Here is a 57,671-nt window from a genome sequence, read left to right on the forward strand (position 1 = left end):
TACAGATCTGAGGTTATTTAGCCCCTCGTTATCCCATTGCCACTATTTAAAAAATAACAATAAAACACAAGCGATGTGAGACTCAACAAAATAAACTCTTAACCAGTAATTGCAAATGCAACAATTCTTCAAAGACAAACTTGACAGCGATGTCATTCAGCGTCTAATGTTAAAAATAGGTTAAATAACCCTGTTTTAGAAACGTGCGATTCAAAGGAACTCAAATGAAAAACCATTCTTTCAAACTGCTTGCTTTGCAGGTTGGTTTAATTGCTTCGGCCAATGCGCTAACCATTGTTGACGACCCTAATAACCCAAACGGTTATTTACTATCGCGAGCAGAAATTAATACTGCGCGTGATGCAAAAGCCTCAGATCCTATGTATCAGATTTGGGCCAAGGCACTAGAAACACGCGACAACAGTATTGTTGAAGCGATCACGCCTAACAATGCCAACAATCCTGAAAACGTGAAACGAGTTGAACGTGTGTTTGGTCAGCAAGAATGGGATTTTTTAACCGGTATGGCTGCCCCTGAATATACTTATACGCGTTTCTTGCGTGCCATAGGTAAATTCCCAGCATTTTGTGGTGAATATACAGATGGCCGAGATTCTGATGCCATTTGTAAGAAGTCTATCATCACAGCATTTGCACACTTTGCACAAGAAACGGGCGGACATATTGCTAAAGACAATATTTCTGACAACCCACAACAGTTAGAAGAGTGGCAACAAGCACTCGTGCATGTACGTGAAATGGGGTGGTCTGAAGGTCAACCAGGTTACACGACAGGGTGTGGACAAAACGACTGGCAAAACCGTCGCTGGCCATGTGCTGATGGTCAAGGTTATTTTGGTCGAGGTGCTAAGCAACTCTCTTATCACTTCAATTACGGTGCTTTCTCTGAAGTCATGTTCAACGGTGATGCGACTGTACTGCTCAACAACCCAGGTTTAGTTGCAGACTCTTGGCTCAACTTAGCTTCAGCTATTTGGTTTTTCTTAACGCCTCAAGCGCCAAAGCCCGCCATGTTGCACGTTATTGATCGAACTTGGGTGCCTTCTCAAAAAGAGCTAGCAGCTGGTATTGGTTATGGATTTGGCACCACCATAAATGTGATAAATGGGGGCATTGAGTGCGGTGAGCAAAACCGTACTAAAGGTCAGCCAGTAAACCGTATTCGTTACTGGGAAGGTTTATCGAACTATTACAACATTCCAATTGAAGCTGATGAAGAAAATACCTGTTGGCAACAAACGCCTTTTGGAAGCTTAAACCTCAATGGCTCTGCCGATGTACTTTACACAAACTGGGAAGCTGATTGGACTTATCATTCAGATCGCCCCGGTGGCCAGTCATTCGAGTGTAAATTAGTAGGCTATCAAACTGCTTATTCAGCACTTGTGCCTGGCGATTATGAAAAGTGTGTCACGAATTTTTATCAGTCACATGTTAATTGGCCAAATGTAACTGTGGTTGAAAAGCTTGACCCACCTATAGACACACCACCGGTGGATGGTGTTGCGGCATGGGATGCCACAAAAGTTTACCTAAAAGGTGACAAGGTCAGTTTTAATGAGGCTATTTACACCGCGAAATGGTGGACGCAGGGCGACCAACCAAGTAAAGCCAATGTTTGGCAAAAGCTTTAGACAATAGAGCCCACTATCGTTGCCAGCAATAGCTGGCAACGAGTTCAAAGCTTATAAGTGATCTGCTTTGTTAATTGTAGCCTGTTGAATTGGTCAGTCGATTTAGGCTTCCAATAAGAAAGGCATTCAGCATATTTTTTGGGATATGTTCTTGATTTTTAACCGCCCAATTCATCGCTTTTCCTCCGACTGTGGCATAAGTTTCGGCCTTTCAGCATTTTCTTAAATTCATCACAGCCATAATAAACTTCGCTTCTGTGCCTTTATTTCTCAGGAAGAAAGAAAGGATATGAAGTCGCATTTGTATTTAAAATTGGACCAACTTAAAAGAATTGGTATATTTAAAAAAATAAAAATATACGGAAATTAGATAAATGAAAAAAGTATTGCCTCTCTTTGCTACATGCGCAATTTTATCAGGCTGCTTTGGCTCTGGAAGTGAAGAATATAATGATTCAATAAAGACCATTCGTCCTACCACTGTCACAATCAAACCTTTGATCCAAATAGTGTGAGGAGTACCAGCGAAGTAAAATACATATCTTGTGATATCGAAAATTTTACTAATGGAGATTTAAGTGGTTTAGCGCTATTTGAAAATTTAGAAAGCTTATCAATAGACAATCGTAATCAAAGCCCAGATAAAATTGTTTTTGACTCTGATTGGACGCCAAAACTGAAAGAACTGTATGTAAAATCTATAAAATTCGAAACAATTTCACTATCGGCTTTAAAAAGTGTTGAAATAATTACAATTAGCTCAAGCGACATGCCCGAAATCGACATAACTAATTTAAGTGCACTCTCATTTTTAAGTATTAATAACACAAACTTAGAGCTTGAAAAATTAGACTTGAGTTATAATCCCGAAATTGAACATTTAATAATCAACAGAACAAATATTGAAAACCTAACTTTTTCAAATAACGATAAGCTCTCTGAAATAATGCTAGGGGCAGTTAATAGTCACACAATAGAACTAATTAATCTTCCCTCTCTGAGAATTCTGAGCATGTATGATGGCGTTCTTGAAAAACTCTATATCGACTTACCAAGTTTAGAGTATGCTTCTATTTACAATAACAAACTCACATCAGTTGATTTCAGTGGTTCACCAGAATTATTGGGGTTAGACCTTTCTAACAACTTGATCACCGATATCAATGTTGATGTTAATGAAAAGCTGACCAGTTTGGATCTGACAGGCAACCCGCTCAGTGAAAAAACCAAGGCTTACTTAGACACGCTAACATGGATTGAGGAATTAAAATACTAATTGCTTAATAAAAAAGACCTGCATAAGTGCAGGTCTTTTCATTTAATAATAAGTCAGTACTGTGATGATAAATATCGATATGGTCATCACCGGCCAGAACCAAATATTGGCCAGTTGTTTATAAATACGACCATCACCCGTTTCTTCTTTGGCTTTATAATATTGATGCGCTATCAACATAAAGATTGATGAAACCAAATAAAGCAAGAAGTAAAAAATCTCAAAATAGACCACTTCGTCAATTTGTAGGTGCTCACGAATACTGTAATGCGCCAGCAAAATAGTAAATACAACTGCAGTAATATTGTTACGTAAATCACCATAAGGTGTGTACTTCATACTAACTACACATGCATATAGTAGGCATACCATGACCATTACTGGTAGCAAGGTTGTCACAAACGGCCCTATAAACTCCCTTTCAATATTAATATTGTAATTTAACTCAGGTGCTACATTCTGATTAAAAAAAGTATCTAAGCCAAAGTTAGTGTTATAGCTTTCGAAACGATATTTAAAATAACTACTCTTTAACTGCCACTCATCTAACACAATTGCAGGGGCTACAGCTGGGTTGTCCATTTTTGAAAGCTTTTCATAAGACTCTAAATCCGGCACTAAAATAACATTACCACCCATATCTGCTTCGTTGAAACTCAGCTCAATGCTCTTGTGATCAAACGGGTATTTACTGTAATCAAATTGTTGCCTAGTTTCAGTAGAGAAACGCCAGCCAACCAAAAGGCCGCCATCTTGTTGCTCTTGCCTGTAAGCTTCTTCTATTTTGTTATTGACCGTATGATTGAAAGATAATTTTGGTTTAATGATTTTTCTCTGCTCAGCAGTCAGCTTTTGCCAAGCATGACCTGTCAGGTGCACATTATTGGCGTTTACAAACTCCAAAGACTCAACATAAAGGCCCGTCGCAACAAACTCTGGTGTTTCAACATGCATTTTTTCTAGTCTGTCTTGATAACTTGATGAAAATGCCTCTCTTTGTGCTTGTGTCGTAATGATCACATTATCGTTTTGCTCCAAAGTCTTAAAACTACGGGCAAACTCAAGTACCAACATGGTACTCATCATTAAAGTTACTGACAGTAACACGTTATTCTGCGTCCATGTTAAACGTCTTAATTTTGTTAAAAGCAGAATTAAGAAAATAATAGATGACGAGCCCCAAGCAATAATTTGAATATTACTCTGCCTGCGTTCATCTCTATCCATGGCAAACATGTCTGAAGACATGCGTGTGATCAATGTCCAATTAGTATGAGGTACCTTAGTACAAGCGGCATAATGTTCGTCGTTATCAAGTGTCTCGCCATTAAAGAATAGATAATCTAAGTTTTTATCAAAGCATCCAGATATTTTGGCTAAATACTTAAATTCAGACTCTTTCACTAAATCATCAAGGTGCTCCATTCCTCGCACATGACTAAATACAGGGTGAGATATAAGGCTCTGATTTTCAGAAAATATTATTCCGTAGCCGCCTAGGCCCAAATCAAGTTCTTTTAATGATGCCGTTAATTGATCTAAAGAAACATCGGAAGGGACTACTCCCAAAGGGGCTTTGCCTGCTCGCTTATCTTCCTTCGACTGATAAAAAGGCACAGAATAGGTTGTCATTAGCACATTGTTCTGAGGCTCATAATACGGCTCAGTCCAGATCGGTCCTTCTTTTAACGGCCTGTGGTACCAACTAAATTCTCTAAATGGCTTATCATAATCAACCAAGTTGTAGGTGCGCTCAACACCCGTTAATCTTTCATAATAAGGGCTAAAATAACGTACATCTGACTGATACTTATATGGGTGAAAGGTCACATTGAGCGAGTAAATATCTTCATTTACTGCAAATTCATCTTCTAGCAGTTTTATCACAAATGTTTTGTCTGGAGTCGCTGTCACTTCTGTGGCAAACCTATCAACACTGTCCATTATTTTAGTGAGTGCTTTATCAACCTCTTCTGCTGCAACTAAGGTTTGTGATTTAACTTGTGCCCTCACCTCTTGACCAAAGGAATGAGCTTGTTGTAATTGATAAATACCATTTACTAAAAAGCCAATCACAGAAACTGCTAGGAAAAAGAGTAATATTGGTGTCGTCGCTCGATGACTCCAAGGATCGTTTAAGTGCACGCTGCGTCCTATATACCTAAGTTGAATTAAGATAAAAGCTAATTATTAGACATAATTTGCCTATTACAACAAGCTTAATATGGAATTAAGGTAGAAATATGAAGCCGAAGCAAGACACATTGTTAACGTTTTAACTAAAACAGAGAAATAATTTGAGGTTTATGATGTTCTTTAGTTAAGCAACCTATTTTGAGGCAAGGGCAATTCGTCGATAGCAAGGCGAAAGTGCTGCTTTTTAACTGTTCTGAATGAGAAGTTTTTAATAAAGCTAGTGTCAATTTAGTCCCTCAAAATGATTGAGGATTGGTATTACGCAGATTTATAATCTGAAAGATTATAAAAAATAAAAAGCGCAAAAAACAGGTTGCTTAATGCGCTTTTACTTAACGACTTAATTAATTGGATTTAAAAAGTTCAGATTTAGTAGCTAGCTTGTAGCGTCAAACCATTATAAGCGCTATAGCCACGAAGCATGATGTAGTAAGTACCGCCAGTACCAGAACTTAAACTACAGCTCTCATTGTTACCATTACGGTAAGGGCGGCAGTCGTATGTACTTGTTGTTGGTGCAGCTCCTTTACGAACATAAAGGTCTGCATCACCAGAGCCGCCTGATGTATTTACATTTAGTGTTACACCCGCTGGTACATCAATCGTGTAAACAACCTCAGAATTACGTGTTCCAGAAAGGCTCGTTACTGGTACACCATTATCTAGGCAATTCGCACCGCAACCACCACCTGATGATGTTTGGGCTTTCAGTGACACACCTGAATAAGCACTGTAGCCTCGAACCATTACATGCCAAGTGCCAGCAGTTGGGTTATTGAAAGTACAGGTTTCTTCATTGCCATTTTTGTATGGGCGACAGCTATATGAAGATTGTGTTGGTTTAGTACCTTGTTGAACATAGATATCAGCATCACCAGAACCACCAGTCATACTGAAAGCCACATTTGAAGTACCAGCAGGTACTTCAAATGTGAAGAAACTTTCAGAGCCTCTAGCACCAGAGATGTTTACAGCAACACCATCTTCAAGTGCTGGATCAGGGTCAACTGGGTCAACTGGGCCGCCGTCACCAACGAGGCTATATAAAAGTTCATTTGGAGAACCCGATTTTGCATCGCTTATCTTGTTCTTAGAACTGCGGTTACTTAAAAGTGAATCAATTTGTGCTGGAGAGCGCGAGCCATCCTCATCAAGGTAAAGTGCAGCAACACCTGCAACATGTGGTGCAGCCATTGATGTACCACTTATTGTATTCGTTGACGTGTTTGAATTGTACCAAGCTGACTTGATGCTTGAACCCGGTGCGTAAATATCTAAACAGCTACCATAGTTAGAGAAACTTGAACGGCTATCACTGCTCGTTGTTGAACCTACTGTGATTGCATCTGCAGCACGAGCTGGTGAGTAGTTACAAGCATTAGAGTTGTCGTTACCTGCTGCAACAACAAAGGTTACACCAGAAGCAACCGCAGAATTAACTGCTGCATCAAGTGCTTGTGAAACACCGCCACCTAAACTCATGTTTGCAACAGAAGGGCCAGATGCATTGTTTTTAACCCAATCAACACCAGCAATTACACCAGAGTTAGTACCTGAACCAGAACAACCAAGTACTTTAATACCAACGATATTCACATTCTTTGCAACACCGTATTGGCTACCACCAATTGTACCCGCAACGTGAGTACCATGACCGTTACAATCTGTTGCATCACCATCGTTATCTACGAAATCGTAACCATGTGATGCACGACCACCAAACTCGTTGTGCGAAATAAGTACACCAGTATCGATAACGTAAGCCGTTACGCCTGCACCATCATAGTCATAGTGGTAGTTAGAGTTTAGTGGACGATCACGCTGGTCAATTCGGTCTAGACCCCAAATCGCGTTGCTTTGATCAGCATTCGTAGCTGCCATAGGTGACACACTTACAATCTGATCTTGCTCAATATAGTCAATATCAGGATTGCTTAATAAATCTTGAATTTGAAGTGCAGATGCATTCACAACCACACCGTTTAGAGAGCCAGAAAACTTTCGTGATACATCTACGTTATATTTATTAACGAGAGTTTGACTAGCTTGCTCTGCATAACTTGCTACTGCATCAGCGCTTTGAATATTTAAAACAGAAGGCGTTTTAAATACTACAATATATTGATTTGGAATGGCTTTGCTTGCAGAGACTTGTGCTAATTCTGCTTGAGCTAAAGCTTGTCCAGATACAATTGCACCAATGGCGAATGCGAGGGTTGATAATTTACGCATAATGATTCCTTTTACTTTGTTGTTTGATTAAAAATCACACAAACCATAGCGTAACAAATCACAAAGATCACATTTTATTTACATAATTTTAAAATTATTCATATTTAAATTTGTAACATAAAATTTACAAAAAGAAATTTTATATATTAAATCATATGCTTAAATTCATAAAACTGACAAAAATTAACTTTGTTAAATTTTAGTTATTATTTAGGTATAAATGGGGTTCATCGAAATGTTTGTACACGCTGCTTCTCTTAATTGAAAATTTATCAGGTTATTGGCTTTCTGATTACAGTATTTTACTCATCTACTGCCTTGGTACTCCCGATGACGGTTCAAAACATGCATAAAATGCTAGGTTAAATGTTATATTGTGGACTGACGTCAGCACTTTCGCTTATAAATAAAGGTGTGTTTGCAATTGCTGTCTAGGGTACATAAGAATATCAGCCCAGTCCCACTCACAAGCGCCAGTTATATAAGAGGCATATTTCAGAACGCTGCATTCGGCATGAATTCAAGAAAACTAATTTTAATTAAATGATTAAACAGCAATACAAGGACAAAACATGATTAGAGCAATGAGGCATGACGATTTTATTAACTTTTGGCCGACTTTTCGGAATATTATTCAAGCACAAGAGACTTATGCATTTGATCCAGACATGAACGAGTCGAGCGCATATACGCTATGGTGTGAAGCGCCGTTAAAATCTTTCGTTTACGAAGAAAAAGGGCAAGTGCTGGCCAGTTATTACTTAAAAGCCAATGCCATGGGCCCAAGCTCACACATTTGTAACTGCGGCTATATGGTCTCGCCTTTAGCTGCAGGAAAAGGCATTGCTAGACAACTTTGTGAGCACTCTCAGCTTATCGCCCTAGAGCTTGGTTTTAAGGCCATGCAGTTTAATTCTGTGGTCTCGAGTAATACCGTTGCGGTATCGCTTTGGCAAAAGCTTGGGTATGAAATTATCGGCACAATTCCAAAAGCCTATAATCACCCGAAGTTAGGTTATGTTGATAGTCTCATTATGTATAAATGGCTCTGGGACGAATAAACCGCAAAACACCTTTAAACAATCAACTTATTTAACAAGCTTAGTTGCGACTTTACATCACTTAGTAGCCGTTCATTTGCGATTATCTTTAAATGCACAAAACCTGTTAGCTAGTTTGCTGTATGGTACCTTTATTCTCTTAGTTCAAAGATTAAAAAGGGGCTACTCGCCCCTTATAAGAATAATGACTTTTAGTCTCTAAAGTTACTCGGCGCAGGTGGCACGACAAGCGGCTTTTTAGGGTTAGCTTCTAATTCTTTAAGAAGCTCTTTAACTGCGCGCTCGACCGAAGGGTCTTTTCCTGCATGAATAAGTTCTGGACGATCGACCACTTCGATATCTGGTGTTACACCTTCATTCTCTATGATCCAGCTGCCGTCGTTATCAAGAATACGGAAAGTCGCAGCAATCACTTGCCCACCATCTACAAGGTATGGGTTACCAGAAATACCAATCAAGCCACCCCAAGTTCGCGTGCCAATTAACTTACCAAGCCCCGCTTGACGGAAATAGTAAGGTAATGCATCACCACCAGAACTCGAATAACCGTTAATCAGCATAGCTTTAGGACCATCGTGTGCAAATGCTGGCGTTTTAGTTGGCTCAACACCACGACGTTTCCAGTAATTTAATGGCTTGCGAGATAACCAAGTAATTAAATGTTCAGGAATAAAGCCACCGCCGTTGTAACGATCATCAATGATCATCGCCTCTTTTGTCGTTTGTGGCATAAAGTTCTTGAATAAAGAGCGGTTACCTTCGTAGTGCGTATTTGGTAAATGTACATAACCAATTTTGCCATTAGATAACTTACTGACGTATTCAGTTCGGCTGTTCACCCACTCCAAGTATCGTAGACCCTGCTCACTGGCTACAGGTTTAACTGTCACCTTCCAAGCAGCATCAAAACTAGGTGAATCAGACAGCATTAGCTCAACTGGCTCACCCTGAGTATTTTCTAGCAATTCAAAGAAGTTACTCACTTGATCTACGGCTTGGCCATTCACCGATAAAATGAAGTTTCCTACAGAGGCATTAATGCCTGTTTGACCCAGTGGCGAGCGGAAGTCTTCATGCCAATCTTCACCTTGATAAATCTTGTTTATCTTCACAAAACCAGACGGGTGACTTTCTACTTCAGCACCTAATAAACCATGCTTTTTACGTTCAGTGGTTGGCGCATCGCCAGATTGAACATAAATATGACCCGCATTAATTTCACCTGCGATTTCACTGAGCACATAATCTAAATCAGTTCTGTGTGCTACCGCATCCGCCATGGGTTGATAACGTTTTAAAATCGCATCCCAATCTTGGCCATGGTGATTTTCATCATAGAACCAATCACGTAATGTGCGCCAACCCTCAACATACATTTGCTGCCACTCAACTTTAGGATCAATCTTTAGATTCATCTTCGAGAGATCAAGCTGATTCGCTTTTAGATCTTGTTTTGCTTTAGGCTTTATAACACTGATGTTTTTACCCGAGCGAGCAATGATGTGTTTGCCATTCGTAGACACTTTATACTGACTCACGCCAGAAGCGACTGTAGCCACTTTGCCATCAGGCTTATTCGAAATAAGCTTAAGTGCACCACCTGATAGCGTTAAAACCCCACCTTCTACACCCGTTAAGCTGCGATAATTTCCTGCTGGCGCATTTGTAGCGACGACACGCTTCATAAAACCTTGAGGCTCAAGCGCATTCGTGTTTTCTTGTTTAGATTTGTCTTCAGTCTCTTCAGTGACAATGCCCGCTTCATCAGAGCTTAATGCGTTAATGGGTGTGATTTGATTATTCACAGCAACCGCATAAACTCGCGTGGCACGATTAAACATATAATCAAACTCATACGAGCTGAACGTTAAGTTGTAATCACGTTCAGAGCTGAAATACAGATACTCACCGTCAGGAGAAAAAGTCGGGTTACTTTCAGATGTCATCTCATCTGTTAAGCGTGTTACCTTCTTTGACTCAATATTGAAATGAAATAACGATGAGTAGCGGTTTTCGTTATTTTTTACATACACAATATCGTTTGAATTTGGCGACCAAACATATTGAGTAAGACCATTTTCATCAAACTTTGCCACATCTATTTTTGTTTGTTTGCCAGATGCTATATCAAGTAACCAAAGCGTGTGGTTTTTATCTGCAAAAAGTAGCTTGCTGTTATCAGGTGACCACTTAGGCGTAAAACGCCAAATTGTGCCATTATTTGTTAACTGCTTAACTTCATTATTGTTAGCACGATCTTTAATATAAATTTCGTACTCGCCTGTTACATCGCTCATATAAGCGATATATCGACCATTTGGCGACCAACTTGCCTCTATCTCACGGCCTTCAGGCGTGTAGCTTAAGTTACGAGTCGGGCCTTTTTTTACTGGCACTGTGAAAATATCACCACGGGCTGTAAACACCGCGCGCTTGCCATCATGAGAGATGTCCATTGAGTCAATAAAGTCACTCACATTTTTACTGTAAGGCAAAATGTGCTCTCTGATCCCTTCTACATTTATCGTTAGTTTTTCAGAGGACTTTGTCGCTTCATCGAAACGGTATAGATAACCCCCATTTTCATAAACAATCGCATCAGGACCCGCTGAAGGCCACAACACATCAAAGTCATCATGCGTTGTCATTCGAACAGGAGCTCTACCCTCACGGTATTTATATAAATTAAGTGTGTAATCTCTATCTGAGACGAAATAAATACTGTCATTTACCCAGGTAGGCTGTTGATCTGTAGCGCGATGAGACGTTAACTGTTTTGAAGTGTTATTTTCTAAATCATACACCCACACATCTTGAGCACGACCACCACGTGAACGTTTCCACGTTCTAAACTCTCTGTCTATAGGGGTATAAACGTATTTGCTTCCATCAGGAGAAAGCATACCGCCACCCGTTTCAGGAATTGCCATCGGTTGCTCTAAACCGCCTTCTGCTGGCACTGTGTATGGGCGCCCCATTCGCTTGCCCCAAGGCGTTCTATTTGCTCTAAATACGATATTTTTTCCGTCTGGCGTCCAGTCCATAACACGGTAATCATAACCACCTCGAGGTGGCATAGGACCAACGTCATTGTAGTAAGTTAATTGTTTCAAACCTGAGCCATCGCGGTTTATGACATAAACTTGTCGACTGCCGTTGTACTGTGCTGAGAATGCAATTTGACTTCCGTCTGGAGAAAACTTAGGAAAAGTTTCGAACCCCTCATGATGAGTTAAACGCTGGCTTTTTCCTGTCTTGGTGTTAGCAACGTAAATGTCACCTGCATATACAAATGTGACATGCTCTTTATAAATATCTGGGAATCGTAAAATACGGGTATCTTGCGTTTGAAACGCAGAAGCCAAAGGCGCAACGACGGCAGCCATGGCCAAAACAAGATTTTTAATTTTCATTCTTTGCTCGTTTTTATAATGAGTAATGTTACATAATAACATTTAAGTCTACTATGAAAGCTTTTTGAGATAAGTTGGTTGTGACAAAATGTAACGATTAAAAGTAAAATGATACTCCCTATGCTTTTTGCACATGTAAAAAACTCAACAGTAAAATTTGCTTAACTGGCTATGATTAGTAATATGGCACTAAAGTTTTAGCTTGCTGAGTACTCATGATTAAAGTTTTTCTTGTTTTACTAGTTTTTAGTTTCTTGCCAACCTCTTTTGTTAAAGCTCAGCAACTCAACGTCATGTTTTTAAACCCTGGCCACCCATCAGATAACCCGACAGGGCATTTTTGGCCAAATGTAAATTACTTTATGCAAGAAGCTGCGGATGATCTAAACATCAACCTCACGACAATTTACGCTAATCGCAACCACATTCTAATGAAGTCTTTTGCCAAAGATGTCATCGAAAATAAACCTGACTTTGCAGTTATCGTAAACGAAAAAGGGGTGGCGACTAGCCTAGTCAATAAAATTACAGCACAAAAAATCAAAGTATTCATGTTGCTAAATGATCTCACTAATGAAGAGCTTAACGCACTAACTCCAGAGCAAAGAGAATATTATGCAGGGAGTCTTATCCCAAATAACTTTGATGCTGGTTTTACACTTGCCGAGCAACTTCATCAATCGATTAATTTTAGTAACTCAGACTCTCAGTCAAAAGTGAATATATTGGCCTTGCATGGTGATGAAACCTCCCCTGCCTCCATAGCCAGAGCCGAGGGATTACAAAGCTTTATCACTGATAACCGCAACATCAATTTAATTGATAGTACGGTTGCTAATTGGTCAAAACAACAGGCCTACGAAAAAGTCTCTGGCATTTTAAAGCATCAAAAAATAGATATTATCTGGGCAGCCAATGATGCGATGGCATGTGGTGCGACATCTGCAGTCATCAATGCAGGTAAAGCTGACTCAATGCTAATTGGCGGTATTAATTGGGATGATGATATACCGCTAGGTAAATTATCAGTATCAGTCGGAGGTCATGTGACACTAGGTGCATACGCGATGGTATTACTTAAAGAGCAATGGCTTGGGGTTAGTAAAGCTAAAAGGGTTAAACACTCTATTTTCCAACATAGTAATGTTGAAGCTTATGAGGCTTTTATGACTACCTTAAAGCAAAAGCGCTTTCACCGATGTGACTTTACTCAATTTCTTAGTAACCATACAAAAGCACAGACATTCTCTATCGAAAACCTTATTTGTCATTAAACTGCTTGCAGCTCAATTTATAATTTGACAGGGCTAATAACGATGCCATTTTCATCTGCATATAGCCAATCATTCTTAGAAATCTTTGCGCCTAGTAAGTTTATCTGCTCTAGATATTGCCCTTTTCCTTGCTTCTGTGTTTTTCGTGGAGTGTGGCCTAATGCCATCACACAAAATGGTAACCCTTTTAAAATTTCAACATCTCTAACACAGCCATTTATCACTACACCAGCCCACTGATTTTCAATACCAAATAAAGCTAAGTTATCACCTAAAAAAGCAAACGTTTTAGAACCAAGCGCATCGACAAGCAATATTTTGTTATTTCCTGCCTGCTTTAAAGACTCTGCTACAAGACTGTTATCATCTGGGCACTCTACAATCACAACTTGCCCTTTCATATGCTTTTTTAGACCGAAATGCACTAATCCATAATGCATCACTTGTAATGCTTCGCCATGCTCATCATATAAATCGGGTGTAGAAAAATCAGACATCAGTTACTCTCACTAAGCTTAAATTAATAAATCTTAGTTAAGCGTCTAAATCTGATATATGACAATCTTTTCGAGAAATGTTTGTCATTCATAAAAAGCATATTATTGATGCAAACAACGAGTTTCTAGAGTGAGATCTTGCTCTAAGATTTGCTCTGTCGTGTCTAAATATAGCTGCTTAATTGGAATGTGTTCGGCCTTAGCATAAATCTTATCTACCCCGTTTTGCAGCTTTTGAACAACTTCTGGATTTATCGCTTTATTTAAGGCTAAATAATTTCCGCCTAAGCGTGGATCATCGATAAAATAAGCTGGCACAACTTGCTCTGGTCGAAGTCGGTAATTCTGAACATGGAATTTCAAACTATTTGCAGAGGCAATAAATAAATCAAGTTTACCTTCGGTAAAGGCTCTTATCTCGGCAAATTTTTCAGAGAATGGAATGTAATTGATATGCTCTTTAAACCCCCAGTGCCTTAAAATCTGCTCATACACATCACCTTTATGCAAACCAACAGTGTAATTCGCCAATTCCTCTTTATTGGAAATGTGAATATCATCTCGTTCAATAAGTTTATAAAAACATGCCGGGCTAGAAATAAGTGGCCCTACCCATTGATAGTTTAGCTCTCGGCTTGGCAAACGAGAGGTTGAAACCAAGCCCCCTTTTGGATCTTTAAGACTTAATGTCATCGAACGCTTCCAAGGGAAAAGGGCAAAAGTACATTTTATTTTTGCCATCTCACAAGCCATAGCAACTATGTCTGCGTTGACACCAACAACTTTGCCTTTTTGTAGAAAGTTATAGGGAGGGAACTCTTCTGTATATATGGTCAGTGCCGTTTCTGATGAGAAGCAACTTGCTGAAAAGGTCCATATAGCAAACAACAAACTTCTTATTCTCATCAAACAACACCTTAAAAAGCGCTTATTGTAAAAACCCTATATTTCAGAAACATGTCTAACTTCATGTTTATTGAATATATACTTAAGCATAGGAAGGAAACTAGAGAATTGCCATTTTCAAAACTAATTTTGAAAATGGCTTAACAAATTAGATAAGTATATTGAGTTAAAAGCTGAAGGTTCTAGCGGCTGTGAATAAAATCGTTGAATCTCCGTAAGTATCTAGGTTGGTGTCTTCATATCCTAATGATAAATCCCAGCCACTAATAGAATAGTTTCCAGTAATGCGCCAATGCATATAGCCATCATCCCCTTCTTCCCACGTCCATTTATCATCATCCATACTCATTGAATAATCGACCCCTACATCAACCGAAAATGCCTCATTAATTGGGAAGTTATGAGTCAGCATCACTATGCTGTGGCCCGCACCTGTGCCAAAATAGTCCCATGCATACCAAAAGTTCAAGTTAGTATTGCCATAATTAAACTTGGCATAAGCCTCAGCATAATTGTAGCTAGAGCTCTCATCTGCACCGTGGTAGGTATATTGCGCAATACCGACATCTAAATTGACTACATCATTCAATGCAGTGGAGTAACCTACATAACCATCAAATTCAATGTTGGTATCTTCGCCAAAATCTACATTAGAGCCCCAAACACCGGCATACCACCCGGTATCTCCAGCCCAATCAAAGCTGGCCTGAATAGCTGGGTCTTCTTGAGTTTGACTCACCCCATTGAACAGATAGTCAGACACGCCAGTTACGGTAATAGAGGTATCAGCTAAAGTGGGAAAGGCGCAAAAACACAGTGTATATAAAATCGATTTTTTCATTATTTAACTCTGCAATAATTTTCCTTTATGAAATGAGGTTAGTACAAATATTACTGCTGTAAACAAATCTTCAGACTATTTCTAAAATAGAAATACCTTACATTTAAATAACATTAAGCCATACCTTGTTGCTAATACCAAAATACGCATAGTGGATTCATCCATCATACTTAACCATGTTTTTTGTAAGGTTTTTAATCACTGCATCTGAATAATTTGTTTTATGGACTAATATAAAATTATAACTTTCCCAATCGCCTCGCTCGTCGGGGCTTTTTTTAGCTACAAACATTTCCCCCTGACTTGCCTGATTAATGGATAATACTAGAAATGTCTTTTTATGTCGCTTTTATGTTTTAACCGACACACTTCATCACGTTAATATAGGCTTAATCACAGCAATTATTCTTAAAGAACACATGACATGACCATCAAACAAGTCTATTTCATCGCCGATGGCTTTCAAGCCCTTGACCTCTTTGGTCCGCTTGACGCCTTTATGGAAACTAACAGCATTCAAAACAATGCCTATCAGTGCAAACTATTAGGGATCAGCAAACAGCCTGTACAAACCGCTTACGGCCAAAACGTGTCTGTCGATTACTCTCTAAGTGATGAGTTTGAGTATGACGATTTGATCATTTGCGGGGGCACTGGCATGCGTACCTTGCAACTAACTACAAAACAGCTCAATACGCTTTCTGACATAGCTAAAAAAGCAAAACGTGTCTTTAGCATTTGCACAGGGGCGTTTATTCTCGCCAAACTCTTTGATGATAAAGCCCTTACGATTACAACACACTGGCGCCATTGTGAAAGTTTAGCTAGGCAAAACCCAAATAAAACCGTCAAACCAGATCCGCTTTTTATTCGCGATGAGAATATCTGGTCATCTGCTGGTGTGCTGTCAGGTGTTGATTTAGCCTTAGCAATTATTCGCGAAGACTATGGCAATAGCATGGCTGCCAAAGTTGCTAAAGATTTAGTGGTGTATTTACAGCGGGCAGGCTCACAGCAGCAATATTCAGATATTTTAGAGCTTCAATCCGGTGAAAGTTTGAAGCTCTCACCATTAATTGATTGGTTAAGTACGCAATTAGATAAGTCTGTCACCGTCACCCGTATGGCTGAGTTTTGCAGCTTGAGCGAGCGACAACTCACACGACTATTTAAACAGCACCTTAACTGCACGCCTAGTCATTATTTTCGGGTACTCAAACTTAATCATGCCAGAGATCTATTGTGTGAAGAAAACATCAGCCTGCAGTTTATCTCGCAAAAATTAGGTTTTAACAATTACGACAGTTTCCGCCGTGCTTTCATAAAGCAATTTGCCCTCTCACCTTCACAGTATGCAAAAGGCACACGCGCATGAAATTAGTTTATAGATTACTCGTTATCGCTTTGTGTAGCTTTGCCACCTATGCAGACACACTCTCAATTAAACAGCAGCAAGCTTGGCTAGAAGACATTAACTTTTTTGAAAACCAAGTCAGAACCAAGCATATTGAACCGTTTCATACCCTTGCAGAGAATGACTTTGCAAGACTTTTAAAAGAACTTAAACAAGACCTACCACTACTCAGTGAGCCTCAAGTAGAAGCGCGGTTAATGGCGATAACTGGTGCCATTGGCGACGGACACTCTAACTACTTTATGATGTCAGGGCCTCACCAGCACTTTCCACTTAGGTATAAATTCTTTGACAATAAATTACGTGTCATTGATGCAACCAAACGATATCAACACCTCATAGGTGCTGAACTCAAAACCATCAATGGCTTAACCGTTGAGGCACTTTTTGAGTTAATTACACCTATGCTGCCCGGCATCGATAACCAATTTAGCGCCAAAACCCGCTTTGAATTTTATTTAACCCTGCACAAGTTGTTATTAGGTCTGGGCCTTGTAAAAGAGAGTGCTGCGGCACAGTTTGAGTTTGAACTTGGTGGTAATACGCTTAACGAACAAATAATCCCAGTTGCGATGAGTGAGTTTGCCAAACTCAGCTCCGCTTTTAAAAATCACTCAGATAAATTAAATATGCTAGATATTGGCATGCCGGGTATAAGCCTAGGCTTGTTAAAAGATAAAAAAATCGCTTACTTTGATTTTAACGCCTACCCTAGCTTTGAGCAGGTAATTGCTAAGTGCAAAGCACTGCTAAAACAATTAAAGGCTGCTAAATCAAAATATCTGATTATCGATTTCAGAGGCAATGGCGGCGGCAGTTTTTACACAGGTTTGGCTTTTTCATCTTGTCTGTTACCTCTGGACCAATTTGATTGGAAAGCAGGTGTGTTTGTTCTCACAGATGAACATAGTTTTTCTGCGGCAATGAGTAACACCGTACAATTTAAACAGATCCTCAATGCGCGTATTTTCGGCACGCCAACCGGGGGGGATCCAAACCAGTTCTCCGAAAGCTATCGCTTTGTTTTACCTAACTCGAAAAGAAAGCTGAGTGTATCAAAACGCTATTACCCGTTTCTTTTTGAAGATACAGATGCTGTGTACCCTGATGAGCTAATTGAAACTTCATGGCTAGACTATCAGCAAGGTAACGACACTGTGCTAACAGCAGTACTGACTGAAATCGAAAAAATAGAGAACAATACATGCTCCAATTAAAACCTAATTGCGAATGCTGCAATAAAGCTTTACCTGCCAATTCAACTGAGGCGATGATCTGCAGTTATGAATGCACTTTTTGTAGAGACTGTGTAGAAAAAGAATTACGTAATGTGTGCCCCAACTGCGGTGGCAGCTTTGAAGCAAGGCCTATACGCCCTTTAAAGGTTTGCTGAGCAAACAGAGTTGGCGCGAGCACAATGTTATATTTTCAATACAACACGCTGAGCTGATTTCTAATATTGCGAGCAATGTATTTATAGTTACAATGACCATTAAATACTGCTCGCAACGCCTAAAAAAGCGAGTAAAAATATACCAAAGGAATACTCGTGGAAAGACAAGAAACGCTGCTTCAATATTTCAAAGATCATGACGGATGCGCTCCTACACTTGAGCTCGCAAAACACCGAAAAATGGTAAATAGTCCATTTCAGTTTTTACGCGGCTCAGCACCGCTTATGTATCGTGATTTGGCAAGCCAAGTAATAAACTTACCAGAGAGTTTGCTAGAAATCCCTCTCACAACAATTATGGGCGACTGTCATACCAGTAACTTTGGTTTTTTAAGTGAAGAAGGCTCTCATGGTGAAACTGTGGTGTTTACACCCAATGATTTCGATGATGCCTGCATTGGCCATGCTAGTTGGGATCTATTTAGATTTTTAGTCAGCCTGCCACTAGCACATGCCGAAGCCGCTCAAGTTCAAGCAGAGTCTGATTGTGAGAAACTAACATCAAAGCCCCTTGTAGATGAGCAACAAGTACATTCAGCACAACAAGCCTTTTTAAGTGCTTATATTGAAGCTTGTCAGCGCTCATTAGAAAAGAAGAACGACAGCCAAACTGCACTTACTGAGTTTTCAAAAGGTCATATTTTGCATAAACGCTGGCAAAAGGCGCTTACTAGGGTAGTGGGTGGCGAAGCCTTTATGACTAAAAGCACCTTGGCTAAAGAGATCGATTTAGTGCAATGGCGATTCAAACAAAATCCTGACAAGTTTATTCCTTTACCTGATGACATTTATGAAAATCTGTATATGCAATTCAGGCCATTTATGGATGATGAAATTCTCGATATCGTCATGCGCCATAACGCAGGCACAGGCTCAAATAATTTAGGTCGCTACTATGTTTTAGTAGGCCCGAGTCAGCCCCATGATGCTGCTAAAACGCATATTGTCGAAATTAAACAGCAAAGAGAAGCTGCGCCTATTAAGTACTTCCCTACAGAATCAGTAAACAACCGCCTTTCTGCGGCGCATTTGACGGTAAACTGTCAAAGAAAAATGCAACGCCGACCTGACTTAATCCTCGATGATGCTATTTGGCAAGACAAACATTGGTTACTTCGCTCTCGTCACCATGCGCGTGTTAGTATTGACTCTGAGCACTTTATGTTAGGGAAAAGAGCTGCCGAAAAAGGCGGTGTTATTCAGTATGCGCTGAGCTGTGGTGAAGCACTGGCACTCGCGCATATGCGAGGGGATCGCCGCTCAGTAGATTTTCAAAAAGCTATCGTTGCTACTTTGCCGCAACAGCAAAGAGGGTTAATAAACGAAGCCAACAAGTATGTGCGACAAGTTAAAAGCGACTGCTTAACAATAAAAAGCCTACTAGAGACGACTCCTCTGTAAGCATGATGCAGATGAAGCGCTTAGCTTTGTCTGCTCTTTCTATAAGAGGAATTAATTAGTCATTTCTCCCTCACTGCCTTAAGGAGCAAATCCTCATTTAATGCCCACTTAAATTGAGCTTCAATATTTTGATTTTTACTGTTTTCACACTATGCTTTTTTGTACTGTTTCTTGATTTCAATATAAATATGTTAGTTGAATTTATTTATACAAGTACGGCGACAGCGCCTTTACAATGGACTGAGTTAGAAGTGCTAAGGCATGAATGTGAACGTCGTAATCAGCTTGAGAAAATCACCGGAATGTTGCTGTATGACGGCAAACATTTTATGCAGGTACTTGAAGGTGAAGAGAAAAAAATATTAACCCTTTTTAATTGGATAAAAGCAGATCCTAGGCATAAAAATGTAGAAGCTGTCATTAACAACCCAATCGACAAGCGTAATTTTTCCGATTGGTCTATGGGTCTTATCACCTGTGATGAAAAAACTCAGTTGCAAACAGTCACAGAACTCAGAGGCAAACGAAAAAAGCCGCTCAGCTATGAGCTACTTTATGCTTTTGCTCATCATGAAATCGAAATTGATGATATGTTAGACGCCGATTAGTGCTCGAAGAATATATTCTTATATAAGCTGTAAAGCCCCTTTACAGCTTGGTATTTGACTTTAGATTACTACTATTAGCTACTCTAATAATAGTTACTTCAAAAAAATATGCTCAGCAGACGGTGATTTAACCGCGCCGACTGAGTTTAATATTGTTTGGTACTTACCTGACTCTTTAATGGCTGTTAAGCCCAAATTAAAAGTCTCAAGTAACTGCTTAGACTCTTTGGATTGTTTTAAAAATAGTAAATGACTGCTTTCAATCATTAAAGGTTTTGGGTGGAAATCAATTTGCTCAATTTCTTGCGCTGAAAAATGCTCTTTCAGAAGATGCTTAGCAGGAATAGTTGCCATAGGAAATAAATCGATCCTATCTTTGAGTAACTTCTTAAAGTTTTGCAAATCTGTCGTGACAGTATCAACGTTTAAAACGCCACGTTGAGCAAGCTGCCAAAACTCTTCGCTATAGCTATAACCCGTCGTGGCACCTATATTAAAATTGCTCAGCTCTAACAAACTTTGCCAATCGTGTAATGGCTTTCTCTTATGAAAATAGAAATGAATCGCTTCGTAATGAAGAGGGTCTGAACAATAAAAATCTTTCTGCCTTTCAGGTGCACAAAACCAAAAGGCCGCTGCGTCATAGTTGCCTTTTAAAGAAGATGCAAAACTTCTTCCCCATGGCATAAATTCAAATTGAACAGTGTGTCCTTGTGTTTCAAAAGCTGCGCGAATAACTTGCGGCACAATACCTTGTTGTTGAGCCTCTTGACTTGCAAAAGGGGGATATTCTCCTATTGAGATTTTCAGTTGCTTGGATTGAGCAAAAGTACTAAGTAGCAAACAGAGCAATAAAGCAACACGCACACTTTCTTCCTTAAAATGGTTACCAAATAAGTTTAGAACAAAAAAACAGACTATGAACATAGCAAAAAAAGGTGAAATTAATTCCCGACACCAATAATTTGCAAATTACTAATGTAATAACCAAATAATAAGAAGTACTTTTGCGTCTTTTTACTCACCTTGCTATTACCGAAATACCTTATCTATATGTTTGGTTTTCTGCATGTCTGATGGTAAGTACCAAGTTTCGTTTTTTTGTTCTGGATTTTTGCGTGTAATTAAAAAAATCTATAAGCATCTCCTATATTGACGCTCTCTAGGGGCGGAGAAAAATCATCAGGAAAGATCAATACATACACAATCAGACAGCACTTGCTCGATAACATCGACCTATAAAATGATTAAAAAAATTAAAAAAATTAAAAAACAATAAGTGTTCTAAAACAAAAAGCTTTAGTTGATAGCTAAAACGCTCACTGCACACCAAAGTCTGCTAGATGCTGACTTTATCATCGACTTAACCTGTCACGTCACTTTGCATAAGATGCTAGACAATTTAGCTAGAACAACTAAAAATAATATGCATAACTTTATAAGGTACCTCACTATGCATCTGTTAAAAAAAATCGCTGTTTTTTCTATTCTTTTACTGACATTTGCCGTCTCTGCAAACGTTAAAGTGTTATCAGTTGGTGACAGCATTAAACTCCCTACCCTGAATGACCAATTCGATAACCCGCACTCATTTAAACCAAGCACCCAATGGCTAGTGCTTGCCCACGATATGGACAGTAGCCGTGTAACGCGCGATGCCTTTGCAGGTCAAAATAACGAAACGCTACAACAAGCCAACATTCAATACTATGCAGACATCAGTGGAATGCCGGGGCTAATTAGTAGCTACATTGCAATTCCAAAAATGCAAAAGCAAAAGTACGATATCGTACTGGCCAAAGAAGATGATGAACTGGCGTTTTTACCGAGTGAAGATGACAAGGTCAGTATTTTTAAAATCGAAAATGGTAAAGTCGTTGAGTTTATTACCACTGACAATGCTGAAGTTTTAAAGAAAACCGTATTTAAATAATAGAATAAAAGATACCCACTGTTTCTTATTTGAATATCAGATACATTAAGGCTGATTCGCTCAGCCTTAATGTATACCTTTTATATAGCCTCTCCATCGCACTCCTTAAACGCTAACGCTGGCCCTGCATTGGCTTAGTAAAGCATCTAAGTTAATTCAACATTTAAACCTTTTACTTACTCTTCTCGTCTAAAGAGTAATTTTGCTGATTGTAAAAGGAAAACAATGAACCGTTTAAAAACCAGTACCATTCAATCGATATTGCTTGCTTCATTAATCTCAGTTTTAGCTGCTTGTAAAAGTCATGATGCAATAAATTTTGAAGACAATATAAAAGATGAACTAATTGAATTTATTGATGGAAACGCTGGTCAGGTCGTCTCAATTTCTGTGGTGGAGGCAGACAAAACGTACCAATATCACTTAGGAACCCTAAGTAATGGTGATACGCCTAATAACCAAACGCTCTACGAAATTGGCTCAATCACCAAAACGTATACAGGATTAGTTGTTGCGAATGCCATTCAGGACGGTAAAGTTGAGCTTGATAAAGATATTCGCCAATACCTTAAAAATTTCGAATACAAAAATTTAGAACTTTCCAACCAATATATAACTTTGCGACACCTTTTAACCCACACCAGTGGGCTACCATATAGTTTTGCTGTCAGTCGCGAAGATATAGAGCAAGGCAGATATTTTTACAAAATATCAAAATACACCAGAGCCGATTACTTTAACGACCTTAAAGCAGTGACGCTTAGCTCTATACCAGGCGAGGACTATGTCTATTCAAGCGTGGGGACTAATTTAGCGGCTTATATTGTTGAATCAGTATATCAAAAACCCTTTGAAACACTTCTTACTGACATAATCACCAGCAAATCAGGAGAGCTGAATACTAAATTCAGACGTGCACATTCTGAGGTGAGTAAAGTTACAATAGGGTCAGATGGAAACGGTAATCAGATGCCCTTGGCAAGTGCATATTGGTATGCAGGCGGCGGGTTAACTTCAGACCTTGAGTCCATGACACATTATATACGCCATCAATTATCTTCAGAGCCTGAAGTAGCTATTTCGCATCAACTTTTGGAACAAAGTTGGACGGGGCATGGCACAGCATTTTATTGGAACACAACTCAAGACGATTCAAATGAAATCATGCTATATCAAAGTGGCGGCTCAATGGGCACGTCTAGTTGGCTAGCTATTTATCCGAAGCAAAATATTGGTATTTTCATCGTCACAAACTTGGCAAAAGGCAATACTCAAGAAGCGCTAGAAGCCATTTCAGAGCAGGTTTTTGACCATTTAATCGCGTACAAAGAAGCCATAGAGCCAAATTCATAAATTTGGCTTTTTCCTTCTCTCTGCGAATATTAACTTGCAACAATGCCGCAATCTTTTATATCACTGTAAACTACGTGGATTTAGTTGAAGAATATCCTCTTATATTTAGCGTTAGCAGACGTTAATCTGCGCCAAGATACATGATGCAACCTTCAATAATTGTAAGAGTAGGCTTGGGATAAGGCTAAAGTATTCAATGACAGTTCAATTCGTTTGAAGTGCTCGAATACTTTTCAAAAGGTACATAATATATTGATTTTAAATAACTAAAAATATAATGTTAATTGCTTATTAGGAGTAATGTCATTCAGTCCTGCATAAAAAGGAGTTCAAGTGGAAGATTTAAAATTAGAGTGTAAATGTGGGGAAGTAACAGGTGTCGTTAGTAATGTAAAACCAGGGTGCGGTAATCGATTGGTTTGCTACTGCGAGGATTGCCGAAACTTTGCCAAACATTTCAATAAGGCTGACGATATTTTAAATGAGTTTGGTGGAACAGAGATATACCAAATCGACCCTTCGCGTATGAGAATCTATCATGGTATAGAAAATATTTCCTGTCTTAGGTTTAGTGACAAAGGTTTATATCGCTGGTATGCATCATGCTGTCAAACTCCAATAGGAAATACAGTTGGGTTAAATTTACCTTTTGTGGGATTGATACATTCGTTTGTAGCGTCAGATCAATGTATTGACTCTAAAATAGGCCCTGTCATTGGCTCTGTATATACAGAACATGCCATAGGAACCCCTTCAGACGAACTAAAAGCTGGTAAATCAAAGACTCGCCTGTTGTTTACTATCTTGAGAAAGCTATTTATCTGGAAAATCTTTGGAAAAGGTAGCCCAAATCCATTTTTTCATAAAGACGGTAAACCAATTGTCGAACATAGCTTAGTTAGTCGAAATAAAATTTAAAATACCGATGCATTTAAACGACAAGATGCCCTTCCCCATTATAGTGGCATCTTTTCATTACACTGTAAGCATGAGTTGTGTGCATATTCTTGCTGTAACAATCTTTGCTTAGTTCAAGACCCGAACCACATTAGTTTTTTCAAGCCCACCAACGATTAAATAGTGCTTTATAAAACCACTCTTAAAAACTTTCAAATACCCCTTGACCTTAGCCTTACTCGAGGTTTTAGAGTACAGCCCGAGTTCACTTAGTAAGCATAGCTTTTTAGTCAATCTGAACTTACTTCAGAGTCTATGAATGGCTTGGTGGATCCCGAAACGAGTTCGGGATGACTGCGAAATAAGCTCAGGATGACAGAAGAGTTAGCTCAAGGCTAATAAGCTAGAAGTCTTTCAGCTATTCGAAAACCGCCCTTTTAGTCACCCTGAACTTGTTTCAGGGTCTATGAGTAACTAATTGGATCCCGTAACTAGCTCGGGATGACAAGACAAGTGAGCGTTAGGTTAACTCTCTGAGTTTATTTAATAAGCAATTTTTAAAATCAAATAAGTGGATTTTCTAGCCAGTCATTGGTTGACAAAACCCCAAAGAAAACTAGAATAACCACATTCGAATATCATTCGAATATCATTCGAATGTGGTTATTCTAAAGATTAAAGAGATAAAAAGTATGGCGCCAGCACCAAAATTTAGTCCTGAACAGCAACAAACAATGATCCTTGATGCAGCTGTTCAGTGTATTCAAGAGTCCTCCATTACCGATTTCACCATGGCAAAAATTGCCCGCCTTGCAGGCTTGTCGATGGGCTCTGTATATAAGTTTGTTCAAAGTAAAGAAGACATCGTACTTGCGCTAGCTTTTCAATCGTTTAGACATGCCTCATCGGTATTCGAGCGTGTTTTAAAACTTCCTCTTTCTACTCCAGAGAAAATGTTGGCAGTTACCCTGATTGCCCCTAAAAAGCTACAGTGTTTTGAGTTTGATTATGAGTTGCAGTCTTACGCAACCAACGAAGCGGTGATTAAACGTGCCTCGTCATTATGGTCAAGCAAAATGATTGAAGCCTGTAATTTATGTGAGCAAGGTTTCAAGCTTGCCATCATGGAAGGGATCAACGCCGGCGAGCTCAAAGAAGTGCCCAATTTAAGTGAAGTCATTGAAGAAATTATCGTCAGCGGCTGGGCACTAACTGTGGGTTACGAACAAGTTTTACGCGTTAAACAACAGCAACAAATTATTGAGGGTACAGCTTCTCTACTAGAGCCTTTAGCCTTCAACGCACCAATTATTCGCAGCACAATTCGCCTTCTCAATAGTTACCCTTGGCAATCTCCAATCACGCCAGACTCTCTTGAGCGAATTGAGCAAGCACTTATTAATTTAGAATTACGTTAAGGGAGCAACACTATGAATATTAAACGCTGGATTGTCAGCATTCTCATTATCTTTACGGTTATAGGCGGTCTAGGACTTACTAAGTTTAACCAAATTCAGGCTATGATCGCATTTGGCGAATCTTTCCCAGAGCCTTCTGCATCAGTGACTAGCGTTTACGCTGAAACGATTGAGTATACGCAAACGAGCAAGGTGATCGGCCAGTTAAAAGCACCTAGCATTATTGATATTAGTAATGAGTATCCGGGCCCTATCACTTACGTTGGCTTTAAACCCGGTGACATTGTCGAAAAAGGCCAAGTGTTACTGCGCTTAGATACAAGTGTCGAAAAAGCTAAGCTTGCTGCTGCAAAAGCGCGTGTTACTTTAGCCGAGTCAACCTATGCACGAGTAACTAAACTTTTGCAACAAAAGCGCATTAGCCCAGATGAAGTCGACAAAGCCCGCGCTGATGTAGCCGTTGCTAAAGCCGAAGTACAAAACCTCAATGCCGTTATTAACAAAAAAACCGTTTCCGCTCCTTTCAAAGGCCAAGTTAGCCTAAGCCAATATCAAGTTGGTCAACTTATCGATGCAAATATTCAAATCACCACCTTAGTTGGCCTGAACGATACTATTTGGGTCGATTTCTCAGTGCCGCAAACACTTCGCCAGCCTAAAGTCGGCGAAGAAATAAAAGTCGCACTGGTTAATCAAAAAACATCTGAAGTTGCAGCAAAAGTCATCGCTAAAATGCCGATGCTAGATGCCAACTCTCGACAGCAAAGCTATAGAGCTGAAATCGCGAACCTAGATGGTGCGCTCAGTCATAACCAAATTGCCAGCGTGCGTGTCCCACTATACACAACCAATGCGGTTGTCGTGCCAACCGCAGCCATTACTCGCAGTCACTTTGGTGAGTTTGTCTATGCTCTTGAAAAAGATGAGCAACAAAACTGGCGTGCTAAACCGATTAAAGTCACATTAGGTGAAAAGTTGGGTGACCAACAAGTTGTACTGTCTGGCCTAAATGGCGGTGAGTTTATCGCTGGCGAAGGCGCATTTAAATTAAGAGAAGGTATTTTGGTTTATACCGCGCTATTCGATGAGCAATTAGCCACGACGGACGACAACACCGGAGGTCAGTAATGAGTGCATTACATGAAAACAAACCTTCTTTTATGGACATTTTTGTCAATCGCCCAGTACTTGCGATTGTACTGTCGGTATTGATCATCTTGGCAGGCCTAAACGCCGCGCAAAAGATTTCGGTACAGCAATATCCTAAGATTGAAAGTGCGTCACTGGTTATCAATACGGTGTATACAGGTGCGTCTGCTGATGTCGTCAAAGGCTATGTGACAGAGCCGATTGAACGCGTAACCTCAACCGTACCCGGCGTTGATTATGTTGACTCAGTGACGACTGCCGGCTTTAGTAAAGTCACAGCTTGGCTTGAGCTAAACCATAGCACCACAGATGCACTTGCCGAGTTAACCACTAAGCTCAACCAAATTAAGTTTGAGTTACCAACTGGGGCTGAAGACCCCGCTATCCAAATTGTGCGTGCCGATAGCCCCTATGCTGTGTTCTATTTAGATGTTCAGTCGCAAGGCTTACCGCGTAGCGAAGTCAGTGATTATCTTATTCGCAATGTTGTGCCAAGCATGAGCGACATTGAGGGCGTGCAAAAAGTCACCCTTGAAGGTGGCCGCGACCCTGCAATGCGTATTTGGTTAGACGCAGATAAACTCGCTATTTATGATTTAAGCGCCAGTGATGTGTTTGCATCGCTGCAAGCAAACAATACTATTGCGACATTAGGTTACAGTGAAAACAATCGTCAACGCATCGATTTAATGGCCAATACCAGCCTGAAAAGTGTGGCTGACTTTGAAAACCTAATTATCAAAGAGCAAGACGGCTCGCAACTTCGCCTTGGTACGGTTGCCGACATCGAAATCGGCGAAGCCGAAGGTATGGTTACTGCGCGTTTAGATTCTCATGATTCAATTTTTCTGGCTATTTGGGCGCTGCCTGGTGCCAATGAAATCGACATTGGTGACGCGCTTTATGCCAAGTTACCGCAGATCAACGATGGTTTACCAAATGGAATGAATATCGAAATTGGTTACGATGGTACGCTATACATGCGTGACTCAATTAAAGAGATTTTCACAACGCTTGCCGAAACAGTGCTACTTGTAGGTATTGTGATCGTTGCCATGATGGGCTCTTTTAGAACCGCACTTGTGCCATTGGTGACCATTCCTATTTCAATTTTAGGTGCCATCTCCGTTATTTCGATGATGGGCTTTTCATTGAACCTATTAACCATTCTAGCCATTGTATTATCGGTTGGTTTAGTGGTTGATGATGCCATTGTGGTGGTTGAAAACGTGGCGCGTCACATGCGTGAAGGCAAACCTCGATTGCAAGCTGCGCTTATCAGCTCACGTCAGTTATTAGTGCCCGTGATTGCCATGACCTTAACCCTTGCTGCGGTATACGCCCCAATTGGCTTCTTAACAGGTTTAACTGGTTTCTTATTCCGGGAGTTTGCGTTTACTTTGGCCATTGCGGTATTGATTTCGGGCCTTGTAGCTATTACGTTGTCTCCGATCATGAGTGCTTATGTCAGCCCTGAGGGTGGCAAAGAAGGTAAGCTTACACGCAAAGTAAATAGCTATTTCGACAAGTTGCAGAACTTCTACTTCAAGTCATTAGATAAGTTGTTTGCATGGCGTCCACAAGTGTTCTTCATTGCCATTGTGTTCGCTTTGTTGTCTGCACCTTTTTATTTACTGTCGCAAAAAGAGCTTGCGCCAGTTGAAGATCAAAGCAGCATTCAAGTCGTGGTTGAAGCGCCACCTGAGTCATCTCAGGCTTATACCTCAAGTCGAATGAATGACACAGCAAAGGTCATGAATGAAACTGAAGGCGCAAAATTCACTTGGCAAATTATCACTGCAGCCGCAGGTTTCGGTGGGGTTGAGTTAGCACCTTATGAAGAACGTGAAAACTCGGTTCACGACTTATACTTCGACCTATTTGCACGCCTTGGTAGCGTAAATGGCTTGAGCTTGTTCCCTATTTTGCCAGCTTCTTTACCGACTGCGGGCCAGTTCGATATCGAAATGGTAGTCAGAGCCAATGACGACCCTGTGGCAATGAAGAAGTATGCTGACGAGATCATCGCGAAAGCGAATGCCAGTGGTAACTTCTTGTTCGTTAATACCGATTTAAAAATCGATTTACCACAAGCAGAGCTAGAAATTGACCGCGAATTAATTGCTGATTTAGGCCTAAACCTGCAATCAGTGAACGAACAGCTGAGTATTTTAATGTCGAATAACTTTGTAAATTACTTCAACAAAGACGGTAAAGCGTATCGTGTTATTCCAGCAGTTGATAACGGTGACCGTTACAATCCTGAAAACATCTTAGACATGAAGATACGCACGGATTCTGGTGAGCTTATTCCTGTGTCAGCATTTGCGAGCTTAAGAACCTTCACGAGCCCACGCGTATTGGGGTCTTTTAATCAGCAAAGTTCATTTAGGATCTTAGCGGGTGTTTTGCCACACGTAACCAAAGAGCAAGGTTTAACGGCCGTTGAAGAGATTGCGGCAGAAGTATTGCCTACAAGCTACTCAATCGATCATGCCGGTGAATCGCGCCAGTTACGTAAAGAAGGTAATACCATGGTTGGCGTGCTCTTGGTGTCGATGATTGTAGTGTACTTCTTACTGACGATTCAGTTTAACAGCTTCCGCGACCCTCTTGTGGTGTTACTGGGCTGTGCGCCATTAGCGCTTGCAGGCGCTCTGATGCTACCTTTTTTACAGCTGACAACCATTAACATCTATAGTCAGATTGGTCTTATTACTTTAATTGGTCTGATTGCAAAAAATGGTATTTTAATCGTAGAGTTTGCCAACCACCTTCAACTTGAAGGTAAATCGAAACTTGAAGCGGTTAAAGGCGCTGCAGCGACACGTTTACGCCCAATATTAATGACAACAGGTGCAACTGTACTTGGTCACTTCCCATTAGTATTAGTAACCGGCGCTGGTGCAGAAGCGCGAAATAGCATTGGTATTATTTTAGTGGCAGGTATGTTGATTGGTACTTTCTTCACGCTGATTGTATTACCACTGCTTTACCAAATGCTGGCAAAAGACCACCGAGGTGAAATGGAAACTGAAGCCTCATTAACTGAGACTAAGTTTGCTAATTCATTGTGTTCATGATGGTTGCGTGGGTTTACCCCACGCAACACCATTCAAAAAAAGCGCGATGTAAAATCGCGCCTACAGCAATCACCTGCCTAGTTTTAGGATGTAGGTTCTCGTTTACAGCAACAAAGTTTTAAGCTCCGGTAGCACCGACTTTATGTCGGGTATTTTATTTCGCCATGGTTTAAACATTTTGTCGGGCTGAAGCCCGACCTACAACATGGGTTTAACCCAAGTAAAAACATTCAAAAAGCGCGATATAAAATCGCGCCTACAGGAATCACCTGTCTCGTTATTGAATGTAGGTCGTCGTTTACGGCGACAAAGTATTTATGCTCCGGTAGCGCCGACTTTATGTCGGGTATTTTATTTCGCCATGGTTTGAATATTTTGTCGGGCTAAAGCCCGACCTACAACATGGGTTTAACCCAAGTAAAAACATTCAAAAAGCGCGATATAAAATCGCGCCTACCGAAACCACCAGCCTAGATTTTTGAATGTAGGTCGTCGTTTACGGCGACAAATTATTTATGCTGCGGTAGCACCGACTTTATGTCGGATAATTTATATCACCTTGGTTTAAACATTTTGTCGGGCTAAAGCCCGACCTACAACATGGGTTTATCCCACGCAAACACATTCAAAAAGCGCGATATAAAATCGCCCCTACCGAAAATCAATCGGACAAATAATACTCAACGGTTGATACAACGCGCACTTTCTTAATATGCGGGTTGTTTCTGTCTCGAGCTGAGATACTAAATAGGCCTTGCGAAGCGCGTTTAATTTTACCTAACTTGCTACCTGAATCTTCGGCAAACTTAGTTGCCACCTTGCGAGCATTTTTTGTCGCCTCTTCAATCATATCTGGCTTGAGTTCATTCAAGCTTGAGTAAATATATTCAGTTTGAAATTGGTAACTGCCCGAGGTAAATACTATGCCTTGTTTACCCAATTCAGACAGCTTACCCATCACGTTTCTTACCGCGTCTAAGTCTTGCGAATAGACGGTGACGTTTTGCTGCGCAGTATAACGAAACTCAGCGCGAGCATTATCACCCCACTGCTGCGCCGATTTGTCAGTTACAGACGGAGAGGTAAACGAAATATCTTCAGATTTGATGCCATTCTTTTCTAAAAAGTCTTTGATATGCGCGGTTTTCTCATCAAGTGATTCATACAAAGTTTTTAAGTCATTTTCAGCAGCGCTAAATTGAATTGGCCAGATCACCACATCAGACAGCACTTCGCGCTCAGACAAACCTTTTACGGTAACGGTGCGCTCATATTCTTTAATTGAAATGGCTGCATTTGAGGCGATGACTGCAAATAATGTCAGGCCTAAAAAGATCCCCGCTGCCAAGAGCAGGTTGTTGTTTGCTTTATGTTGCATCACAGGTCCTTAAATTTTGTTATAGCTATTTTAGCCATTCTAAATCATAGCTTAGGTAGCTTAACCAAATATGAGCATGAAGACCGATTACTTAAAAATAAATTAAATAGGCAAAACTTCAGCCAGCTCTGCATCCAACATATCTATTACTGACTCGAAGCCATATTTTGGCTGCCATCCCAATTTTTGCTGTGCAGAAGACGAATCATATACTCGATCGAGTTGATTGGGTAGCGTCCACCCTCGCTGTAAAAACATCTCGGCGAGTTCTGGGGCTTGCTCTTTTATTAAACCTGCAGCGTCATTGAATAAACGCGGGCAATCTGATGCTTTAAACGGGGTTTTACCTGACACAATAAAACGATTAAACCCAGCAAGACGCGTGTCTAATGCCGCTAAATGCGCACTTGCCACATCGCGAGCATCAATACCCCGAGTAAGTCGATATACCGCCATTAAGTCGGCAGGCTCAGGGAAACAGCGAGACATTTGCAGTACAGTCACAGGCAATTTGAACACATCATAAATCGATTTCAGCTTGTCTTCTGCAGCAATTTTACTGCGGTGATACACTGTTTTTGGCTGTGGTGTAATTTGCTCATTAACCCAGCCTGCGGTGTGCTCGGGAGTCGTTGCATGACCATACAGTGCTGTTGTACTGGTAAAAATAAACTGCTTTACCCCCAGCTTAATGCCCTCAAGGGCTAATTGCTCTGTGGCATCCACATTAATAGATTGAAACTCGTCGTCAGATAATAATCCGACATGGGGCGCATGTAAGGCTGCGGTATGAATAATGACATCAACCCCGTCGAGGGCTTGCTGGATCAGCGTTTTATCGCGAATATCACCAATGTAATCGGCGGTAGAGCAAGGTGTTTTATCTAGGCCTACTACTTGATGGGTGCGCATTAACTTAATATAAATTGCACGTCCTACTCTGCCCGCAGAGCCCGTCACTAACACTTTCATGGTTATCTCTTATTTAAAATGACGATCACTTGCCGTTGTCATGCAACCAATCGCTTATTATGCTTTGTATGGATGCAATTGTATCAACATTTGTGATGATAAGGTCGCTTGATTGACGAACTTGATTGGCCGCAGCCATATAAACAGCTCGTAAATGGTCGTCATATTTTCGTAAATAGTTAGTGAGGTTTTTTGTTGCGTCATTGCTGTGTTTAAGGTGGCGCTGGATCACTCTTGATAAACACACTTCCATAGGCATATCTAGCATGATCACATAATCAATTAGATGGGCGATTTCAGCCCTCTGCCGCCCAAAGGGTTCTTCGATAAAAATCATCTTCGAGCCACATTGTGCTTTTAATTCACTGAGCGCTTTGGTGAATCTGGGCGACTTGATTTGCGATACATCAGCACCTTCTTGCAGCCATGCCCTAATATCTTCAGGGTAAGTGTTCGGCTCAACAAAACCGTCAAACAATAAGGTCTGACTCTTAAACGCTTCAGCAAGACATTTAATGACTGAGGTCTTCCCTGCCCCCGATACCCCGCTTAAAGCAATAACACGTGCTCGTTGCATTCCTGTCACCCATTGATTGGTCATTTTGTTTATTCATTTTACTAAGCGAACTTTTACATCGGCATATTTAGCACGACTCACAGGCACCGCCTTACCATTTTGCATATCTAAATGATATTGTCCGCCACCAGCCACCTTGAGGCTTTTAACAAAATTTAGATTAACAATAAACGAGCGATGCACGCGAACAAACTGCTCTGATAATAACTGACTGAGTTTATCTAGGTTTTTATCGTGCAGCTTTTGCTCATCGAGTAAATGTATTTGGCTATAGTGCCCATCAGCTTGAATAAACTGAATATCGTTGATTTCAATATACGACAATAAACCCGCTGACTTGATTGCGAGCTTTTTTAATTGCTCATGCCCAACATGCTTTTGTTGATAACGCGCCAGCGCTTTGAATAGCCTTTCTTCACTGAATGGCTTTGCAACAAAATCTAACACACCATATTCAAATGCATTAATTGCTTTGTCACTATAGGCCGAAATAATGATGGTATGAAAGCTCTCTGCACTCATGGTTTTGAGTACCTCAAAGCCATCTTCACCATGTAAGTTGAGATCTAACAATAATAAGTCGATTTGGTTGTCGCTGAGATAGTCGAGCGCATCATCTATGTCTTCGACCCATTTTATTCTACAGGGTGAATGCTCAAAGTAGGTGCTCACTTGGCGTGATATACGCTGAGCTATGACAGGCTCATCTTCTACGATCAATATCTTCATGCGGGGATCTGCTTCTGCAAAGGGATTAAAAAAGTACTCAACCAAATCGTGTCTTGTTGAACGGACTCAAACTCATAGTCATCATCAAAACATTGCTGTAAACGAGAATGAATGTAAGCGCTGCCAGTACCTTGCCCTTGATGTTTACGTTGCCTGTAAGGGGTTTTAACAAATAGCTTAAGGCGATTATTTTGCTCACTTGCGGTTACTTCAAAGTTGTCTCCGGCTTTGATGCGATTATGAGAAAAGGCGTTTTCAATCACAGTATGAATAATGGCTGGCGGTAAGTAATAACTGCTTGAAGGCACATCAATTGTCAGGATTAGCGCTTTTTGTTGACGCTTTTGCATAATGGAAAAATGCATCTGGCATAGTGCGATTTCATCCTCCAGCGACACCCAAGTTTGCGCCGACATTTTATTGAGTATTCTAAACTCTTCGGACAACTGCTCAACCAATTCTATGGCTTGTTTAGGCGATGTTTCGATCCACTCACAAATAAGCGTCAAGCTATTCATTAAAAAGTGCGGCTGTAGGTTTCTTCGCAGCAACTCAGCTTCTAATTGTGACTTTTTCAAAGCGGCTTGACGTTGTAAATTAAAGTGCCCGATTAACGCGTACAGATTCACTAAAGCAATCACCGAAAACAACGCAGCAAACCAAGTATCGATAAAGCTCATCGGTATTAAAAACATCGCCGCGATGCCTGACAGCAACATGAGTAAATGCGCTTTGGCTTGGGCCTGCTTTTTCAGCGCCAGCAAGCTTATAAGTGCACTATTTAGCAATGATGAAATGAACACCACATAATTACTCATGTCGAAGCTTTTAATCGTCAACACAGTTAGCAGGTTTAAAGCCAATGTACCTGCTAGCCAATATTTCAAATGCTTTGATTGGAAGAAACTGGCGTAAAAGCTCACTAAGCAAACACCCGCTAAGATCACGCTGGCTAAAATAATTCGTAAGCGCCAAAGGTGTAAATTCCAAGGGTAGGACCAGTAAAACTTAATCAATTCCAGTGCGATGATAAATGCCGACATCAAGCACAAACAACTAAATGCCAAATAACTTAAAGAGCGCTGATAGCGGAAGAATAAAAAGGCAAAACAGGTTGCGAGCAGTATCATGGCGCCAATCAGCATTAACGGCACAATATGATTGGTTTTAAGCGCGAATTGATGGTTTGTTAAAGCAATCCCATAAAATAAGGTGTGAAAGTCACTCTCATGGTGCTGAGTTGATAAATCTAGCGCCAACCAGTGCAAGCCCGCAGATGTTTGACCAGAGGCCAAAAGCACAGAGTGACTAATATGGCCAACTTGCTCTTGTGCAGAATTATGCCCAGGTACACCTTTATTCGCTAGCCATTCACCATCCCAATAAACCTTTGCTGAGCCCAAAAAAATTAGGTCTAACCTAGTACCGAGCGGTGCATTGTCATCCAGCTTTACAGGTATATAGACACAATAGCGCTGCCATTCTTGCAAAGTGCGCAGGTGAGTTTGCGCAATGAGATTTTCATTGCTTGGCAATGGCGCACACTCGCCCGTTGTAATTGGCTGCACCACAGATGCTTTATTCAAACTGAGATAAAACGACTGCTCGCTTGCCTGTGTGCTCATGCTTAAACACATGAGAAATATATAGAAAATTATTTTTAGCATTCTTCTAGTATATCTGATGAAATTTGCTTTTGGGTGCTGTTTATGCAGCTCAAGTGCAACTGATGAAATATTCCCTCACTAAGCCTCATACACGTGGCTAAATGGCTTCACAACGTTAAGGAGTCAATTATGAAAACCGTGATCAAAAACCTATTAGCCTTGTCTATTGCCAGTATTATTACCTGTCAAACTGCGCATGCGACTGTACCTTTAAGCGACTATGAGTACGTTGGATATCAAGGGCAAAAAGTTGCAGCTAAAAAAGGGACATTTATAGTACCTGAAAACAGAGCAAAACCTAATGGTAAACAACTTGAATTAACCTTTGTGAAATTTCCAACCACCAGCAAAAACCCGGGTAATCCAATTGTTTACCTGTCAGGCGGACCGGGTGGCAGTGCCACTGGCACAGCAAAAAGAAAGCGTTTTGAAATGTTTAAGCAACTGACGCAAGTATCAGATGTCATCTTATTTGATCAACGTGGTACGGGGTTATCAAATCAAAACAGAAGGTGCGCTGGCACTCAGCCTGATTTGGCTTCACCTACCATTTGGCAAGAGGCGGTCACACAAGTCAGAAAAGACATCAAAGATTGCGTAACTCAATGGCAAGAGATGGGAATTGACCTGTCTGGCTACAATACCAAAGAGAGCGCCGCTGATTTAGTTGCTTTGAGTAAAGCACTAGGCTCAGAAAAGATAAACTTATGGGGCATTAGCTATGGTAGTCACCTGGCATTTACCACAGCAAAATACCACCCTCAAATAATCGATAAAATGGTACTTGCGTCATTAGAAGGGCTCAGCCATACCATTAAATCTCCGCAACGAGTAGACGACCTGATTACGCAAATCAGTGATTTATTAGCAAGTCGTGAAGACACTAAAAAGAAATATCCAAATCTAAAAGCGGACTTAAGCCAAGTGATGCAGAAGCTTAAAGCCGAACCTCAAATTGTTACTACGCGTATTATGGGCAGCAAAAAGCTTGTAAAAGTCGGCATCAGTGATGTAGATATACAGTTTACGCTTAGTTATGTGTTTTTAGTTGACCCGCAACACCTAGCAAAACTACCTAGAATTGTAGCCGATATGAAAGCGGGTAACTTTGCCGAAATTGGCACTTATGTAGGCACTATAAAATCAAGAGCGGGTAGCTACAACCCAATGTCAGTGGCAATGGATTCGGCATCTGGTATCGACAAAGCTCGTTGGCAACAAGTGCTGCAAGAAGCGAAAACATCATTGGTCGGCAGAACCACCAATTTCCCTTATCCTGATATTAACGACTTAGTACCTGTCGATGATTTGGGTGATAACTTCAGACAAGAGATCACCAACAGTACTATTCCAAGTTTATTTGTGGCGGGTACTTTCGATGGCAGAACCCTTTATCAAAGCCAAGTGGAACTGGCTAAAGGTTTCAAAAATGGCAGTGTGTTAACCGTAGAAGGTGGCGGTCACAATGTGTATATGACCAGTCCGAAGATCGGTGAAAAGGTGGTGCAGTTCTTACAAGGGAAATCAGTACCAAGTCAAACCATTCAATTAGCCGCTCTAGATTTTGAATAATATCTATGTAAAGAGATTGCAGCACACTAAGTTGATATTTTTACCTCAACGCAGTGCTTGCAGCCTTTAATGTCATCAAGTTTAAAGCCATTCCAGCTCTGGATATGGCTTTTCTTTTAATGACTCAAGTCGACTTGATAAAGACCCTGAATGTAGTTCAAGTTTATGACCATCAGGGTCTAAAATATAAAGCGATAACCCTTCGCTTTTGTTCTTTTTCCAAACATTTACTCCTTGAGCTAAAACCCTCTCTGAAAATCGATGAAAGTCTTCTTCACTGATTGAGAATGCAATATGGGTATAATCTTGCGCAGGAGAAGGTTCATCACATGACAAACAAAACCACATGTCGCCAACAGATAAATAAGCGCCACCTAGCCACTTTACATGCGCTTTAAACCCTAAAATATCTCTATAAAATTCAAGTGATTGAGCTAAATTACTGACTGCTATCGTTATATGATTTAAACCTGTGATCATGGCCGTGTAATCTCGTTATTAACATGCATTTCATTTTGCTGGAAGCTATTTAATTCCTAACACTGATTTAGTATTTGCTAGGTAAGTCTGTGATACGGGTACTTCAGTGCCATTGCTCATTACTAAGATCAGCTTCCGACCTTCTTTTTTACTGCTCGCTACCGCATCTTTTGCCACCCACCAAGAACGGTGAGTTTGAAATCCGTCGTAACTTTCGAGTTTAGTAAGTGCATCTTTAAATCGCATTAATAAAAGGTGGTCGCCTTTATCAGTCATGATATTGAGGTAGTGGTCGTCCATTTGTAAACAAATCAACTGCCCCCTTTTATCAAGCGGCAACTCATTGATCAGCGCCAGAGCTGGCTGTTTTTGAATGCTCTCTACTTGCTCATTTTGCTGAGCAAGCTGCTCTGTATTTTGCTGTAATTGCTGACGCTGCTGAAACAGCATAGTTTTAATAAAGCTCACCCCTGACATAAAGCCACCAATGAAAAAACAAGCCAAAAATGACATGGGTAATGACTGCCAGTAATTCTGAAATGAACCAAAAAAGAGATTAATAATAAAAGGAGCAAACAGTGCCATAATGCCACTGGCCACACAAGTTGAAACCAGTAATCGCACTGCAGCATTATTTAAAGACTCGGGTAATGAATTGCTTAACCACTTTGATAAAAAGTAAATAGTCGGAGAATAAATTACATAGCCGCTAAAGCACATAATTAGCCAAAAAATGCCCGCATACCAAAATGCAATTTCATGCATGCCAAAAGGACGAACAAAAGTTAAAAAGATAACAAAAGCAACAACAACCAGGCTGTCTGAAAGTATATCCTTAACATACCATTTTTTTATTAACTCTTGTTTTTTTTGGTTTATTTCACGATTCGCCAATTGAACACCTGTCTTTTTAGTTGTTTTTACGAAGTTTTCAGTACAGCTGACGAAAGCCATGTTGAGACATCAGCAAAGCGACTTTATTGTTTCTCCATCGCGTTCTGATACGCACTCAACACCATTTATTTAATAAGGAATGACTTATGCGTTTATTACAACTTTCAGCTTTGACACTTGCCTGTGTAATAGTACCTGTTTCAGCACAGACGGTGCAATTCGATATTCAGGCGATTAAACATAACCAAGGAAAATTATACGTTCAGCTATTTAAAGGTGAAGAAAACTACAATGCAGGCAAGGCCTACAATGCCGTTATTGTTAAGGCAAAAGAAGGTTCTATCAAGGTTACTTTTAATGATGTAGAAGCCGGTGATTACGCCATTCGCTATTTTCATGACGAAAACAATAACGGCGATATAGACACCAATTTATTTGGATTACCAACAGAAGGCTATGGCTTTTCAAACAACGCCAAAGTTAATTTTGGACCACCAAACTATCAGCAAATGTCATTTCAAGTAGCTGAAAAACCTGTTAATAATTTTTCAACCATCAACTACTAAGGAAGTGAAAATGGAACGTAGGCAAGCAATTAAGAACATCTTAGGTATTACGGCAGCAGCAGCGGTTACTCCGCTGCCTGCTTTGGCAAAACTTAATATTGAACAGAGCGACCCACTAAAACTCAATGCCAAGCTGTTTAATCAGGCTTTAAAAAGCGAGCCTAACTTGCTCGGTTTTATTGGCCTTGAAGACAATATAGCTCCGCAAAATTTACCAATAGAGGGAAAGTTGCCATCTGACTTTAGCGGAACATTTTATCGCAATGGCCCCGCTATTCATCAAAGGCAAGATCAGCGCTACTTACATCTATTTGAAGGTGACGGCATGATCCAGCAATTTTCATTCTCATCTCAAGGCATAGCTCACCAAGCTAAATTTGTGAATACCAATAAGTTTGATCAAGAGCAGAAAGCTGGAAAGTTTCTATTTTCTGCACCTGATAGCAAACTCGAAAATACTTTACCGGTTACTAGCCCTGACACGATAAATGCAGCAAACACAAATGTTCTGCCAGTCAATGGCGAGTTATGGGCATTGTGGGAAGGCGGCTCAGCCACATCATTAGATGCAGAAACTTTAGAGACCAAGGGCTTAGTTAATTTAGGAGCCCACAGCAAATATGGTAACGCCTTAAAAGGGTTAGCTTTTTCGGCCCATCCAAAAGTTGACCCTGATGGCACGATATGGAACTTCGGAAGTACAGCCACAGGCGATATTGTGCTTTATCATATAAATAATAAAGGCATTACTCAAAAGGTAAACATTCTCAAAACTAATTATCATGGCGGAATGCTGCACGACTTTTTGGTAACCGATAAACACCTACTGATTATCTTGCCTTCACTGAAACGAGACAGAAGAAACCATCGCCTTTTTAATGCTGTTGAGTTTGACAAAAATTTACCAATGCGCGTATTGGTTGTTGATAAAAATACTTTAACCCTTAAGCGTGAATATGCCCTCAATGCAGGGTTTGCATTTCATTTTGGCAATGCATGGGAAGATCCGCAGGGTAATATTCGCTTTGATGCCAGCCTCTACCCAAATGTTGATAACCTGCATTACTTAAGCGACATCATGAAAGGGCTAATATCAGAAGCGGGACATGCTGAAACGACTTTCTTTACCCTGTATGCCAATGGTAAAACTGATCAACAGACGGTCTCAGGGATCAGTGAATTTCCACGTATCTATGACCATCTAACCGGGTTAAAAAACAAAATGTTAGTCACGCTGTCATCTGTTGAAAGTGATGTCTGGAGTGATAGCGTCAGGACCATTAATACTGAAACAGGCAAACAAGATACTTTTGTGTACGGAAAAGACTTTTTAGTAGAAGAACATATTATCGTCGATAAATCACAACATGAGGGCAAAGGTTACCTTGTCGGCACGGCACTGCATATACCTTCTCAGCGTACCTGCATTAATATTTTCAAAGCCAGTCATGTCAGTGACGGGCCTATCTGTCGCGCTTGGCTTCCCCAGTTTTTACCACTGGGCTTTCATGGCAACTTTTTACATAGCTGAGAATAAGCGATTGATTATTATAGAGAGAAAACCTAACCCCGCAGTGAAAGCTTACTGTGTCGAACTGCGGGATTTTAAGGAAGAAAAAAACGTTACTGGGTACGTTTAAAGATTACTTTGTCATCGTTTATGGTCATTAGCACTTTGATGTCTTTTATTTTTAGAGGCGAAATACGCGTCGGATCATTATCTAAAACCACAAAGTCCGCTTGCTTACCAGGCTCTATAGACCCTTTTATATCTTCTTCAAAGTGCTGATAAGCGGCCCAAATCGTCATTGCTTTGATGGCCTCGACAGGGGAAAGTTTATGGTTTTCACCCAGTACCTTACCTGTGCGAGTTACACGGTTCACGGCACTGTCGATTAAGCGCATCGAATTCGGAAAAGTTACAGGAGCATCAGAGTGAATAGTAAAAGGCATATTTGCGGCTTTAAACCAACCTGTCGGTGAAATATTCTTTGCCCGCTCAGGACCTGCTACTGAGTCTCTATGCCAGTCACCCCAATAAAATGTGTGCATAGGGTACAAAGCTGGAAAAATTCCCAAAGCTTGTAACTTTGCAACTTGATCGTAACGTGTAAATTGACCATGGATCATGACAGTACGATGATCGCTCAACGGCGTCTTTTGATTTATTTGACCAACAAGGTTGATTAACTGATCTATCGCGGCGTCGCCATTGGTATGAACAAGTAGCTGCCACTTCTTTTTATAAGCCAATTGTAATAAAGCTAATGCAGCTTCATCATTAAATGCAGGGTAACCGGAATAGTCATGATTTTGCCCAGCAGGAGGAATTAAATAAGGTTGAGTGAACCAAGCTGTTTTACCTTGAGGAGAACCATCGAATGTTAATTTTACCCCACCGATCCGAAAGCGGTTTTGATAAGTTTTAGACATTAAATCACTATTCAAAATAGGCGCATCTTTTAGCACTTTGAGGTCAGCATAGGAAATAATATCAATATCAAAGCCTTCTTTAGCAGCAATCTCCGGCAATAATTTCAATGTTGATAAGTCTGACTTACCATCTTGTACTGTTGTAAAACCATTAGAAGCATAACTGCGCTCACCTGCTTTATACAAACGGATTAAATCTTCGGCTGTAAACTGGGGGATCATTTTAAAAAAGACCATAAAATGTGCATTTTCTTGCAGCACGCCATTAGGCGTTTTGCCATCGGCTTCTCTCTCTATAACGCCACCTGGCGGATCCGCCGTTTCGGATGATATTCCCATTAATTCGAGGGCTTTACTGTTATACACACCGATATGCCCTGACTGATGCATTATCACTACAGGCAACTCAGTGCTTACCGCATCTAGATCATGACGGGTTGGGTGACGCTTTTCTGCCAATTGAGAGTCATCATAATTAAAACCAAGTACCACTTGATAGTCTTTCACTATAGACGAGGTGTCTCGAAATCGGATCAGAGCATTTTGTAGTTCGGCAATATTATTTACGGGACCATCTGGTGCAGGCAGAAGATTAGCAACAATTGATTGTGTACCTACACCAGCAAAATGACTATGGGCATCAATAAAACCTGGCGTTAAAGTCTGCCCTGTTAAGTCAATTACTTTTGTGTTCTGACCTTTAAGCTCCAAAACTTTTTCATTGTCACCTACTGCTAATATTAAGCCATTTTGAGTTGCCACAGCCTCAGCACTTGGCTGCCTATCGTTTGCAGTGATAATGGTGCCATTGATGTAAATGGTATCGGCAATAGAAAGTTTAGACTTATGCGTACATGAAACAATGCAAAGTACACTGATTAATAATACAAATAAATGCTTCATAATACTCCCTAGAATAAATTTGAGCTAAATTTATGCTAGTTGAGCCTGAGGTTATACGCCAATTTCTGTGAATATATACACAAACTTGCGAAGTTTATAACCCTTGCAAGGCAAGCTCTACGCCTTTTTGGGCATGAATATCAGTGGTGTCATATAAAGGAATGCAAGTGCTATTTTGGTTTACGAGCAATGCAATTTCAGTACACCCTAGGATCACTGCTTGCGCACCTTGTTCATGAAGGTGGGTGATAATCTTTAGGTATTGCTCTTTGGAATCTGCTTTGATGATCCCGCGACATAACTCATCATAGATAACATGATGAATATTTTCTCTATCACACTTGTCAGGCACGATCACTTCAATGCCAAATTTATCGCTCAGACGGCCTTTGTAGAAGTCTTGCTCCATGGTGAACTGAGTGCCTAGCAAACCCACTTTTGAAACACCATCTTGAACTAGACACTGTGCTGTTGCATCGGCAATATGAAGAATAGGAATGTTAATCTGTGCTTCTATTTCGGGCACTACTTTATGCATGGTATTCGTACAAATCATCAAAAAGTCAGCACCAGCACGCTCTACTGATTTTGCGGCATCGGCCAGTATCACTGCGGTATCTGCCCATTTACCTTGGTGTTGTAACTGTTCGATTTCGTCGAAATTAACACTATACAAGCTGATTTTTGCCGAATTTAAACCGCCGAGTTTAGCTTTAATCCCTTCATTCAAAGCCTTGTAATAACTTGCTGTAGACTCCCAACTCATTCCACCTAATAGGCCTATTGTTTTCATGGTGAGCACTCCTGTTGATATATTTTTATATACTCACTTTTTCAGAAAATATCTAAAGCAGCAACCCTATTTGTCCATATAATCTGAGCTTTGGTGAAGAGCTTTACCAAAGTATTGATAATGAATTAATAAGTGTTTTTTAACTCTGCAGCCGGAAACTTTTAGGGATAACACCGCTCACGCGTCCTGCTTTCGCCAAGGTACCTACATCCATGTAGGCAAGGCGAATTAACGCGTCAATAGCTGGTCTATTGCAAGTAAATTCAACGTAGTTAATGTTGAAAATAGCCGCTGGAGATAGATTTATTATCCTGAGCTCAGGTTATACAACTTTTGGCTGCTCAATCTAGTCCATTTGCTTTTGGGCACTTTATTTCTGGGCAATGATATAAGTGTGTAACTCAGGATATTGATCAAACTCCAGATGCTTAATGGTACAACCCAGTTCCATTAATAACGATACAAAACCATTTGTGCCTAAAGAAGAGTAATAAACTTCAGGGCCCATAGCACAGTTAGTATGCGCACCTTCGGACTCTGTGCCACCGAATGAAAAAATAAACACGCCACCCGCATTTAAACTGTCGACGATTTTAGCGATAACATTACGCTGTTCACTTAAAGGGATATGCCAAATACTATCCCACGCAGTAATAAAGTCATATTTATGGGGTAAGTCGTAACTGCAGATGTCAGCGTGCACAAAAGCGATTTGCGGGTGTCGCTCTTTTGCAAGCGAGAGCATTTTTTCTGAGACATCAAGCCCTGAAACATCGTAGCCAGCCTGAGACAACAACTCTATGAAACGCCCTGTTCGCCCACAGCCAATATCGAGCGCTTTTCCCCTGTTTTGAGAGAAAGTCATGGCTTTTTCATGTTGTGCAATGCCGTTAGACATGTTGAAAGTATCTGCGGCCCATCGCTCGGTTATTTGATCATAGGCTTTGCCTAATTCTTCAGGTTTCATGGCAAAGCCTTACTTGCTGGCAAATTCTTTTAGTGCAGTCATAGCATGCTCTGCCTTTTCGGTTTGTACAAAAATATGGTCGTGATAGAAAGCTGCAACTACATTCGCGCTAATACCGTGTTCTGCCAGTTTAGTGGCAACCGCAGCGGTTAACCCCACAGCACTAAGCTTGAATGCACAGTTAAGGTGATGAGTTTAAACACACCATCGAATCCTAGGTTTGCTCGTTGTGCTTGTTGCTTTTCAACAATTACAGTGAGCCCTTCTTGCTCCATAAAGGTTGCAATTGGTTGCAGCGAAGCAACCTCTGAAAGCGGATTTTTTACCGTACAAAATACAAATTCACCAACTTGTAATTCGGGTGACATATTTTGCAAAAGTGTATTCAAATCAGTAATGGCTGACATACCTTTTTAATCCTTGCTGCTAAATGATAAATGACTTAGTTACGGTAATAATCTTCTAAAAAGATACTAATTGGGCCACCCGCGTTTTGTTTAATTGGATAATTATTTACCATTCGGAAAGAGAAAGCGCCATAACCCACCATAGCTGTGGAGTATTGTGTTTCTTGGTAATTATAGTCACTGTCAAACTCGCTTCTGTCAGAGTAAACAACAATGTTCTTCACAGGCTTATTAAAAATGTAAGTGATCTTAAGGTAGTAACCGTTTTTACTATTTGACTCGTCGATAATTTCATCAACAATCGCTGGTTTTAATTTCTCAGATTTTAGTTCTACTGTTGCAACAGCTGGATAGAACACTCTTGCTGTAGGACCATTTAAGCTATAAAAAGCACGGACAGTTACTGTCTTAAATGATTTATCTGTACTAAATGCGCTATAGAAAGTTTTACCAGTTTTGAGGTCAAGACACTTTCTATCAGCACCAACTGTAGACTCTTGAAATACATATAAATTAGTAGGAGTGAAAGTAATATCTTTTATTTCATTTGAGCAGTTAAGCATTGACTCCAAAATTGGAAAGTAATCAACGCTTGTGCCTTTATTAGTCTTACAGCCAGTTAAAGCGACTATAAAAAGTAGCAAAATTATTTTTTTCATTGTGAACATTTATTTTTCAGAGCCTTATTTATCGTTCATAGCAAAACCAAAATTAATATACCTGATTGAGTTTTGATTTCTTAGAGTTTTATTTATCAAAACTTATTCATTCATAAATTAGAGCCTTACCAACGACATTGGCACAAATCGTATGCCATTAAACTCACCTTCTTGCTCAGTTATTTCAAAACCATGTTTTAAATAAAAGTCGACGGCATTAACTGCTGAACGAAGCTTTATCTCTTGCGCATCAGTTGAATTAAATAAGTGTTGCAGTAACGTTTGACCAATACCTCGCCCTAGCACCTGATGCGAAACAAATAAATGTGTGAGGTAATTTCCGGCTTTCATTGCGGCAAAGCCTAATAAGGTGTCGTTTGATACCGCTTTTACAGTAACAAAGTTATCGTGGTCGAAGGTCGCTTTGATATCCGTTAGCACCCGTGCAATATATTCTTGCTTACCTTGCTCATTAAAATGCGGTAGCACAGCCACTTTTGAGACTGCTTCGACTAAATTTGTAATAGCGGCTAAGTCTTCGTTGTTAACCCTCTGAATTTACATATCTTTACTCCTAAACTGAAGAAGTGAGTGCCTTTTGGTTCGAATTTGGTTCATAAAAAGCCCATGAGTCTGCACCATCAAAATAGCGAATATTGACTTGCTCTAATATATCTCGTTTAAACATTCTTAGATTTACAGCCATTCGGTCAGCATTGCCTAACTCAGTCGGGGTGTAATGGGTTATACACCCACAACCGACACAATGATGAAAGTCGATTAACTTATCACCATGGCTGTAGGTTTTTGTCTCGCTTTTTACCGAACTAATTTTGACGTTTTGAGGTAAGAAATAGGCCCAAATTGCTCCATACCTATAACAAATTGAGCAATTACAACTCGTAACTAAATCAATGGGTTGTAACAGCTCTATGTTGACATCACCACAATGACAGCTCGCTTGCATAATACTTCCTTATTATCACTTTATTAGAGCACCTTAACATTAAATCATTGAGATGCTCGCCAAAATTTTTAAACGCCTTACAATAATGCGTTTTTTATACTTATACCTTAAGGTCAGGGCTAAATTTTGAAACTCAGCAAACGCTTAAAATTAATCGAGTCTATGGTGCCTCCTCAATATGATCATATTTGGGACTGCTGCTGTGATCATGGTTATTTAGGCGCTGCACTTTTAGATAAGCAAAACGATGAAACCGTACATTTTGTCGATATTGTACCTGAGCTGATGTTAAGCCTCGAAAGTAAGCTGCAAGCGTTTTATATTGAGCATAACTGGCAAGTTCACTGTTTAGATGTGTCTCATCTGCCTTTGAAAAATCATGAAGGCAGACATTTAGTCATTATTGCTGGCGTGGGTGGCGATTTAACCGCGCAATTTATATCAAGCATTAGTTCGCAACATCCAAACTTAGACATTGATTACTTAGTTTGCCCCGTGCATCATTTATTCACGCTAAGAGCCAAGCTTAATGACCTGAAATTAGGTCTAGTGCAAGAGGCTTTAGTTGAAGATAACAAACGTTATTATGAAGTCATGTTGCTTACATCTAAGCAAAATCAACAGCCCGTCTCAGCGGTCGGTGAGCAGATTTGGCAAGCTGACAATGATGTACAACTCGACGCAGCCGAACGATATTTAAAACAAACACTCAACCACTACCAACGCATTGCTAAAGGCAAACGTAACGATGTGGCACATATTATTTCTGCTTATGAGCAAGTAATTCCAAAGTTAAAGCTTAAGACTTCTTAAAGGACATAAAGCTAATTTACTGCCGTTAATATTTTCAAAATGCTTAAGTCAAAATTGAAAACAAACTAGCTCACTAAATGTGAGTTCGATTTTATATCGTGCAGCTTTATAGTGAACATCGAATCATCTCAACTTTGTTCAGAAGTTCATTTAGTTGCTTATAGACCATGAAACAAGTTTAAGATAGTTCATAGGTTAATAATCTGATGTATAACAATATTGAAGGCGTAATTTAATATCTTGCTTTGCAAGGTATTAAAAATGCGTCATAGTATTTAACGCCTCAAAACAACAATGATATCAGCATGATGAAATACACACTTCTAGCCGCGCTATTAATAATTAGCACATCGTGCTTTGCGACCACCAAAGCGAGAAAAGAAATATTACTCAACAACACAGACGTTGAAGTGATCAGAGCCACTTACCCTGCAGGAAGTGAATCAGGCGTACATACTCATGTTTATGCAAACCGCGTTGTGTATTTTGTCAAAGGTGGCGTACTTGCCATCACGCCTGAAGATACCCGTAAGCCTGACCGTATTATTACTGTAAAAGATGGCCAAACTCTGTATATGCCTGGCGGCACACACAATGTTAAAAACATCGGCGACACTGAAGTCATCATCGTTGAAACTGAAATCAAAAACAGCAAACTGTAATTTTAATTTTGTAAAAATCAAAGCTATGACTCTTTCAAGACTAAAATCTTTTCTTATACTAGCTTTAACTCTTTCAAGACTAAAATCTTTTCTTATACTAGCTTTAGGCCTAACAACTTCTCATTTGTTAGGCTGTGAAGCTACAAGCAAAGTGCATGTCATTGCACCTCAGTGTTCGCCAGGTGAACTCTCAAACATTTACTCAGCCCTAGCAGAGATTAAACAGATAAGTGTCATAAAGTCAGACGCTGAACTGCCAAATGGCATGCTTCATAATTCGATTCTGATCCCTAATCTAGTTCGAGACTTCACATTAATTGAAGATTTAGCCAATACGTTAACTACCCATGGATTTAATACACAAATCAACTACATCAACAAATTTAACCATCACTATAAAGATAAACACATTGGTGTGTATATTACCCATTGTAATCTTGTCGGCAGCACTTCAAAAAAACTCTCAAATTAATTCGCAAATTATATGACTTAAAAATCCGTTTATAGGTGAAAATCATGAAGTGTCTCGTAAAGAAACTTATATGTTGAGATACAAATGGTGCAAACGCGTTTAAAAATCTAATAGCCCGAGCAATGCAATTACATCGAGCATACTCTGGCTTTGCCATTTTTCACAGTCACATAACGAGTTTCTGTCATGAGGTAAAACCTAAGTTAAGCCTCGACTATAAATTTCGATTTCAAATGGCTTTTCTCACTGTATACTGCCCGCCTAAGACTAACAATTTAATAGATCAGTTCAGGTATTTTACTATGCGTAAGTCCGACAAAAAGATTGATAATCAACTTAGAGAGTCGCTTACTCAAGTATGTGATGCAGCCCTCAAAGATATCGAAGGTTTCCAATGGCTTACTCACCAAGCTAACTATTCTGATTTCCCAAATAGCCTCAAGATCATTTGTGTGTTTGATACAAAAGAGCAAATGAATGATTATTTAAACTCGTCACAGAATGCATACTTACTTGATCTTATTAGTAAAGAGTTAAATACGATGAGAATAAAAATTAAGTCGGTGGCTAAAGTAGTCAGTTACGACTCTGAAGAAAGCTGCTTAGCTGAGCACAATGGTAATTGGTCAAGGCGTTTCGGAACTTAAAGTTATATTATAATTTGAGGTTTTATTCAGTCTCAAACAAAGCAAAAGATTCAATAGTAAGGAGAGTTATCATATGCTTGAACAAACCATGTCTTTAATGGGTTTAATCGCATCAATTTGGCTGGTACTAGGTGTTTATTTGGCTGCAAAGCTTTACCCAAACTACAATCATAGCGAGCAGTTTTGTAGCGAATTAGGTGCCGTTGGTAGCCCAACACAAAGATTTTCTCCGCTTATCAATAACTACCCGCTCGGTGTGCTGTTTTGCCTCTTTGGTGTGTATGTATTTAACTTAGAACCTAATATATGGCTTCAGCTTACTGGAATATGTATTGTCGTGCACGGCCTAGGCACTTGGGTTGCTGGCTTTTTCCCTATGGATGCAGATCCTTATACCAAAGCGCCGAGTCGTGACTGTAACATCCATTCGTGGGCGGGCTTATTTATGTTGCTTTCACTGTTGCTAGCCCCCATATTCATGCTAATCGCGCCGCTATCTGCCATTAACAGTTTCGCGTTTAAAGCTTTTTCAATCATGAGCCTTATCGGTACTATTTATACCCTTATATTGATGAAAAAGGCCTATGTTCAGAAACAAAAAGTCGGGCTATATCAGCGTATTTCTTATGGCACGCAGTTAATTTGGTTGAGCCTGTTCTCTCTTGTCATCTCTTTCAATTAATAATCTTAGATGAATAAAACATTTGAAATTAGCCGCATACATACACCATTAGGTATTTTTAGAGTGTCAGGAGGAGTTTCTGAACAAAACGATTTGACAATATCGCAGCTAAAGATCATGGGTACTGATGGCTGGTTATTTCTAGATATTCAATCAACCAAGGTCACCAACCTAATAAAGCAACTAGAGCCGCACTTGCTGGCTCATTTAAAGGGTTAAGCCCTTATGACTGACAAGTTGAGTAATAAAAACTTAGCCCTTTTTGATTTTGATGGCACCTTAACCGATGCCGATATGTTCACTAAATTCTTAAAGTTTTCAGCGACAAAAAAGCGCGCTTGGCTTATAAAACTGACACTACTCCCCTTATATGGCTTTTACAAGTTAGGCCTTTTCCCTGCTCCAACTTTGCGAAAGTTAGCAAGCTTTGTCGCTTATAAAAACAAACCCATTAGTTTCTTGCGCCCTCTTGGAGAAGAATACGCGCTTACGGTGATCCCCAAACATCTTCGCACACAAGCCATTGAGCGTTTGCAATGGCACTTACAAGAAGGTGATACCGTTGTTGTGGTGTCAGCCTCTATAAACCTGTACTTAGAGCCTTGGTGTCATTCGCTTGGCATTGGACTAATTTGTAGTGAACTTGCGACTCAGAATGATAAATTTACAGGGCTGTATATAAACGGAGACGTTAGCAATCACACTAAGGCTGATAGGGTAAAATCAATGTTTAACTTAAAGGAATTTAAACGTATTTACACCTATGGCGACACCCCAGAAGACCATGCACTTTTATCTCTCGCCGACGAACAATATATGAATTGGGTAAGGTTAAAATAGCCCGCTCAAGCCTTAACACTTTTTTATTAACACCAAACATCAATCTAATCAATATTTACTTTTATTTACATTAACTGAATAGTAAAAACTGATGATTTATCAGATTTTTGCATATAAAGATCGAAAATGTAATAACTCATTAATAAAAATAAATCTCATTATTGCACCCTTTTAGGGTAAACTCCGCAGCTTCAGTTATTTCATTAACAATATACATACAAAATGTGAGGTCATTGTTTTGAACATCAACCGCCTACTTGGCAAAATTAAAGTTGCCAATAAGCTGCGAATCTCTATTGCAATCTCTATCGCAATTATAGTCGGAGTCCAATTTTCCGCTGCAAACAAATTAAAAGACACAATGACAGCTGAAAGACAAACAAAGGCGATTAGCCTTGTGGAATCTGTAAGCTCTCAACTCAATGCCATTGCGAAATCAGCAGCGCTGACCACTGAGCAAAAGCAGGCACAAGCAAAGAATTTGATCAATAACACTCGATTTGGTGAGTCTGGTTATTTTTTCGTTTTCAACATCAAAGGGGATATGGTTGCCCACCCTATTAAACCTGCATTAAATGACAACTCTATGACCCAGCATACAAAACCATTTATTCGACATGCTTTCATGCAATTTGTTGATACCGCTGAGCAATATGGAGAAGGTTTTGTAAACTATCTATGGCCAAAACCTGGTTCAACCGAGCAAGAAGAAAAGGTTTCATATGTTAAGAAACAACCACACTGGAACTGGGTGGTAGGCACAGGTATTTACCTTGCTGATATTCAGGAGAATTACTACCAAACCCTGCGAACTATTCTTATTGAAATGGCAATATATATCACGTTATTACTCATTGTCTCTCAATACGTAGCTCGAAATATTACAAGGCCCCTTAACAAATTAACTCGTACCATGTCACAAGTTGCGAATGAAAAAGACCTAACGATTCAGCTAAAGCATCAAGGTAATGATGAATTATCTGAAATGGGTAGAGCTTTTAATGAGAGTAATGCTCAGTTTAGACATGTTCTAGACAACATTAATGAGAATACCTTATCACTTGCTTCACAAGCGGAAGAACTATCAGTTGTAACTCAACAAATTAAAACAGGGATAATAGAGCAGCATACTCAAACCACTTCAGTACAAGAAAAAGTAGCAGACTTAGAAGAGTCCGCACAAGAAGTCTTTAATAAAACGCAACATGCACTTGAAAATGTAGAACATGCAGCTCAACTAACCGAGCATGGTTTACAGCACATCAATGACAACGCTATCACCATTGAGAATGTCTCCTTCAGAGTTAACAACGCAGCTGAAACGGTCAAAGACTTACAATACAGTTCAAATAAGATTACTGAAGTACTAGATGTGATTCAAAAAGTAGCAGAGCAAACTAATCTGCTTGCTCTGAATGCCGCTATTGAAGCAGCTAGAGCTGGAGAGCAAGGACGAGGTTTCGCAGTCGTAGCTGACGAAGTTAGAACATTGGCTATGCGCACTCAGCAATCTACCGAAGATATTCAAACTATCATAAATCAATTGCACTCAGGCGTAAGTGCCACTGTTACAGAAATGGATCTATGTCGACAATCTGCGCAAGAAGGTTTAGTAATAAGTCAGAAATGTGATGAGACGCTTAAAAAAATTGATGCTGCTGTTAAAGTAATCGAGCAAGCCAACAGCGACATTGCTACAGCAACACATATGAAGACCCAAAACATCTCAATTATTTCAGATAAGATGCTCGGTATATCAGCCGTTTCGCAACAAACTGAGGAAGGTGCGGAGCACACACACGCAGCCAGCCAGCAGCTCAGCGTAATGTCGCAGGAGTTAAGTGATTTGGTGCGAGAGTTTAAGGTTTAGAAATTTGAAAGTCAGCTCGCGGCATGAGTGAAGCGCCGCAACTGACGGCAAAACAACCTTAACTTGAAACGTAGCGCAATTTTAGTCCTACTCAATAGTCCCAGTATTTTTTATGTGCCAAAAGAGGAGCTTAATAAGTAACTCTTTTCTGCCCCAAAACGTGTTAAGTCGAGCGTCGCAAATGAGCGAAAAACGGACATTAAATATTTTCTTAGCTAGCAAATGGTTAGCTAATTTGATAAAAACGTAGCATCAGAAAAGTAAGCAGTTGCGCGGTAGAAGTATGCACGATTTGCGCACTTTAAATTGTTATATGCAAAGGATGTTCATGTTCAAGCTGATAGTTTTAAGTTTTCTTCTAGTGGTTACAATTTTTACCACTGAGGCTAAGGGGAAATGTGATATTTCGGGTATTTGGAACCACTCATCTAAACCTGCAAAACTTTTTGTCAATTTGAGTAAAGGCGAGATTTCTGTTCTTTCTCATGATAACAATGCTAAAGCAATTGGATTAGTTGTTTTAAAAAGTATTGTGTTAGATTCATCTTCGAATTCTTGGGATGCAAAAATGTATAGTGCAGCTGAAGATTCATTTGTTGATGTTCAAATAAAATCGAAAAGCTGTAATCAATTAAGTGTTAGCTTTAACAACGAAGAAGTTTTAGGGCTATTAAGGTAAGTTTGCATTTAACAAGCTGTTATCAGGTCGTTAGTTACCTCCAACCTAAAAACGGAAATTTAATGTTTAAAAACTTTTTACTAATCTCTTTTGTATTTTAGCTAATGCTGAACATGGCATATTCAAAGGACTTACAAGGTAGAAGTACACATCAAATACACTACGTGGAAATGGATGATAAGATAAACTTAGAAGTCATCGATTGGGGGGGAGAAAATAAAGCTTTGGTGTTTTTAGCAGGGCTTTCACTAAACGCTCATACTTTTGAGCATATTGCACATGAATTTACCGATTCATATAGAGTTTTAGGAATAACTAGAGCGGGTCATGGGAATTCAGATACCAGAGAAAAGAATTTTTCATTTCAACGTTTGTCAAAAGACATAATAAATGTATTGGATAGTATGAATATTAATAGTGCTATCTTCGTTGGACACTCCGTAGCTGGCGGTGAGCTTACTTACCTTGGTAAACATTTTCCTGAGCGAGTGAAAGGGTTAATCTATATCGACGCGCTCCAAGCGCTAAAATATATGGACAGTCACTTAGCCGTTTGTCCTGACATTGCTTCTGCAAGCATAGAAATGTTTGAACATAGTGAACACTTTTATCGTACACAACGAATCAAAAATGCTGACGGCAGTTTTATGCCGTTTGCAGATCTCAATGCTCTAGGTCAAATCGCAGTTGAGGAGCAAAAAGAAGGTCGCAATTACTCTGGTATTTTGGCTCCTGCTTTAGCGATTAATCATATACCAGAGCAAACCGATAACTTTTTTTTAGGCGTACAGACTCCTAATCAGCAATGCAGAGAAGAGGTCAATAAGTTAACTTATCTAGGAATAGCGGATTTCATTAAGAATAAACCCAATGCAGATGTCGCCGCCATACAGGGTAGTCAGCACATGATTCATAAGGTTACACCAGAAAAATTAGTGGTAATTATGAAAAGTTGGCTCTCGCGAGTATTTGGCAACTAACAAGTCTCTCAAAAGGACACAAAACGCTTGGCTTATGCTCCTTCCTCGCTAAATTTAGCCAAGTATTTATACGGTCATTAGCAAGGCGTTGCCAAAGTCCGAAAGTGGCAAATTTGAGCCAGTCAGTATGATATTTTATTACTCAAGATTTATTTGGATGTATGGATATCCAGATGTTCAGTATGAAACTTTATTTTTGGAGTAACAGAATCACCAACAAGAATTCAGCGCTTTCGGGAAACTTTGGTTTGATACTTTATTGCTTTCTTACAGCCCCTGTGGATGAACAATAAATTCTCATCCACAACAATAAAGTATCACCCTAAACAATAAAGATTCATACTAACCAAGGTCGGCTAAGAGCGAGGACCGGACGTTGACATCACCTCATCACTCTCCAAAATCTGAGTCTTGGCTAATTTTTTGGAATAATTTTAATGCACACATTTCCATGAAAAAGTGCCACTTTTGTTCATGAACAAGGTTCGATTATTTAGATATAAAAAGCAACTTGTTAATATTTAATGCTAAAAATTGCAAATTAAAATTACATAAAAGTCTTTTAATGGCTCGTTAATCTAAATCCAATTTTACATTGATAGGGCAAAAAACTACTGATAGTCTACTGAAAATGAATAATTTATTAGCGTGCAAATATTAGGTTGTGGATAATTTTCATAAATCGAAATGCGCACTAATAAGCTGTTAGGCTTGATACACCTTAGATAGCTATGGAAAAATTGATAAACACAGTTGAGAATATTATCTCTGGTAATAAAGAGCTTCCTTTTTCTATATATAGCTCAATAAAAGAGCAAAAGCTGCTAAATGTTCCTATTGTAAAACCCTTACTAATTGTGGTTCTCGAAGGAAAGAAATACCTTGGAAAAAACAACGATATAGTTTGTCATGCTGGCGACTTCATTTTTCTGTCTGATAGCCCTGCAATAGACATGAGAAACATTCCTAAAGAAAAGTCGTATTTTGCATTGTTAATAGAGTTTTCCCCCCAGGATTTTAGTGGTCTTAATAATTCGACTTTTAACGGGAAATATTACTCAATTGGTAAAACGACATTGATGCTTGAGAAATGCTTACAGCAATTTGTTGAAAGCACATTGTGGGCTCCTAAAGAATTATGGTCTTCACGAAAAAGGGAAATTTTAGAATTACTGTGCCATATTGGGCATAAAGATATTTTATCAATGCTAGGTAGTCATAAAATTGGATATAAACTTCATGAAATATTTTGTGGAAATAACTTCGAAGATATGACCGTAAATGATATTTGTAATCATCTGGCAATGAGTGAATCTACATTGCGTCGAAGGCTCAAGTCTGAAGGTACATCTATTCAAGAAGTTAAAGATCGGGCTAGATTAGGTCAGGGGTTACATTTGCTACAAACTTCGAAGTATTCGATAGGATTGATTGCTGAAATGTGTGGATATCAATCTCAATCAAGATTTTCGGAACGTTTTAAAGCTAGATTTGGTTTAACACCTTCGGAACTTAAAAAAACAAAAATGACCGGTTAAGGCGAAATATTGGCGGTTTATGGACTAAAAAGGCAAGAGCGAGCAGATACAATATCTCTACATTAATTACTTGAGAAAATAGCTATGCATCGTTCACTTAAATTTTTATCTGTTTTATCACTCGCTCTTTCTTCATCAGTGTTTGCCGGATCTCTTACATTAACAAGCCAAGACATTAGTGAAGCTAAGTTTATGTCGAAAGATCATGAATTTAATGGTTTTGGTTGTTCAGGAGGAGATAAGTCACCGCATCTAAAGTGGTCTGGCATACCGAAAGGGACAAAAAGCTTCGCGATTACAGCTTATGACGCAGATGCACCAACTGGAAGTGGGTGGTGGCACTGGCAAATAGTAAATATTCCAATGTCGGTGAGAGAACTTGCGACCGATGCTGGAAATACAAAAAAACCGACCTTACCAAAAGGTAGTATGCAAATACAAAACGACTATGGCACTAGAGGTTTCGGGGGGGCTTGTCCACCTAAGGGACATGGAATACATCATTATCGTTTTACAGTCCATGCGCTTTCTGTTGAAAAGCTTGAGTTGCCTGAAGATGCCTCTGGAGCATTGGCTGGCTATATGATTAATGCACATACAATAGAATCAAGTACAATCGAGTCGCTATATAAGAGGGATTAGCAAAACAAGGGCCAGCCACTAAGAGTAAAACCCGACATAAAGTCGGTGTTACCGAGATTCTAGCATTCAACAAAAAAGCGCAGACCTCATCAAGTTCTGCGCTTTTACTTTCAGCTTATCGCTTTTAACTTAAAGCTTGTGGCTTTCAGCTCACTAACTCATCCTAGCGAACTCGCTTACTTCATCGAAAATCAATCACTCTGCAGTGCTTCTATCGGATCAAGCTTTGACGCTTTTATAGCTGGGTAAACACCAAATGTTAAGCCCACCAATGCACAGATGCTGAACGATAAAACGATGGCGCTGAGCGACCAAGATACTGCCCATTCTGAATAGAATGCAATTAGCTCAGATAAAGCGATACCGAAAAACACTCCAAGCAAGCCACCTAAGATAGAGATAGTAAAACTCTCGGTAATAAATTGAACTTGAATGTCTTTTTGCGTGGCACCAATGGCGCGAAGTAAACCAATTTCTTTGGTGCGCTCTAACACTGTTGCCAGCATGATATTCATGATACCGATACCGCCCACCAGCAATGAAATACCTGCCACGCACGACATTACAATATTGAAAATTTGCTGGGTTTGCTTTTGCTGTGCTAATAACGCGGCAGGCACAATCAGCTTGTAATCATCAATGTCGTTATGACGCCCCTTAACCAAGGCATCAATGGCTTGTGCGGCCATCACTGGGCTAAAGCCCGGCTCAGTTGCCAGCTTAATGCGCGATATTTCTGGGTCGAGCAACTCACTTTTAAAGCGGTGAATGGCTGTTTTTAACGGGATAAAAATCTGGTTTTGTTCGTCGCCTAGCTTCACCCCTTGAAACTCTTTCTTTTTCAAAAAAGGCGCTTCTAAAATACCCACGACTTCAAACCAAAGATGGTTGATTTTAACTGACTTACCTACCGCATCACCAAGTGGAAACAAAGTTTTAGCGGTATTGGCGCCTAGCAGCGCTACCTGTGAAAAGTGTTGTCCGTCTTGCTCGTTTAGCAAGCGCCCTGCACTTAAATCGAAATGCGCCAGCTTGAAGTAGTTTTCACTGACCCCCACAGCTTGGCCTTCGAACTTAGCGTATTCACTGAATACATGGTAGGTTTCGACTACTTTCTCTGCGGCAAAATCAGTGATAAATGGCAAGGCTTCAACGGCGACTTTACCATCATTGAGCGACAGGCCATCTGAGTGTTTACGCTGCTCTCTGAGCTCTTCTTCTTCGAAGTCTTTGGCTTCAATAATGACATTGTTGAGGCCCATAGAGTCGATCATTTTCAACGCTTCACGCTGAGCGCCCTCGCCAATATTTAGCATGGCGATTACCGCACCTACCCCGAAGATCATGCCAAGCAGTGTCAAAAAGGTGCGTAGTTTATGTTGCTGTAACTGTACTACAGCATCTTTAAATAAGCCCACTAGATTCATAATTTGCCCTCCTTATCGACTAACGCAATCACATCTCCCTCTGAGAGGCCTTGAGTAATTTCAACATGGCTTAAGTTGCTTTGCCCCAAACTCACAGGGGTCTTGCTAAAACCCGAGGCCGTTTTAAGTTGCACATACGCACCGTCTTCATCGGCAAATACACTAAACTTAGGCACAACCAGTTTTTCGGCTGCTTGGTTGGCAATGATATTTGCCGTGACTTTTAGACCTGGTCGCAAATGTGCACCTTGCTCATCAATACTGGCGGTGAGCTCATAGTATTTTTGTGGGTCTTGGCGTTTGATTGATTTAGGAAAGGGCGCAAGCTTGGTCACTTTACCTGTAAAAGTTTTGCTCGGATCTGAGATCAAAGAAAACTCCAGTGTTTGGCCTTG

The 57,671-nt window shown here is 39.9% G+C and carries 52 protein-coding genes and 1 pseudogene (1 of these 53 running past the window's edge); 30 read left to right on the top strand and 23 right to left on the bottom strand.

Going from position 1 to position 57,671, the window contains the following annotated elements; all coding sequences use genetic code 11:
- Positions 1–224 precede the first annotated feature (224 nt).
- Together CWB72_RS14145 and CWB72_RS14150 are read left to right on the top strand one after the other, a co-directional pair.
- On the top strand, positions 225–1,655 hold the full coding sequence (locus CWB72_RS14145) for a chitinase (protein ID WP_138632558.1): 1,431 nt from the start codon (positions 225–227) through the stop codon (positions 1,653–1,655).
- A 511-nt stretch (positions 1,656–2,166) separates the two neighbouring features.
- Complete coding sequence (locus tag CWB72_RS14150) at positions 2,167–2,931, top strand: hypothetical protein (RefSeq protein WP_138632561.1); 765 nt, start codon at positions 2,167–2,169, stop codon at positions 2,929–2,931.
- Positions 2,932–2,973: 42 nt separating this feature from the next.
- On the opposite strand, the gene CWB72_RS14155 is transcribed toward CWB72_RS14150, so the two are convergent.
- The gene (locus CWB72_RS14155; RefSeq protein WP_138632564.1) at positions 2,974–5,076 is read right to left on the bottom strand and encodes a PDC sensor domain-containing protein; all 2,103 of its coding nucleotides are present in this window, start codon (positions 5,074–5,076) and stop codon (positions 2,974–2,976) included.
- Between the two features lie 420 nt (positions 5,077–5,496).
- The gene (locus tag CWB72_RS14160; RefSeq protein ID WP_138632567.1) at positions 5,497–7,359 is read right to left on the bottom strand and encodes a S8 family serine peptidase; all 1,863 of its coding nucleotides are present in this window, start codon (positions 7,357–7,359) and stop codon (positions 5,497–5,499) included.
- Between the two features lie 572 nt (positions 7,360–7,931).
- Here CWB72_RS14160 and CWB72_RS14165 point away from each other — a divergent pair.
- Positions 7,932–8,420: a GNAT family N-acetyltransferase gene (locus CWB72_RS14165; protein WP_138632570.1), complete on the top strand. Its 489-nt coding sequence runs from the start codon at positions 7,932–7,934 to the stop codon at positions 8,418–8,420.
- Positions 8,421–8,611: 191 nt separating this feature from the next.
- Here the strand turns inward: CWB72_RS14165 and CWB72_RS14170 are convergent, their stop codons facing one another.
- The gene (locus CWB72_RS14170) at positions 8,612–11,833 is read right to left on the bottom strand and encodes a S41 family peptidase (RefSeq protein ID WP_138632573.1); all 3,222 of its coding nucleotides are present in this window, start codon (positions 11,831–11,833) and stop codon (positions 8,612–8,614) included.
- Positions 11,834–12,048: 215 nt separating this feature from the next.
- Between CWB72_RS14170 and CWB72_RS14175 the strand changes: the two genes are divergently transcribed.
- On the top strand, positions 12,049–13,107 hold the full coding sequence (locus CWB72_RS14175) for an ABC transporter substrate-binding protein (protein ID WP_138632576.1): 1,059 nt from the start codon (positions 12,049–12,051) through the stop codon (positions 13,105–13,107).
- Positions 13,108–13,124: 17 nt separating this feature from the next.
- Here the strand turns inward: CWB72_RS14175 and rraA are convergent, their stop codons facing one another.
- The 3 genes from rraA to CWB72_RS14190 all read right to left on the bottom strand — a co-directional run bounded on the left by rraA (position 13,125) and on the right by CWB72_RS14190 (position 15,351).
- On the bottom strand, positions 13,125–13,604 hold the full coding sequence (gene rraA, locus CWB72_RS14180) for a ribonuclease E activity regulator RraA (protein ID WP_138632579.1): 480 nt from the start codon (positions 13,602–13,604) through the stop codon (positions 13,125–13,127).
- Positions 13,605–13,706: 102 nt separating this feature from the next.
- Positions 13,707–14,510, bottom strand: coding sequence for a substrate-binding periplasmic protein (locus CWB72_RS14185; protein WP_138632582.1), 804 nt, complete (start codon positions 14,508–14,510; stop codon positions 13,707–13,709).
- 166 nt (positions 14,511–14,676) lie between these two features.
- Positions 14,677–15,351 (bottom strand): TorF family putative porin, encoded by a 675-nt coding sequence (locus CWB72_RS14190; RefSeq protein WP_138566361.1) that lies wholly within the window; start codon positions 15,349–15,351, stop codon positions 14,677–14,679.
- A gap of 424 nt (positions 15,352–15,775) precedes the next feature.
- Here CWB72_RS14190 and CWB72_RS14195 point away from each other — a divergent pair, with 424 nt between their 5' ends.
- The 5 genes from CWB72_RS14195 to CWB72_RS14215 all read left to right on the top strand — a co-directional run bounded on the left by CWB72_RS14195 (position 15,776) and on the right by CWB72_RS14215 (position 20,227).
- Positions 15,776–16,726 (top strand): GlxA family transcriptional regulator, encoded by a 951-nt coding sequence (locus CWB72_RS14195; RefSeq protein WP_138632585.1) that lies wholly within the window; start codon positions 15,776–15,778, stop codon positions 16,724–16,726.
- The gene (locus tag CWB72_RS14200; RefSeq protein ID WP_138632588.1) at positions 16,723–17,982 is read left to right on the top strand and encodes a S41 family peptidase; all 1,260 of its coding nucleotides are present in this window, start codon (positions 16,723–16,725) and stop codon (positions 17,980–17,982) included. Before CWB72_RS14195 ends, CWB72_RS14200 begins: the two co-directional genes overlap by 4 nt.
- Positions 17,970–18,158: a DUF1272 domain-containing protein gene (locus CWB72_RS14205; protein WP_138632591.1), complete on the top strand. Its 189-nt coding sequence runs from the start codon at positions 17,970–17,972 to the stop codon at positions 18,156–18,158. Before CWB72_RS14200 ends, CWB72_RS14205 begins: the two co-directional genes overlap by 13 nt.
- Before the next feature lie 156 nt (positions 18,159–18,314).
- Positions 18,315–19,619, top strand: coding sequence for a DUF2252 family protein (locus tag CWB72_RS14210; RefSeq protein WP_138632594.1), 1,305 nt, complete (start codon positions 18,315–18,317; stop codon positions 19,617–19,619).
- Between the two features lie 188 nt (positions 19,620–19,807).
- A complete protein-coding gene (locus CWB72_RS14215) occupies positions 19,808–20,227 on the top strand; it encodes a BLUF domain-containing protein (RefSeq protein ID WP_138632597.1) in 420 nt (139 codons plus the stop codon).
- 93 nt (positions 20,228–20,320) lie between these two features.
- Here CWB72_RS14215 and CWB72_RS14220 read toward each other — a convergent pair whose 3' ends face one another.
- Positions 20,321–21,094, bottom strand: a complete 774-nt coding sequence (locus CWB72_RS14220) for a substrate-binding periplasmic protein (RefSeq protein ID WP_171037311.1) — start codon at positions 21,092–21,094, stop codon at positions 20,321–20,323.
- A gap of 586 nt (positions 21,095–21,680) precedes the next feature.
- Between CWB72_RS14220 and CWB72_RS14225 the strand changes: the two genes are divergently transcribed.
- The 6 genes from CWB72_RS14225 to CWB72_RS14250 all read left to right on the top strand — a co-directional run bounded on the left by CWB72_RS14225 (position 21,681) and on the right by CWB72_RS14250 (position 30,060).
- Complete coding sequence (locus tag CWB72_RS14225) at positions 21,681–22,160, top strand: hypothetical protein (protein ID WP_130255980.1); 480 nt, start codon at positions 21,681–21,683, stop codon at positions 22,158–22,160.
- Positions 22,161–22,385: 225 nt separating this feature from the next.
- Entirely contained in the window at positions 22,386–23,513 is a 1,128-nt protein-coding gene (locus CWB72_RS14230; RefSeq protein WP_138632600.1) for a serine hydrolase domain-containing protein, read from the top strand.
- Between the two features lie 333 nt (positions 23,514–23,846).
- Entirely contained in the window at positions 23,847–24,431 is a 585-nt protein-coding gene (locus CWB72_RS14235) for a DUF6151 family protein (protein ID WP_138632603.1), read from the top strand.
- Positions 24,432–25,102: 671 nt separating this feature from the next.
- Entirely contained in the window at positions 25,103–25,828 is a 726-nt protein-coding gene (locus CWB72_RS14240) for a TetR/AcrR family transcriptional regulator (protein WP_138632606.1), read from the top strand.
- 12 nt (positions 25,829–25,840) lie between these two features.
- Complete coding sequence (locus CWB72_RS14245; protein WP_138632609.1) at positions 25,841–26,956, top strand: efflux RND transporter periplasmic adaptor subunit; 1,116 nt, start codon at positions 25,841–25,843, stop codon at positions 26,954–26,956.
- The gene (locus CWB72_RS14250; RefSeq protein WP_138632612.1) at positions 26,956–30,060 is read left to right on the top strand and encodes an efflux RND transporter permease subunit; all 3,105 of its coding nucleotides are present in this window, start codon (positions 26,956–26,958) and stop codon (positions 30,058–30,060) included. Before CWB72_RS14245 ends, CWB72_RS14250 begins: the two co-directional genes overlap by 1 nt.
- Before the next feature lie 661 nt (positions 30,061–30,721).
- On the opposite strand, the gene CWB72_RS14255 is transcribed toward CWB72_RS14250, so the two are convergent.
- From CWB72_RS14255 to CWB72_RS14275, 5 genes are all read right to left on the bottom strand, one after another.
- Positions 30,722–31,438, bottom strand: coding sequence for an SIMPL domain-containing protein (locus tag CWB72_RS14255; protein ID WP_138632615.1), 717 nt, complete (start codon positions 31,436–31,438; stop codon positions 30,722–30,724).
- 102 nt (positions 31,439–31,540) lie between these two features.
- A complete protein-coding gene (locus tag CWB72_RS14260) occupies positions 31,541–32,410 on the bottom strand; it encodes an NAD-dependent epimerase/dehydratase family protein (RefSeq protein ID WP_138632618.1) in 870 nt (289 codons plus the stop codon).
- Between the two features lie 25 nt (positions 32,411–32,435).
- Positions 32,436–32,987 carry a hypothetical protein gene (locus CWB72_RS14265; RefSeq protein ID WP_138632621.1) on the bottom strand — a complete coding sequence of 184 codons (552 nt, stop codon included), beginning with the start codon at positions 32,985–32,987 and terminating at the stop codon, positions 32,436–32,438.
- Between the two features lie 33 nt (positions 32,988–33,020).
- Entirely contained in the window at positions 33,021–33,716 is a 696-nt protein-coding gene (locus CWB72_RS14270) for a LytR/AlgR family response regulator transcription factor (protein ID WP_138632624.1), read from the bottom strand.
- Positions 33,713–35,341, bottom strand: a complete 1,629-nt coding sequence (locus CWB72_RS14275) for a sensor histidine kinase (protein WP_171037312.1) — start codon at positions 35,339–35,341, stop codon at positions 33,713–33,715. Before CWB72_RS14275 ends, CWB72_RS14270 begins: the two co-directional genes overlap by 4 nt.
- Before the next feature lie 171 nt (positions 35,342–35,512).
- Between CWB72_RS14275 and CWB72_RS14280 the strand changes: the two genes are divergently transcribed.
- Positions 35,513–36,955 carry an alpha/beta hydrolase gene (locus CWB72_RS14280; protein ID WP_138632630.1) on the top strand — a complete coding sequence of 481 codons (1,443 nt, stop codon included), beginning with the start codon at positions 35,513–35,515 and terminating at the stop codon, positions 36,953–36,955.
- An 81-nt stretch (positions 36,956–37,036) separates the two neighbouring features.
- On the opposite strand, the gene fos is transcribed toward CWB72_RS14280, so the two are convergent.
- Positions 37,037–37,435 (bottom strand): fosfomycin resistance glutathione transferase, encoded by a 399-nt coding sequence (gene fos, locus CWB72_RS14285; RefSeq protein ID WP_138632633.1) that lies wholly within the window; start codon positions 37,433–37,435, stop codon positions 37,037–37,039.
- Positions 37,436–37,480: 45 nt separating this feature from the next.
- Positions 37,481–38,389 carry a LytTR family DNA-binding domain-containing protein gene (locus CWB72_RS14290; protein ID WP_138632636.1) on the bottom strand — a complete coding sequence of 303 codons (909 nt, stop codon included), beginning with the start codon at positions 38,387–38,389 and terminating at the stop codon, positions 37,481–37,483.
- Between the two features lie 86 nt (positions 38,390–38,475).
- Between CWB72_RS14290 and CWB72_RS14295 the strand changes: the two genes are divergently transcribed.
- Both CWB72_RS14295 and CWB72_RS14300 read left to right on the top strand, forming a co-directional pair.
- A complete protein-coding gene (locus CWB72_RS14295) occupies positions 38,476–38,895 on the top strand; it encodes a DUF2141 domain-containing protein (protein ID WP_130255994.1) in 420 nt (139 codons plus the stop codon).
- Positions 38,896–38,905: 10 nt separating this feature from the next.
- A complete protein-coding gene (locus CWB72_RS14300) occupies positions 38,906–40,426 on the top strand; it encodes a carotenoid oxygenase family protein (RefSeq protein ID WP_138632639.1) in 1,521 nt (506 codons plus the stop codon).
- 92 nt (positions 40,427–40,518) lie between these two features.
- Here the strand turns inward: CWB72_RS14300 and CWB72_RS14305 are convergent, their stop codons facing one another.
- The 7 genes and pseudogenes from CWB72_RS14305 to CWB72_RS14335 form a co-directional block, all read right to left on the bottom strand.
- On the bottom strand, positions 40,519–42,231 hold the full coding sequence (locus CWB72_RS14305) for an amidohydrolase (RefSeq protein WP_138632642.1): 1,713 nt from the start codon (positions 42,229–42,231) through the stop codon (positions 40,519–40,521).
- Positions 42,232–42,325: 94 nt separating this feature from the next.
- On the bottom strand, positions 42,326–43,024 hold the full coding sequence (locus CWB72_RS14310) for an aspartate/glutamate racemase family protein (RefSeq protein ID WP_138632645.1): 699 nt from the start codon (positions 43,022–43,024) through the stop codon (positions 42,326–42,328).
- 370 nt (positions 43,025–43,394) lie between these two features.
- Positions 43,395–43,991: a class I SAM-dependent DNA methyltransferase gene (locus CWB72_RS14315; protein ID WP_138632648.1), complete on the bottom strand. Its 597-nt coding sequence runs from the start codon at positions 43,989–43,991 to the stop codon at positions 43,395–43,397.
- A 9-nt stretch (positions 43,992–44,000) separates the two neighbouring features.
- Positions 44,001–44,398, bottom strand: a pseudogene (locus tag CWB72_RS14320) (ACT domain-containing protein).
- A 35-nt stretch (positions 44,399–44,433) separates the two neighbouring features.
- Positions 44,434–45,057, bottom strand: a complete 624-nt coding sequence (locus CWB72_RS14325) for a hypothetical protein (protein WP_138632651.1) — start codon at positions 45,055–45,057, stop codon at positions 44,434–44,436.
- Positions 45,058–45,174: 117 nt separating this feature from the next.
- The gene (locus CWB72_RS14330; protein ID WP_212747896.1) at positions 45,175–45,552 is read right to left on the bottom strand and encodes a GNAT family N-acetyltransferase; all 378 of its coding nucleotides are present in this window, start codon (positions 45,550–45,552) and stop codon (positions 45,175–45,177) included.
- 79 nt (positions 45,553–45,631) lie between these two features.
- A complete protein-coding gene (locus CWB72_RS14335) occupies positions 45,632–46,024 on the bottom strand; it encodes a GFA family protein (protein ID WP_252371562.1) in 393 nt (130 codons plus the stop codon).
- A gap of 126 nt (positions 46,025–46,150) precedes the next feature.
- Between CWB72_RS14335 and CWB72_RS14340 the strand changes: the two genes are divergently transcribed.
- The 12 genes from CWB72_RS14340 (at position 46,151) to CWB72_RS14395 (ending at position 55,849) form a co-directional block, all read left to right on the top strand.
- Complete coding sequence (locus CWB72_RS14340; RefSeq protein WP_138632657.1) at positions 46,151–46,837, top strand: tRNA (adenine(22)-N(1))-methyltransferase; 687 nt, start codon at positions 46,151–46,153, stop codon at positions 46,835–46,837.
- A 305-nt stretch (positions 46,838–47,142) separates the two neighbouring features.
- Positions 47,143–47,499, top strand: a complete 357-nt coding sequence (locus CWB72_RS14345) for a cupin domain-containing protein (RefSeq protein WP_138632660.1) — start codon at positions 47,143–47,145, stop codon at positions 47,497–47,499.
- A gap of 151 nt (positions 47,500–47,650) precedes the next feature.
- Positions 47,651–47,971 carry a hypothetical protein gene (locus CWB72_RS14350; protein ID WP_138632663.1) on the top strand — a complete coding sequence of 107 codons (321 nt, stop codon included), beginning with the start codon at positions 47,651–47,653 and terminating at the stop codon, positions 47,969–47,971.
- A gap of 302 nt (positions 47,972–48,273) precedes the next feature.
- Positions 48,274–48,618, top strand: coding sequence for a Fis family transcriptional regulator (locus CWB72_RS14355; protein WP_138632666.1), 345 nt, complete (start codon positions 48,274–48,276; stop codon positions 48,616–48,618).
- Positions 48,619–48,691: 73 nt separating this feature from the next.
- Positions 48,692–49,300 (top strand): DUF998 domain-containing protein, encoded by a 609-nt coding sequence (locus CWB72_RS14360; RefSeq protein ID WP_138632669.1) that lies wholly within the window; start codon positions 48,692–48,694, stop codon positions 49,298–49,300.
- A gap of 9 nt (positions 49,301–49,309) precedes the next feature.
- Positions 49,310–49,519 carry a hypothetical protein gene (locus CWB72_RS14365; RefSeq protein ID WP_138632672.1) on the top strand — a complete coding sequence of 70 codons (210 nt, stop codon included), beginning with the start codon at positions 49,310–49,312 and terminating at the stop codon, positions 49,517–49,519.
- Positions 49,520–49,525: 6 nt separating this feature from the next.
- Positions 49,526–50,140 carry an HAD-IB family hydrolase gene (locus CWB72_RS14370; protein WP_138632675.1) on the top strand — a complete coding sequence of 205 codons (615 nt, stop codon included), beginning with the start codon at positions 49,526–49,528 and terminating at the stop codon, positions 50,138–50,140.
- A 238-nt stretch (positions 50,141–50,378) separates the two neighbouring features.
- Positions 50,379–52,010: a methyl-accepting chemotaxis protein gene (locus tag CWB72_RS14375; RefSeq protein ID WP_138632678.1), complete on the top strand. Its 1,632-nt coding sequence runs from the start codon at positions 50,379–50,381 to the stop codon at positions 52,008–52,010.
- 328 nt (positions 52,011–52,338) lie between these two features.
- Positions 52,339–52,689: a hypothetical protein gene (locus tag CWB72_RS14380; RefSeq protein WP_138632681.1), complete on the top strand. Its 351-nt coding sequence runs from the start codon at positions 52,339–52,341 to the stop codon at positions 52,687–52,689.
- A gap of 170 nt (positions 52,690–52,859) precedes the next feature.
- Entirely contained in the window at positions 52,860–53,669 is an 810-nt protein-coding gene (locus CWB72_RS14385) for an alpha/beta fold hydrolase (protein WP_171037313.1), read from the top strand.
- 731 nt (positions 53,670–54,400) lie between these two features.
- Entirely contained in the window at positions 54,401–55,207 is an 807-nt protein-coding gene (locus tag CWB72_RS14390) for a helix-turn-helix transcriptional regulator (protein WP_138632688.1), read from the top strand.
- 84 nt (positions 55,208–55,291) lie between these two features.
- Entirely contained in the window at positions 55,292–55,849 is a 558-nt protein-coding gene (locus CWB72_RS14395) for a YbhB/YbcL family Raf kinase inhibitor-like protein (protein ID WP_138632691.1), read from the top strand.
- 191 nt (positions 55,850–56,040) lie between these two features.
- Here CWB72_RS14395 and CWB72_RS14400 read toward each other — a convergent pair whose 3' ends face one another.
- Positions 56,041–57,276 carry an ABC transporter permease gene (locus CWB72_RS14400; protein WP_138632694.1) on the bottom strand — a complete coding sequence of 412 codons (1,236 nt, stop codon included), beginning with the start codon at positions 57,274–57,276 and terminating at the stop codon, positions 56,041–56,043.
- Positions 57,273–57,671, bottom strand: partial view of an efflux RND transporter periplasmic adaptor subunit gene (locus CWB72_RS14405; RefSeq protein WP_138632697.1) — the end only. It continues 792 nt past the right edge of the window; only the last 399 of its 1,191 coding nucleotides appear in the window; its start codon lies beyond the right edge, outside the window; the stop codon is at positions 57,273–57,275. The genes CWB72_RS14400 and CWB72_RS14405 overlap by 4 nt, the downstream gene beginning before the upstream one ends.

Source organism: Pseudoalteromonas phenolica, from assembly GCF_005886345.1.
Lineage (GTDB): Bacteria > Pseudomonadota > Gammaproteobacteria > Enterobacterales > Alteromonadaceae > Pseudoalteromonas > Pseudoalteromonas phenolica_A.

Excerpts from the sequence above, each read along its gene's own strand:
- CWB72_RS14145 (WP_138632558.1), top strand. The coding sequence starts at position 225 with ATGAAAAACCATTCTTTCAAACTGCTTGCTTTGCAGGTTGGTTTAATT.
- CWB72_RS14160 (WP_138632567.1), bottom strand. The coding sequence starts at position 7,359 with ATGCGTAAATTATCAACCCTCGCATTCGCCATTGGTGCAATTGTATCT.
- CWB72_RS14165 (WP_138632570.1), top strand. The coding sequence starts at position 7,932 with ATGATTAGAGCAATGAGGCATGACGATTTTATTAACTTTTGGCCGACT.
- CWB72_RS14170 (WP_138632573.1), bottom strand. The coding sequence starts at position 11,833 with ATGAAAATTAAAAATCTTGTTTTGGCCATGGCTGCCGTCGTTGCGCCT.
- CWB72_RS14175 (WP_138632576.1), top strand. The coding sequence starts at position 12,049 with ATGATTAAAGTTTTTCTTGTTTTACTAGTTTTTAGTTTCTTGCCAACC.
- rraA (WP_138632579.1), bottom strand. The coding sequence starts at position 13,604 with ATGTCTGATTTTTCTACACCCGATTTATATGATGAGCATGGCGAAGCA.
- CWB72_RS14185 (WP_138632582.1), bottom strand. The coding sequence starts at position 14,510 with ATGAGAATAAGAAGTTTGTTGTTTGCTATATGGACCTTTTCAGCAAGT.
- CWB72_RS14190 (WP_138566361.1), bottom strand. The coding sequence starts at position 15,351 with ATGAAAAAATCGATTTTATATACACTGTGTTTTTGCGCCTTTCCCACT.
- CWB72_RS14195 (WP_138632585.1), top strand. The coding sequence starts at position 15,776 with ATGACCATCAAACAAGTCTATTTCATCGCCGATGGCTTTCAAGCCCTT.
- CWB72_RS14200 (WP_138632588.1), top strand. The coding sequence starts at position 16,723 with ATGAAATTAGTTTATAGATTACTCGTTATCGCTTTGTGTAGCTTTGCC.
- CWB72_RS14205 (WP_138632591.1), top strand. The coding sequence starts at position 17,970 with ATGCTCCAATTAAAACCTAATTGCGAATGCTGCAATAAAGCTTTACCT.
- CWB72_RS14215 (WP_138632597.1), top strand. The coding sequence starts at position 19,808 with ATGTTAGTTGAATTTATTTATACAAGTACGGCGACAGCGCCTTTACAA.
- CWB72_RS14225 (WP_130255980.1), top strand. The coding sequence starts at position 21,681 with ATGCATCTGTTAAAAAAAATCGCTGTTTTTTCTATTCTTTTACTGACA.
- CWB72_RS14230 (WP_138632600.1), top strand. The coding sequence starts at position 22,386 with ATGAACCGTTTAAAAACCAGTACCATTCAATCGATATTGCTTGCTTCA.
- CWB72_RS14240 (WP_138632606.1), top strand. The coding sequence starts at position 25,103 with ATGGCGCCAGCACCAAAATTTAGTCCTGAACAGCAACAAACAATGATC.
- CWB72_RS14245 (WP_138632609.1), top strand. The coding sequence starts at position 25,841 with ATGAATATTAAACGCTGGATTGTCAGCATTCTCATTATCTTTACGGTT.
- CWB72_RS14250 (WP_138632612.1), top strand. The coding sequence starts at position 26,956 with ATGAGTGCATTACATGAAAACAAACCTTCTTTTATGGACATTTTTGTC.
- CWB72_RS14255 (WP_138632615.1), bottom strand. The coding sequence starts at position 31,438 with ATGCAACATAAAGCAAACAACAACCTGCTCTTGGCAGCGGGGATCTTT.
- CWB72_RS14260 (WP_138632618.1), bottom strand. The coding sequence starts at position 32,410 with ATGAAAGTGTTAGTGACGGGCTCTGCGGGCAGAGTAGGACGTGCAATT.
- CWB72_RS14265 (WP_138632621.1), bottom strand. The coding sequence starts at position 32,987 with ATGCAACGAGCACGTGTTATTGCTTTAAGCGGGGTATCGGGGGCAGGG.
- CWB72_RS14270 (WP_138632624.1), bottom strand. The coding sequence starts at position 33,716 with ATGAAGATATTGATCGTAGAAGATGAGCCTGTCATAGCTCAGCGTATA.
- CWB72_RS14275 (WP_171037312.1), bottom strand. The coding sequence starts at position 35,341 with ATGAGCACACAGGCAAGCGAGCAGTCGTTTTATCTCAGTTTGAATAAA.
- CWB72_RS14280 (WP_138632630.1), top strand. The coding sequence starts at position 35,513 with ATGAAAACCGTGATCAAAAACCTATTAGCCTTGTCTATTGCCAGTATT.
- fos (WP_138632633.1), bottom strand. The coding sequence starts at position 37,435 with ATGATCACAGGTTTAAATCATATAACGATAGCAGTCAGTAATTTAGCT.
- CWB72_RS14290 (WP_138632636.1), bottom strand. The coding sequence starts at position 38,389 with ATGGCTTTCGTCAGCTGTACTGAAAACTTCGTAAAAACAACTAAAAAG.
- CWB72_RS14295 (WP_130255994.1), top strand. The coding sequence starts at position 38,476 with ATGCGTTTATTACAACTTTCAGCTTTGACACTTGCCTGTGTAATAGTA.
- CWB72_RS14300 (WP_138632639.1), top strand. The coding sequence starts at position 38,906 with ATGGAACGTAGGCAAGCAATTAAGAACATCTTAGGTATTACGGCAGCA.
- CWB72_RS14305 (WP_138632642.1), bottom strand. The coding sequence starts at position 42,231 with ATGAAGCATTTATTTGTATTATTAATCAGTGTACTTTGCATTGTTTCA.
- CWB72_RS14310 (WP_138632645.1), bottom strand. The coding sequence starts at position 43,024 with ATGAAAACAATAGGCCTATTAGGTGGAATGAGTTGGGAGTCTACAGCA.
- CWB72_RS14315 (WP_138632648.1), bottom strand. The coding sequence starts at position 43,991 with ATGAAACCTGAAGAATTAGGCAAAGCCTATGATCAAATAACCGAGCGA.
- CWB72_RS14325 (WP_138632651.1), bottom strand. The coding sequence starts at position 45,057 with ATGAAAAAAATAATTTTGCTACTTTTTATAGTCGCTTTAACTGGCTGT.
- CWB72_RS14335 (WP_252371562.1), bottom strand. The coding sequence starts at position 46,024 with ATGCAAGCGAGCTGTCATTGTGGTGATGTCAACATAGAGCTGTTACAA.
- CWB72_RS14345 (WP_138632660.1), top strand. The coding sequence starts at position 47,143 with ATGATGAAATACACACTTCTAGCCGCGCTATTAATAATTAGCACATCG.
- CWB72_RS14355 (WP_138632666.1), top strand. The coding sequence starts at position 48,274 with ATGCGTAAGTCCGACAAAAAGATTGATAATCAACTTAGAGAGTCGCTT.
- CWB72_RS14360 (WP_138632669.1), top strand. The coding sequence starts at position 48,692 with ATGCTTGAACAAACCATGTCTTTAATGGGTTTAATCGCATCAATTTGG.
- CWB72_RS14365 (WP_138632672.1), top strand. The coding sequence starts at position 49,310 with ATGAATAAAACATTTGAAATTAGCCGCATACATACACCATTAGGTATT.
- CWB72_RS14370 (WP_138632675.1), top strand. The coding sequence starts at position 49,526 with ATGACTGACAAGTTGAGTAATAAAAACTTAGCCCTTTTTGATTTTGAT.
- CWB72_RS14380 (WP_138632681.1), top strand. The coding sequence starts at position 52,339 with ATGTTCAAGCTGATAGTTTTAAGTTTTCTTCTAGTGGTTACAATTTTT.
- CWB72_RS14385 (WP_171037313.1), top strand. The coding sequence starts at position 52,860 with ATGGATGATAAGATAAACTTAGAAGTCATCGATTGGGGGGGAGAAAAT.
- CWB72_RS14390 (WP_138632688.1), top strand. The coding sequence starts at position 54,401 with ATGGAAAAATTGATAAACACAGTTGAGAATATTATCTCTGGTAATAAA.
- CWB72_RS14395 (WP_138632691.1), top strand. The coding sequence starts at position 55,292 with ATGCATCGTTCACTTAAATTTTTATCTGTTTTATCACTCGCTCTTTCT.
- CWB72_RS14400 (WP_138632694.1), bottom strand. The coding sequence starts at position 57,276 with ATGAATCTAGTGGGCTTATTTAAAGATGCTGTAGTACAGTTACAGCAA.